Below are 56,906 nucleotides of genomic sequence, written 5' to 3'. Positions count from 1 at the left end.
ATCGAGTACTTCATGTTCCTGCCGTACGCCCCCGTCTGGTCGGTCATCTCCATCGCCATCGGCGTCTTCGTGATGTGGTCCCTGGCCACCTCGGCCCGGACGACCACCACCCCGTAACCACCTCGCCGGTCCCCGCCCCGTGCGGCAACCATCGCCCCGCGCCTCCCGTCTTTGAGGGAGGATTCGGGCACGCCACGCACGGGAGCGGGAGGCCGGACTTGGACATTGCGGCGGCAGAGGCGCCGGGCTCGGCGGAGCGGGCCGGCGGACCACGGCGGCGCGGGCGGGTCCTCGGGGCCTGGCTGAGCGGGCTCGTGCTGGCCGGCGTGAGTGTCGTCGTCGGATGCCGGGCCGCCGACACCGACGGGATCACGCCGGTGCCGCAGTTGCTGGCGTTCCTGCCGTGGCTGCTCGCCCCCGCCGGTTTCGCTCTGCTGCTCGCCGCGCTCGCCCGGTGGCGGCTCGGGCTCGTGTGGGGCGTGGCGGTGCTCGGAGTCATCGCCTGGTTCATCGAGCCGTACGGCAGGACCAGCGAGCCGTCCGGGGCCGCGGTCGCCGGGCTGCGGGTGATGACCTCCAACGTGCAGTTCGGCCGGGGAACCGACGCGCTCGTCCCGGCGATCCGACGGGAACGGCCCGACATCGTGTTCGTGGAGGAGTGCGAGTACGGCTGCCAGGACCGGCTTCGGGAGGAGTTCGGGCAGGGTGACTTCCCCTACCGGGCCGAGGTCGAGGGCGGCGGCTCCGAAGGGTCCCTCATCCTCAGCCGGTTTCCGCTCAAGAAGGCCGCCGGGGTGCCCGGGACCATGGGGATGCCGGGCGCCGTCGCCGACGTGAACGGCCACGACGTACGTCTCCAGCTCGCGCATCCCATGCCCCCGCTGCCGGACCAGGTCGGCCTCTGGCGCAAGGAGCTCGGCACCCTGCGCGACTACGCCGCCGCCGGCGAGGGGCAATCGACCGTCGTCGCCGGTGACTTCAACTCCTCCCAGGACCACGCCGCCTTCCGCCGGATCCTCGACACCGGCCTGCGCGACGGCGCGCGGCTCGCCGGGTCCCCCCGCACACCGAGCTGGCCGGCGCGGACCGCACCGCGGATCGGCACCCAGATCGACCACGTGCTCGTCTCCGCCGACTTCTCCGCCCGCCGGGCCGACTTCCTCCCCCTCGCCGGCACCGATCACCGCGCCCTCGTCGTCGATCTCACGCTCCACCAGCGGAAATGACCCCCGGGGCAGCCCGGCGCAGCGGTCATAATGACCCCATGCCCCGCCAGTTGCCCATCGGCCTCACCCCGCCCGACTGGCTGGTCAGGAACCTCCGACCCCAGCAGGCCCCGGTCAACTGGCCGGCCGTCGCCCGTGCCGCCCTCGCCATGGCACTGCCGCTCACGATCGGGCTCGCCGCCGGCCGGCCCGCGTACGGCGCGCTCGCCTCCATGGGCGCCCTGTCCGGTGTCATCGGCGACACCGCGGACGCGTACCGCATGCGGATCCTCAACATCGCGGTCCCACAGCTCTTCGGCGCGATCGGCGTCACGATCGGCTCCCTGGTGTTCGGCCAGGGCTGGGTCACCGTCGCCGCGGTCACCGGCGTCGCGCTCGTCTCCGGAATGATCTCGTCGATCGGCGCGGTCGCCTCCGTGTCGGGGCTGCTGCTGCTCCTGAACGCGGTGGTGGGTGCCGGACTCCCGATGCCGGGCTCGTGGTGGCTGGCGCCGCTGCTGATGTCCGGCGGCGGACTGCTGGTCCTCGCGCTCGCCCTGCTGGCCTGGCCGCTGCGGTCCGGGGTGCCGGAGCGGAGCTCCGTCGCGGGCACCTACCGGACGGTGGCACGGCTGCTGGCCGCCTGCGGCACACCGGCGTACGACGACGCCCGCCTCGCCGTCACGCTCTCCCTCAACCAGTCGTACGACCTCGTCCTCGCCCGGCGCGCCCGCCACCACGGCCGCAGCCCCGACCTCGTCCGGCTGCTCGCCCAGTTGAACGCCGTCACGCCCGTCGTGGAGGCCGCACCCGCCGCCCACCAGGCCGGACAGCCGCTCGCGGACGAGATCCCCACCGCCGTACGCCATCTCGCGGACGCCGTCGAGACCGGATACAGCGGCCCCATAGGGCTGCAGCTGCCGGTGCCCGCCAACGAGACGTCGCGCGCCGTCGACCACGCCCTGCGCCACGCCGCCGCCGTCGTCACCGACCGGAACCCGCGGCAGTCCGGCGACGACCGGACCGGTGGCCCGGCCCCCCTGCGCGTCCGGGCCCTCCGCGCGGCCCGCGGCGTCGTCCTGTCCCCGGCCTCCTGGCGCTACGGGCTGCGCCTCGCGCTGTGCATCGGCATCGCCCAGGCCCTCGTCTCGCTCATCGCGGTGCCGCGCTCCTACTGGGTCGCGCTGACCATCACCTTCGTGCTCAAGCCCGACTTCGGATCCGTCTTCTCACGGGCGCTGCTGCGCGCCCTGGGCACGGTCGCCGGGCTCGTCGTCGCGGTCGGGGTGCTCGCCGTGGTGCCGCGCGGCTGGTGGGACGTGCCGGTGATCCTGCTGCTCGCACCGCTCATCCCCGCCTTCACCCCGCGCGGGTACGGCTATCAGACCGCCGCCATCACGCCGGTGATCCTGCTCCTGTCGGACGTCCTCAACCACCAGGGCACCGGCCTGCTGGTGCCGCGCCTGGTCGACTCCCTCATGGGGTGCGCGATCGCGCTCGTCGCCGGCTATCTGCTGTGGCCGGAGAGCTGGCACACCCGGGTCGGCGACCGGCTCGCGGACGCGGTCGCCGACACGGCCGGATATGTGGAGTGCGCGTTCGGCGGCGAGCCCGACCCCGCCGAACGCGCCCGGATGCGGCGCCGCCTCTACCGCGATCTGTCGGCCATCCGTACGGAGTTCCAGCGCGCCCTGACCGAACCGCCGCCCACCGGACGGCGCGCCGCCGCGTGGTGGCCGCTGGTCGTCGCCGTCGAGCGGATCGTGGACGCGACGACGGCCGCCCGGGTACGCGTCAAGCAGGGCGCCCCGCCGCCGTCCTCCGGCGAGGTCACCCAAGTCACCCTGCAACTGCGCGAGTTGTCCGCGGGGCTGCGCGAGACGGACGTACTCGTCGAGGTCCGGACGGATCTCACGGGTCCCTCCGGCAGCGTCCTCGAACCGGTCCGCCAGGAGGTCGCCGCCGCCCGGGCGATCGCGTCGCCGCACTGAACCGCCACGAGCACCGTGCGGGCACACGACACGGTGCGGGCCGCCCGAGGAGGGGCGGCCCGCACATGTGGGGGGTGGGGATGGTCGGCCGGGGACCGGCCCGGGGTTCGGGAACCGGTCTGCCGGACAGGTCCTAGCGGGCGTCGGCCTTGCTCAGCGCCTTGTCGAGGGCCTTCGCGAAGCCGTTGGCCCACAGCTGGTTGACCCGGGAGCGCTCCGCCGCGTTCGGGTTGGGGTTGGTGCAGGACGTGCCGGGGCCGCCGCCGGACATCAGCTCGCTGCACGGGCCCGAGTAGTGGTCCGGGAGCCCGAGCACGTGCCCCGTCTCGTGGGCCGTCACCCGCGTCGAGTCGTACTGCCGGTTCTGCGCGTAGTCGAGGAAGATGTAGCCGCCGCCATGGCCGTTGGTGGAGGCGTACGAACCGCGCGAGTCGTTGCCCTCGTAGTACCTGAAGTCGGCGTTCGAGCCCGACTGGAGCTTCACGTTCGACACCGAGCTGTTCCAGATGGAGGCGCTGCGGGCTATCTGGGCGCTGAAGGTGGGGGCACTGGACGCGTTGTAGACGACGGTGACCGAGGCGGCCAGCGGGTTGGCGGCGCGCTTCTCCGCCACCGACTTGATGACCGCTTCGAAGAACGCCTGGTTGGCCTTGGCCTCCGCGGCCGAACCGGTGTAGCCGGCGGACGGGAGGGGCGCGGGGGCCGCCGCGGCCGGAACCGCGCCGAGACCGGCGGCGGTGACACCGAGGCCGACCGCGGTCGCGAGCAGGGTCCGGGACAGGGGCAGGGTGAGTCTCATCGATGACTCCTCGTGTGGGGGGGTGAAGTCGTCAACGGTGAGTGTCGATGCATGTGAGCGGGCTGTGATGATGGCAATGGGCGATAGGACCGGGCTATCGGCGTCCAGCAGCCGTCCAACTCGCCGGTTTTACTTGCGGTTTGTACATCTGGTGCGGCGCCTGGTTCCGGCTTAGGCTCCCGGGGCATGGAGCTCGAGGTGAGGCACCTCCGCGCACTGTGCGCCATAGCCGACACCGGCAGTCTGCACCGCGCCGCGCGTCAACTGGGCGTCGCCCAGCCCTCGCTGAGCACCCAGTTGCGCCGGATCGAACAGGAGCTGGGCGGAGCGCTGTTCACCCGCGCCCACACCGGCTGCCGCCCCACCCCGCTCGGCCGCCTCGTCCTGCTGCGCGCCCGCCCGCTCGTGGCCGAGATGCGCTCCCTGGTGGCCGAGGCCCGGTCCGCCGCCACGGACGGCCCCCAGCTGCGGGTCGGCTCCACCGCCAGCCGTGCCCTGTCCGGCTGGCTGCGCCGGCTGCGCGGGCGCCGGCAGGAACCGATCCTGCACATGGACGTCTCGGCCAACGCCCTGCTCCGCATGGTCGCCGACGGCCAGCTCGACATCGCCTTCGTGCACGAGGTGGAGGGCTGCCCGCTGCGCATCCCCGAGGGGCTGCGGCTGCGCGTGCTGATGGAACGCGAGCCTCAGTTCGTCTCCCTGCCCGCCGACCACCCGGCGGCCGCGCGGCCGGTGGTCCACCTCGCCGACCTGGCCGGGGACCGCTGGATGATCGACCCCACCGTGGACGGCGAATGGGACGCCGTCCACCGGATCCTGCGCGCGGCCGGCCTCAACCCCCGTGTCCTGCACGGCGATTACCACACCGCCGCGGCCCTGGTCGCGACCGGCGAGGTCGTCACGGTCTGCCAGCCGACCTCGCCGTCCCGGCCCGAGACGGCGGTACGGCGCCTCGCCGGCGACCCCCTCGGCGTACGGCTGCTGCTCGCGGCCCGTACCGAGGCGGAGCTCGACGCCGTCTACCCCGGCCTCGAGGAGGCGTACTGGGAGACGGCGCGGCAGGCACCGGCGTACGGGGAGTGGCTGGAACGCGTCCACCACCGCCCCCGTGCCTTCGCCCCGGCCCACTGAGGCCCAGGGCCCGTCCGGCGGAGCCGAACCTCCGAGTCGTCCGACGTCAGAGCCCTGCGCGTCCCTGTCACCGACCCTGGCCAAGATCGCCAAGAACGGCCGCTAACCTTACGTGTCCGTCCTGGCCAGGGATTGACGGGCATCAACTCACGCGAAGGGTTGCGCACATGGGCATTCTCACTCTCCTGCGGAATGCGTTCGGCCGCTCACGCAAGGGTCGTGACGCCGACGCGGAGACTTCGCGGGAGGCATCAAACCCGACCATTCCGGCACCGGCGACCGAGCCGAACCCGGAGACCTCCTCGGCGACGGCCACCTCCCCGGAGGTACCCGCACAGTCGACCGAGCCGGACCCCTCCGTGGTGGACGACCTGGTCTCCGCCGCCTTCGACAACGTCACGGTCCCCAAGCCCCGCACCACCCCGGCCACGGAACCGGCCACGGAGTCCACTCCGGCCACGGAGCCGGTCGCGGAGTCCGTTCCGGCCACGGAACCGGTCGCGGAGTCCACTCCGGCCACAGAACCGGTCGCGGAGTCCACTCCGGCCACAGAACCGGTCGCGGAGTCCACTCCGGCCACAGAACCGGTCGCGGAGTCCACTCCGGCCACGGAACCGGAGCCGAAGTCCGACCCGGTGACCGAGGCCGCCCCGGAGCCGACTCCGGAACCGGAACCGGAAGCCACCGAGGCACCCACCCCGGCAGCGAAGACGAGCAAACCGAAGGCCAACCGCGCGGCGGCCAAGGCGAGCGAGCCGGTCCCCGCGGAAGCCGCGGCCACCGAGCCCGCCCCCGCGAAGGCCAAGGCCGACAAGCCCGCCCCCGCGAAAGCCAGGGCAGCCAAGACCGCGGCAGCCAAGACGGGCAAGCCCGCAGCCACCAAGGCGAGCGCCGCCACACCGGCAGCCGCCGAGGCGAGCGCACCCGCAGCCGCGGCGACCGAGGCCAGCGCGCCTGCACCTGCGGCAGCCGCCGAGACAAGCGCACCCGCAGCCGCGGCCACCACCGAGACAAGCGTCTCCACACCTGCGACCACCGCCGAGACGAGCGCACCGGCACCCACGGCCACCGAGGCGAGCGACCCCGCAGCCGCGACCACCGCCGCCGCACCGGCACCCGCAGCCACCACCAAGACAAGCGAACCGGCACCCTCGGCCACCGAGGCGACCGACCCCACAGCCGCGGCCACCGCCAAGGCGAGCGCAGCCGCCGCCAAGGCAAGCGAACCCGCACCAGCCGCCACATCAACGTCCGCCAAGGCGAACGAGCCCGCGCCCGCCGACGGCGATGAGCCCCCGCAGGGGCCACCCGCAGTCGACGACGAAAGCCGCACGGGTGGTGCGGGTGGGAACGACAAGGCCGAAGGCGAAGCCGAGGCACACCCGGAACCGGCAGCCGAGCCCACGGCAGAGGCAACCCCGGAGCCGAAGCCGAAGGCCAGGGCAACGCCGAAGGCGAAGCCCAAGGCAGAGGCGAAGCCGAAGGCCGACCCGGAGCCGCAGCCGGAAACCGCACAGGAGCCGGAACCGGCAGCCGCCCAGAAGCCGCAGCCGAAGGCCGAACCGGAACCGGAACGGGAGCCGGAGCCGAAAACCGCAGAGGCACCCCGCCCTGAGCCGGAGGCCCCCTCGACGGACAAGCCCGCCGTCCCCCTCACCCGCGTGCGGACCAAGGCCCCCGCCCTGGCCACGGCATTCGAGGAAGCCGGTACCGCGCTGAAAAAGCGGGACCTCACCGGCACCCGGGCCAAGACCTACCTCGTCCTCGACCGCTCCGGCTCCATGCGCCCGTACTACAAGGACGGCTCCGCCCAGGCCCTGGGCGAGCAGGCCCTCGCCCTCGCCGCCCACCTCGACGAAGAGGCCACGGTCCACGTCGTCTTCTTCTCGACGGAGCTCGACGGCACCGGCGAACTGACCCTCACCGAGTACGACGGCAAGGTCGACGAGCTGCACGCGGGCCTCGGCCGCATGGGCCGTACCAGCTACCACGCGGCGATCGAGGAGATCGTCACGCACTACGAGAAGTCGGGCTCGACGGACCCGGCCCTGGTGATCTTCCAGACGGACGGCCCCCCGGACACCAAGGCCCCCGCGAACGAGGCCCTCGCGAACGCGGCGAAGCTCCCCCTCTTCTTCTCGTTCATCGCCTTCGGCGAGCACGACGCCAAGGGCTTCGACTATCTCCGCAAGCTGAAGGCGGACAACGCCGCCTTCTTCCACGCGGGCCCGACCCCGCGCGAGCTGACGGACGCGGAGGTCTTCGACGGCGTACTGGCGAACTGGCGCCCGTAGGACTGCTCAGGACGAACGACGGGGCCCGGCTTCACGCCGGGCCCCGTCTCCGTAACCGCACCGCCCATGGCCGGAGTGAGTCGATCTTCGTCGGGCCATTAGGATTTCGCCCATGGCGGCCACTGGATCCGAGAAGCAGGGTGAGAAGGCGTACTACGTCTCCACCCCCATTTATTACGTCAACGACGCTCCTCACCTGGGCCACGCCTACACGACCGTCGCAGGCGACGTGCTCACGCGCTGGCACCGTCAGCGCGGCGAGAAGGTGTGGTACCTCACCGGCACGGACGAGCACGGTCAGAAGATCATGCGCACCGCGGAGGCGAACGGTGTCAGCCCGCAGGAGTGGGCCGACAAGCTCGTCGACGAGGCCTGGAAGCCTCTCTGGGAGCACCTGGAGATCGCGAACGACGACTTCATCCGTACGACGGACAGGCGTCACGCGGACCGGGTCCAGGAGTTCGTCCAGGATCTCCACGACAAGGGCGAGATCTACAAGGGCGGCTACGAGGGCCCGTACTGCGTGGGCTGCGAGGAGTACAAACTCCCCGGCGACCTGATCGAGACCGAGGACGGCACGAAGCTGTGTGCCATCCACAAGAAGCCGGTCGAGCTCCTCAAGGAGGAGAACTACTTCTTCAAGCTGAGCGAGTACGGCGACAAGCTCCTCGCCCACTACGAGGCGAACCCCGGTTTCATCCAGCCCGAGTCGGCGCGCAACGAGGTCCTGAACTTCGTGCGTCAGGGCCTGCAGGACCTCTCCATCTCACGCTCCACCTTCGACTGGGGCGTCCCGGTTCCCTGGGACACCAAGCACGTGATCTACGTGTGGGTCGACGCCCTGCTGAACTACGCGACGGCGGTCGGCTACAACGAGAACCCGGCGAAGTTCGAGAACACCTTCCCCGCCGACGTGCACCTGGTGGGCAAGGACATCCTCCGCTTCCACGCGATCATCTGGCCCGCGATGCTGATGGCGCAGGGTCTGCCGTTGCCCGGCAAGGTCGCGGCGAACGGCTGGCTGATGGTCGGCGGCGAGAAGATGTCGAAGTCGAACCTGACGGGCATCAAGCCCCAGGACCTGACCTCGCACTTCGGCGTGGACGCGTACCGCTGGTACTTCCTGCGCGCGATCGCGTTCGGCCAGGACGGCTCGTTCTCCTGGGAGGACTTCTCCGCCCGCTACACGAGCGAGCTGGCGAACGACTACGGCAATCTCGCGTCGCGCGTGGCCGCGATGGTCGGCAAGTACTTCGGCGGCACGCTGCCGGAGGCCACGGCCGCGGGCGAGGCGGAGAAGGCGGTCCAGGAGGGGCTCGCGAAGGCTGTGGCCACGGCGGACCTGCGCATCGGTGACGACCTGGACTTCCAGGGCGGCATCCTGGCGATCTTCGACTTCGTGAAGCAGGTCAACGGCTACATCACGGAGCAGGAGCCGTGGAAGGTGGCCAAGGACGACTCCCCGGAGGGCCGGGCCCGGCTGGCGACGATCCTCTACACGGCCGCGGAGTCGCTCCGCGCGATGGCGGTCCTGCTCAACCCGGTCATGCCGGACACCTCCCAGAAGCTCTGGGACTCCCTCGGCGCCGAGGCGTCCCTGGGAGCCCTCGCGGATCAGAAGGTCCAGGAGGCCGGCGAGTGGGGCACGCTCCGCCCCGGTTCGACGGTCACCAAGGGCGCGGTGCTCTTCCCGCGCCTGGAGGAGAAGCCGAGCGCGTAGTGCGGACATGACGGGGCCCCGGGAACGAACTGTTCGTTCCCGGGGCCCCGCTCATTTCCCGGGCGTGCCCAGGACTCGGGCGCGGTCAGCCGGGCGCCGCCCCCGGTCGTCCCGGTCGACTACCATTTCAAGGTTCGTACGACGGCCCGGCGTGCAGTCGGAAGCGAGGTCCGTCACCGCACGTAGCGACCTGGGAGCAGCCCGCGATGGCTCGACACCTCATCACCAGCGCCCTTCCGTACATCAACGGGATCAAGCACCTGGGCAACATGGTGGGGTCCATGCTCCCGGCGGACGTGTACTCCCGGTACCTCCGCCAGCGCGGCCACGACGTCCTCTACATCTGCGGGACGGACGAGCACGGCACCCCGGCCGAGCTGGCGGCGAAGGAGCAGGGCCTGCCGGTCGACGTGTTCTGCGCGCAGGCGCACGACGCACAGAAGGCGGTGTACGACGGCTTCGCGCTGGCCTTCGACTACTTCGGCCGCAGCTCCAGCCCGCAGAACCGGGACATCACCCAGCACTTCGCCCGCAGGCTGAACGAGAACGGCTTCATCGAGGAGCGCGCGATCCGGCAGGTGTTCTCGCCGTCCGACGACCGCTTCCTCCCGGACCGCTATGTGGAGGGCACCTGCCCGCACTGCGGCTACGACAAGGCCCGCGGCGACCAGTGCGAGAACTGCACGCGCGTCCTGGACCCGACCGACCTGATCAACCCGCGCTCGGCCATCTCCGGCTCGACGGACCTGGAGGTGCGGGAGACCAAGCACCTCTTCCTGCTCCAGTCGAAGCTCCAGCACGAGGTCGACGAGTGGATGGCCCGGCTCGAGGACGAGTGGCCGCAGCTGGCGTCCTCCATCGCCCGCAAGTGGCTGACCGAGGGGCTGCACGACCGCGCCATCACCCGTGACCTGGACTGGGGCGTCCCCGTCCCGGCGGACACCTGGCCGGAGCTGGCCGCCGAGGGCAAGGTCTTCTACGTCTGGTTCGACGCGCCGATCGAGTACATCGGCGCCACCAAGGAGTGGTCGGATCTGGACCCGGAGAACCGGGACTGGAAGTCGTGGTGGTACGACGCCGACTCGGGCGAGAACCCGGTCCGCTACACGGAGTTCATGGCGAAGGACAACGTCCCGTTCCACACGGTGATGTTCCCGGCGACCGAGCTGGGCGTGCGCGAGCCGTGGAAGAAGGTCGACTACGTCAAGGCCTTCAACTGGCTGACGTACTACGGCGGAAAGTTCTCCACGTCACAGAAGCGCGGTGTCTTCGCGGACCACGCCCTGGAGATCCTCCCTGCCGACTACTGGCGCTACTTCCTGATCGCCAACGCCCCGGAGTCGGACGACTCGTCCTTCACCTGGGAGCACTTCACGGCGACGGTGAACAAGGACCTCGCCGACACCCTCGGCAACTTCGTCAACCGCGTCCTGTCCTTCTCCCGCAAGCGCTTCGGTGACGACGCGCCCGCGGGCGGCGAGCCGGGCGAGGCGGAGACGAAGCTGGGCGAGGAGATCGCCGGCCTGCTCGCGGAGTACGAGACCCAGATGGAAGCCCTCCAGTTCCGCAAGGCGGCCGCCGCCCTGCGGGCGCTGTGGTCGGCGGGCAACTCGTATCTGGAGGAGAAGGCCCCCTGGCTGGAGATCAAGACCAGCCCGGAGGGCGCGGCCCTGACCCTGCGCACGGCGATGAATCTGATCCACCTCTACTCGGTGGTCTCGGAGCCGTTCATCCCCGCGTCCGCGGCGGCCATGCGCTCGGCGTTCGCGCTGCCCGACGACACGGCCGCCTGGGTCTCGGCCGACGAGGCCCGCACCCTGGTCACGGTGCCCGCCGGCACCCCCTTCACGGTTCCCCCGGTCCTCTTCGCCAAGATCACGGACGAGGACCTGGAGGCGTACAAGGAGCGCTTCGGCGGCGCCCCGGCGTAACCGGAACCGTCAACGCGGGCCCGGGAACCGGCTGTTCCGGGCACGCTTCACCCGGCTTGGGCCCTGATGTGGTCGATCACCTCGGTGAACTCCTTCGTCGGTGAGAAGTCCAGGTACTCGCAGTCCTCCAGTGCTTCCGGCACGTGCCCGGGCGGCCAGTAGAAGGCCTGTCCGGCCTCGTAGATCTCCTCTCCCTCCTTCGTCCGCATCTTCAGCCGCCCCTTGAACACGTAACCCCAGTGGGGGCATTGGCACATGTCGTCGGGCAGGCCCTTGACCGCCGGCCCCATGTCGGTGCCCTTCGGAAAGCGCGCGAAGGCGACGCTCATGTCGCCACCGACTTCCTGCGTGCGCAGCTCCACACCGTTGCCTTCGATCGCGATGGGAGTTTCGGTTCGGGTTGTGGCCGTCATGACTCCTCCAGGGCCGGTTCGTCGCGGTGGTCCCGGGAGATCCGGCCTCTTCTCAGTCTCACCCCGACCTCCGCGGTGTGCGAGGTGTGTGGTGTCGGCGGCGGTGGAGTGCTCACAGGCCGACCCCATTAGTGGCATGTCCCCGCCCACCCGTATGGTTCCGCCATGGCAGTCCCCCACGTCATCCCGATCGCCTACGAGCCGAAGCGCCGCACCGAGACCATCGGTCGCTACGCGGACGGCCAGTTCCTGGCATCGATCACGTACGCCTTCCCCGAAGGGTTCCGTCCCGACGACGGCTGGGAAGAGCACAAGCGCCTCTACGTGGCGCTCCACACCTTCGACGCCGAAGGCCGGTACCGCGACTCGGAGATCTGGTGCGCGGGCACCTGGGCCGAGCAGCAGAGCGACCCGCAGGGCGAGGACTCGGTCCTCGCCCGGGCCCGCGCCCACCTGGCGAAACTGCTGCGCAGCCTGCCCCGGCGCGCGTACACGGACATCGCGATCCGTCCCTTCCAACGCACCGTCGACGGCGTCCTCTTCGGCCTGATGACCGGTGAGGACGAGGGGGAGGCCTGGGCCGAGCTCTACCCGGACCGCCTCGGCTTCGCCGCTCCCTGGAACGGCCGTTACGACACCTAGTCCTCCAACGAGGCCCGGAACCAATGGCGTTCCGGGCCCTCGGGCGAGCGAACGGGTCAGCCGGCCGACGCCGAGGCGCTCGGCCGGGTGGTCGCATCGTCGTCCGCCCGCTCCACCAGCGACGACGACCTTACGTCGCATCAAGTCCCTCGTGTGGGCCGGTCCTCGGGTCTCGGTCATGGGAAGACACCCTGGGGGCGGCCCCTGTGAGCCACCTCGGCGCGTACTCAGGGTTTCCCTGTCCATGCAAAATGGCCCGGAACCGACCTCGGTTCCGAGCCACCCTGCTTCACGGCCACTCCGTGGCGGCCGTACGACGGTCTACTTCGGCTGCGGCTTGCGCACCGAAAGGTGCAGCTCGCGCAGGCGGGACTCGTCCAGCTCCGTCGGCGCGCCCATCATCAGGTCCTGGGCGTTGCCGTTGAGCGGGAAGGCGATCGTCTCGCGGATGTTCGGCTCGTCGGCCAGCAGCATGACGATACGGTCCACGCCCGGGGCGATGCCGCCGTGCGGCGGGGCGCCGAAGCGGAACGCGCGGAGCATGCCCGCGAACTGCTCCTCGACGGTGTCACGGTCGTAGCCCGCGATCTCGAAGGCCTTGAGCATGATCTCGGGCTCGTGGTTCCGGATCGCGCCGGAGGACAGCTCGACGCCGTTGCAGACGATGTCGTACTGCCAGCCGAGGATGTCCAGCGGGTCCTGCGTCTCCAGGGCCTCAAGACCGCCCTGCGGCATCGAGAAGGGGTTGTGCGAGAAGTCGATCTTGCCGGTGTCCTCGTCCTTCTCGTACATCGGGAAGTCGACGATCCAGCAGAACCGGAAGACGTTCTCCTCGAAGTTGCCCGAGCGCTTCGCGGCCTCGACCCGCACCGCACCCATGATCTTCGAGACCTCGTCGAACTCGCCCGCGCCGAAGAACACCGCGTGGCCGGGGGCCAGGGAGAGGCGCTTGGTCAGCTCGGCGACGTTCGCCTCGGTGAGGAACTTGGCGATCGGGCCCGTCAGAGCACCGTCCTCGCCGACCCGCACCCACGCCAGGCCCTTCGCGCCCTGCTCGACCGCGTAGTCACCGAGGCCGTCGAAGAACTTCCGCGTCTGACCGGACACATCCGGCACCGGCAGGGCCCGTACGTGCTTGCCCGCGAAGGCCTTGAACTCGGAGCCCTCGAAGACGTCGGTGATGTCGGTGAGCTCCAGCTGGGCCCGCAGGTCCGGCTTGTCGGAGCCGTACTTCAGCATCGACTCGCGGAACGGGATGCGCGGGAACGGCGAGGTGACGTGACGGCCACCGCCGAACTCCTCGAACAGCTCCGTCATGAGCTTCTCGATCGGCTGGAAGACGTCCTCCTGCTCGACGAAGCTCATCTCCACGTCGAGCTGGTAGAACTCGCCCGGCGAACGGTCCGCGCGGGCGTCCTCGTCGCGGAAGCACGGCGCGATCTGGAAGTAGCGGTCGAAGCCGGAGATCATCAGCAGCTGCTTGAACTGCTGCGGCGCCTGCGGGAGCGCGTAGAACTTGCCGGGGTTCAGCCGCGAGGGGACCACGAAGTCGCGCGCGCCCTCGGGGGAGGTGGCGCTGAGGATCGGGGTCGCCATCTCGTTGAAGCCCAGCGCCGTCATCTTGTGACGGATCGCCGAGATCACGGCCGTACGCAGCAGGATGTTGCGGTGCATGCGCTCGCGGCGCAGGTCGAGGAAGCGGTACTCCAGGCGCCGCTCCTCGTTGACCCCGTCCTCGGCGTTGATCGTGAAGGGCAGCGGCTGGGCGGCGCCGAGCAGCTCGACCTCGCCGACCTCGACCTCGATCTCGCCGGTCGGCAGCTCGGGGTTCACGTTCTCCGTGCCACGCGAGACGACCTTGCCGTCGACGCGGACGGTCGACTCCTTGGAGACCTTGTCGAGGGCCTCGTACGCGGGCGTGCCCGGGCGGGCGACCAGCTGCGTGATGCCGTAGTGGTCGCGCAGATCGACGAAGAGGATGCCGCCCAGGTCTCGGCGATTGTGCAGCCAGCCGCTCAGCCGGACGTCGCTGCCGACGTCAGAGGCGCGGAGCTCGCCGCAGGTGTGGGACCTGTACCGATGCATCGTCGTTCATCCAGTCTTCGCGGATCGGGGTGTGTTTCACGTGAAACTTCCGGGCCGGCGCCCGGATGCCCCAAGGGTACCGGCCACCTCAAGATCGGCTCCCCGAATACTCTCGGTGGCACCTTTCGATCACCTCTTCCTACAGTGGGTGAATGCGCACTGGTGAGCCCCTGCCCACCGTGGGGGACGTTCTGGCCGCCCTCGCGACCGGGCTGTGGCGTTGGAACAACGACGCCGGGCTCGTCACCCTGGACGCGGAGGCGGCCCGGCTGCTCGGGCTGCCGGCCGAGCCCACGACCCTCACGGCGGCGGGCGTCCGCTCCCGTTTCCATCCGGTCGACTGGAACGAGATCGACGGCATCGTGCAGCTCGCCGTCGCCGAGGGCACCCTCGCCGAGGCCCGGTTGCGGGTCATGGACGAACAGGGCCGGGTGATCCGTACGGTGCGCAGCCGCTCCAAGCCGACGGCCGACTCCCGGACGGGGCAGTACGAGCTGCTCGGCACGCTCCAGGAGGTCAGCGAGCAGTCGCCGGGCGCCGCTGCCCGCACCCCGGTCACCGGCGACTGGCGTCGGTCGCGTGAGGCGTTCCTGCTGGACGCGGGACGTGCCCTCGCGGAGGCGCGGTCGACGGAGGAGGTGCTGCGGGTCGCGGCCGGCCTGTCGATGCCGGGTTTCTCGCCGGACGGACTGGCCGTCTTCGGCGCCGAGGGCGACCGGCTCACGATCATCGGCCACCACGGGCACCAGCCGGGCGACGAGGGCCCGTTCTCCCACATGTCCCTGGACACGGACTACCCGGCCGCGGAGGTCGTCCGTACGGGCCGTGCCGTCTATCTCTCGACCCCCGAGGACTACAAGGCCCGCTACCCGGCCTCCTGGCCGCTCGCCCAGCGCTTCGGGCGCCAGTCCTGGGCGTTCCTGCCGCTGACCGTCGCCGGGCGCACGATGGGCGCGTGGATGGCGGCCTTCACCTATCCGGTTTCCTTCACGCCCGACGAGCGCTCGGTGCTGACGACGGTGGCGCGGATGCTGGCCCAGGCCCTGTCCCGGGCGGGCGTCACCGAGTCCGAGCGGGAGCTGACCGACGGCCTGCAGCGCTCGATGATGCCGACCCTGGGACCCCAGATACCCGGCATGATCGTGGCCGCCCGGTATGTGCCCACCGGCGGCGGTCTCCAGGTCGGCGGCGACTGGTACGACATGATCCCGCTGCCCGGCGGCACCTCTCGGACCAAGTCCGGAGGCGGCCGGTTCGCCCTGGTCATCGGGGACGTCCAGGGCCATGACGTGCGGGCCGCCGGGCTGATGGGCCAGCTGCGGATCGCCCTGCGCGCGTACGCCTCCGAGGGGCACCGCCCGGACGCGGTGCTCTCGCGCGCCTCCCGCTTCCTGTACGGGATCACCAACTCGGCCGCCCCCGACGACGAGGACGCGGACCCGCGCTTCGCGACCTGCCTGTACGTCGAGGTGGACCCGGCGACGGGCATGCTGGACATCGCCCGCGCCGGGCACCCGGACCCCGCGATCCGCATGGCCGACGGAACGGTGCTGATGCGGCCGACGGCGGGCGGGCTCCCGCTGGGGATCGACCCGGACGCGGACTATCCGACCACCCGACTGGCCCTGGAGCCCGCCGAGACCATGCTGATCTGCACGGACGGTCTGATCGAGACCGGCGGCCACGACCTGGACACCGGCTGGCGGCGGATCCGCCGGATCCTGGAGGAGCACGACGGCGACATGGAGGCCCTCGCCGACTCGCTGGTCCAGGCCGTCCACGGGCCGTCCTCGCACCACACGACCGGGCCGCTCGCCGACCGGCGCGAGGACGACATAGCGGTACTGCTGCTGTGCCGGCTGGGCGACGGATGCGGCTGCGGCGGCACGGCCGCCGTGGTCCTGCCGCCGGTGCGCCGCACGATGGTCAGCGTCGCGCAGGCCGAGCCCGAGCGGGTCGCCGGCGCCCGTCAGCAGCTGCGCGAGCTGCTCCACGACTGGGCGAGCGACGACCAGGTCGACTCGGCGGTGCTGATGACCTCCGAGATGGTGACGAACGTCCTCGTGCACACCGACGCCGACGCGCTGCTCGTCGCGGAGATGGCCGGGGAGAGCGGTGAGCGCCGGCTGCGGGTGGTGGTCACGGATGCCAGCGACGACCTGCCGCACAAGCGCCACCCTGGGGAACTGGCCTCCTCGGGACGGGGTCTGGTGCTCATGGAACTCCTGGCGGACGCGTGGGGCGTCGATCCCCAGGGCCAGGGCAAGAGCATCTGGTTCGAGCTCTACGAGTCGTCCGCCAAGGAATCCGACGACTCCGGCCCGTCCGACGCGCCGGCCGCATAGCGGGTACGCAGCTCGGAGAGGACCCCGAACGCGGCCGCCGTCAGCGGTACGGCCAGCAGCATTCCCAGGATCCCGGCCACGGACGCGCCCGCGGTGATCGCCAGCATGACGACCGCCGGATGCATCTGCACCGTACGGCTCTGGATCACCGGCTGGAGGACGTGCCCCTCCAGCACCTGGACGGCGAGCACGACCCCGAGTGCCCACAGCGCGATGACGAACCCCCGGTCCGCGAGGGCGACCAGTACCGCCACCGCACCGGAGAGGAAGGCCCCCAGATAGGGGATGTAGGCGGCCACGAAGACCAGTGCGCCCAGGCCCACCGCTCCCGGGACACCGAGGATCAGCAGTCCGACGGTGATGCAGATGGCGTCGATGAGCGCGATGAGGGTCGTCCCGCGCATGAAGCCCTCGACGGCTTCGAAGGCCCGCCGGGCCATGGCCTCCACGGTGTCGGCGGTGCCCTGCGGGGAGAGCGTGCGCAGGGCTCGCATGGCGCGGCCGGAGTCGCGCAGGAAGAAGAAGACGAGCAGCAGGGCGAGGACGGCCATGGCGAGGGTCTCGCCGACCACGCTGACGCCGCTGATGACGTTGGACGCGGCGGTGCCGCCGAACTTGGTCAGCAGGTCCTTGGCGTTGGAGGCCAGGTCGTCCAGGGAGGTGCCCGCCGCCCCGAAGTGCTCGGCGAGCGAGGTCGCGGCCTGCTTGAGCGAGGCGACGATCTGGTCGCCGGTGTCGATGAGCGCGGCGACGACGATGTAGACGGCGCCGCCCACGACCACCACCACCGCGACACAGGTGAGCCCGGCGGCCAGCGACGGATTGACCTTCACCTTCACCAGGCGCCGGTGGAGCGGCCCGAGCAGCGCCGTGCCGAGCAGCGCGAGCAGCACCGGCACGACCGCCGTCCGCAGCTCCCCGCACAGCCGGATCCCGACCCACCCCACACCCGCGACGAGAAGGATGACGGCGCACCAGGCCGCCAGCCGCCGGGCGCCTTCGGGAAGTAGCTGCACGCCTCCACCCGACCATGCGGACACCGGGCCGTCCCGCCGGAACGGTCCAGCCGGGTGACACGGCGTCAGGGGAGTGCATGCCGTCGCCCTCGCAACGTACGCACCGCACGGGCCTCTGGGGCTCTGGGGCTCTGGGGCTCTGGGGGCTGGACGGGATCATCCCTGGATGCCTGGCGGGCTCCTGAGTTGCCCCAACTGCCCTTTTTAGAAGGATTCTTGATGGTCCGTCATCCCTGAAATCACGTGACCATCCCGCGGTAGATTTTTTGCACACTAGTGTGCAACTCTGTTGCCGCGGACGCCCGGAGTGACCTTTGGCTCAGGTGTGGCTCAGCGCGAGCCCCTGTGACGCCCCTCCGTTCGTCCACCCCCCACCACGGAACACGGAAACGGACTCCATGTCGCACAAAATTTCACGTCGCCGACTGCTGAGCGCAGGGATGGTGCTGGGTGCCGTCGGGACGGTCGGGGCGGTGACCCGGGCCATGGCGACCGCCACGGACGGGGCACAGAGCTCACCCGGGGACCAACTCACGTTTCCCTCGCCGGACCTGACACCGTACGTGGACGACCTGTGGATCCCCCCGTCGCTGAGCGGCGACCGCACCCTTTCGATGGCCCGGTCCAGCCACCGCTTCCACCGGGACCTGGACGCCGCGCCCACGTGGTCCTTCGGAGGTCAGCCCTATCTGGGCCCGACGATCGAGGCCCGGTCGGGAGAGAAGCTCAAGCTCACCTTCACCAACAACCTCAACGGCCACCTCTTCGCCAAGGACATCGACACCTCCCTGGACGGAGCGAGCGAGGAGGACCGCACCCGGCCGCGCACCTCGGTCCATCTGCACGGCGCGGTCGTGCGGCCCGAGTTCGACGGGCACACCGAGAACACCTTCCGCACCGGCGCGTCGATGACCTACGAGTTCACCAACGGGCAGGAGGCCACCGCCCTTTGGTACCACGACCACGCGATGGGGATCACCCGGCTGAACGTCCCCGCGGGGCTCGCCGGGAAGTACCTGATCCGGGACGAGTTCGACACCGGCACCTCCGGCAATCCGCTGGGCCTGCCGAGCGGCGACTACGAGATCCCCCTGATCGTCGCCGACCATCGCTTCAACGCTGACGGGTCGCTGAATCCCCGCACCGCCCGCAGCACCCCCGAGGGCACGCTCCAAGGGCCCATGATCGGCGACATGATGTCGGTGAACGGCGTCGTGATGCCGACGCTGGAAGTGGCCCGCGGGCTGTACCGGTTCCGGCTGCTGAACGCGTCCAACTGGCGGGCGTACCACCTCTATCTGTCCAACAACATGCCCTTCCGGGTCATCGGGAACGACGGTGGTCTGCTCAACAGCAGTGTCAGCACCACCTCGATCCGGGTCAGTCCCGGTGAGCGCGCGGATCTGCTGATCGACTTCTCCGCGCTGTCCGGCGGCGACACGGTCGAGCTGCGCAACGACGCGGAGGTGAACCCCTCCATCGCGGCCACCAGCGGTGCCTACACCCTGCCCCGGGTGATGCGCTTCACCGTCTCCAGCAGCCGTGGCTTCACCAAGGCGGCGCCCACCGGACTGCGCGGCGGCCCGTCCCAGCCCGCCACCCTGCCGCCGGCCACTGCGGTGTCGAACCGGCGCGTGGTGGGGCTGACGATGACGGCCGAGGGCATGGCGCTCAGCAACCTCTGTTACGGCGACGATCCGATCGAGAAGCCCAAGCAGGGCAGCACCGAGGTCTGGGAGATCGTCAACTCCACCGTGGAGGACCACCCCGTTCACCTGCACCTGGTGAACATGCGTGTCCTCAGCCGCCAGTCCATCGACACCCCCGCCTACGTCAAGGGCAATCCGGCTCCGCCCATGGGAAACCGCTGGGCCCCGCCGGCCGACCGCTACCTCAAGGGCGACCGGCAACCGCCGGAAGCCTGGGAGGCCGGCCTCAAGGACACCGTGCTGTGCCCGGTGAACACGGTCACCCGCGTCCTGATCCGCTTCCCGACCGCCGACGAGCTGGGCTTCGACCCCGACGCGGTGTTCACGTCCCGGAGCGGTGACCGGCTGCAGGGCTACGTCTGGCACTGCCACCTCATCGACCACGAGGACGACTGCATGATGGCGCAGTACCGCATCGTCTCCTGACGCTCCCCGGCCGGCCCACGCGAAAGGCCCCGTCCAGGAACCTGCGGAACCTGGACGGGGCCTTTCCGTGCGCGGGCGCAGGGAGGCCTACAGGCCGCCCTCGGACATCCCGTGCACCGCCGGGACGGTGCCGAGGCGGCCCTTCTGGAAGTCCTCGAAGGCCTGCTGGAGCTCCTCGCGGGTGTTCATCACGAAGGGGCCGTAGTGGGCCATGGGCTCACGGATCGGCTGACCGCCGAGGACCACGACCTCCAGGTCCGGGGTGTTCGCATCCTGCTGCTCGTCCGCGCGGACGGTCAGCGAGGAGCCGGTGCCGAAGACGGCGGTCTGACCGGTGTGCACCGGCCGGCGGTCCGCACCGACGCTGCCGCGTCCGGCGAGGACGTACGCCAGACCGTTGAAGTCCTCGCGCCACGGCAGGGTCAGCTCGGCGCCGGGTGCCACGGTCGCGTGGATCATGGTGATCGGCGTGTGCGTGATGCCGGGGCCCTGGTGGCCGTCCAGCTCACCGGCGATGACGCGCAGCAGCGCGCCGCCGTCGGGGGTGGTGAGCAGCTGGACCTGGCCACCGCGGATGTCCTGGTAGCGCGGCGCCATCATCTTGTCCTTGGCCGGCAGGTTCACCCACAGCTGGAGGCCGTGGAAGAGGCCGCCGGACAGTACGAGCGCCTCCGGCGGGGCCTCGATGTGCAGCAGGCCCGCGCCGGCGGTCATCCATTGCGTGTCGCCGTTGGTGATGGTGCCGCCGCCACCGTTGGAGTCCTGGTGGTCGAAGATCCCGTCGATGATGTAGGTGACGGTCTCGAAGCCGCGGTGCGGGTGCCAGGGGGTGCCCTTGGGCTCGCCCGGCGCGTACTCCACCTCGCCCATCTGGTCCATCATGATGAACGGGTCGAGGTGACGGTAGTTGATCCCGGCGAACGCGCGGCGGACCGGGAAGCCCTCGCCCTCGAAGCCGCCCGGAGCGGTCGTCACGGTAAGCACGGGACGGGCCACGGCGTCGGCGGGCGCGACCACACGGGGCAGGGTCAGCGGGTTCTCGACGGTCACTGCAGGCATGTCGGGTACCTCCTTGGCTTCGAGTTTAGTTGAGTATTGAACTTCTTGCCACCCGTAACGACGAACACCCGGAGGACATTCCCTCCGGGCGTTCGAGTGGGCCGGGCTTGTGAGCCGTACGGCCGGCGCCTCAGCGGTACGGCCGACGCGTCAGCCGCACGTCCTGCGCGTCAGCCGTACATCCTGCGCATCGCGAAGTCGACCATCTGCTCCACGGCCTTCGCGTCGAAGACCATGCGGTGCTCGCCCTCCATGTCGAGGACAAAGCCGTAGCCGGTCGGCAGCAGGTCGATCACCTCGGAGCCGGTGATCACGAAGTACTTGGACTCCTTGCCGGCGTACCGGCGGAGCTCCTTGAGCGAGCTGAACATCGGGATCACCGGCTGCTGGGTGTTGTGCAGCGCCAGAAAACCGGGGTTGTCGCCGCGCGGGCAGTAGACCTTCGACGTCGCGAAGACCTGCTGGAAGTCCTCCGCGGACATCGATCCCGTGGTGAACGCGCGCACCCCGTCCGCGAGGGACGGCGGGGACGGCTCGGGGTACAGCGGCGGCTGCTGCCCGTACCCGCCGGGCATCTGCTGCTGCGGCTGGGCGTACTGCTGCTGAGCGCTCGCGTTCTGGTCGTAGCCGTACATGCGTCAAAGAGTAGTGGGCCACATATGGGCCATCAGGGGTTGATTCTTATTACCGACGGGTAGCATCATCGTAGCTACTTGCTGGTATGTGTAACGAGGCTGCAGGATCCACGGCCTCCCCGATCCCTTACGGAGCCGTCGCCATGGGGCACTACAAGTCGAATCTCCGCGACATCGAGTTCAACCTCTTCGAGGTCCTCGGGCGCGACAAGCTGTACGGCACCGGCCCGTTCGCGGAGATGGACACCGACACCGCGAAGAGCATCCTCGAGGAGCTGACCCGCCTCTCGGAGAACGAGCTGGCGGAGTCCTTCGCGGACGCCGACCGCAACCCCCCGGTCTTCGACCCCGAGACGAACACCGCCCCGGTGCCCGCGTCCTTCAAGAAGAGCTACCAGGCCTTCATGGACTCCGAGTACTGGCGGCTCGGCCTGCCCGAGGAGATCGGCGGCACCACCGCGCCCCGCTCCCTGATCTGGGCCTACGCGGAGCTGGTGCTCGGCGCCAACCCGGCCGTGTGGATGTACTCCTCCGGCCCCGCGTTCGCGGGCATCCTCTTCGAGGAGGGCACCGAGGTCCAGAAGCACATCGCGAAGATCGCCGTCGACAAGCAGTGGGGCTCCACCATGGTCCTCACCGAGCCGGACGCCGGCTCGGACGTCGGCGCCGGCCGCACCAAGGCGGTCCAGCAGGAGGACGGCTCCTGGCACATCGAGGGCGTGAAGCGCTTCATCACGTCCGGTGAGCACGACATGTCGGAGAACATCCTCCACTACGTTCTCGCCCGCCCCGAGGGCGCAGGACCCGGCACCAAGGGCCTCTCCCTCTTCCTCGTCCCGAAGTACGAGTTCGACTTCGAGACCGGCGAGCTGGGCGAGCGCAACGGCGCCTACGCCACGAACGTCGAGCACAAGATGGGCCTCAAGGCGTCCAACACCTGCGAGATGACCTTCGGTGACCGCCACCCCGCCAAGGGCTGGCTGATCGGCGACAAGCACGACGGCATCCGCCAGATGTTCCGCATCATCGAGTTCGCCCGCATGATGGTCGGCACGAAGGCCATCTCGACGCTGTCGACCGGCTATCTGAACGCCCTTGCGTACGCCAAGGAGCGCGTCCAGGGCCCGGACCTCGCGAACTTCATGGACAAGACCGCGCCCAAGGTCACCATCACGCACCACCCCGACGTGCGCCGCTCGCTGATGACGCAGAAGGCGTACGCGGAGGGCATGCGCGCGCTGGTGCTGCACACCGCCGCGATCCAGGACGAGATCCAGGTCAAGGAGGCCGCCGGCGAGGACGCCGCCGCCCTCGAGGCCATGAACGACCTGCTCCTGCCGATCGTCAAGGGTTACGGCTCCGAGAACGGCTACGAGCAGCTCGCGCAGTCGCTGCAGACCTTCGGCGGCTCCGGGTTCCTCCAGGAGTACCCGATCGAGCAGTACATCCGCGACGCCAAGATCGACACCCTGTACGAGGGCACGACCGCGATCCAGGGCCAGGACTTCTTCTTCCGGAAGATCGTCCGCAACCAGGGCGCGGCGCTGAACTCCCTCGCCGAGGACATCAAGAAGTTCCTGGCGCTCGGCACCGGCGGCGAGGAGCTGTCCGTCGCCCGCGAGCACCTCGCCAAGGCGGCCGTCGAGCTGGAGGCCATCGTCGGCCTGATGCTCACGGACCTCGCGGCGACCGAGCAGGACGTCAAGAACATCTACAAGGTCGGTCTGAACACGACCCGGCTGCTGATGGCCTCCGGTGACGTCGTCGTCGGCTATCTGCTGCTGCGCGGTGCCGCCGTGGCCGCCGAGAAGCTGGAGACCGCCTCCGCCAAGGACCGGCCCTTCTACACCGGCAAGATCGCGGCCGCGAAGTTCTTCGCCGCGAATGTCCTGCCGGGCGTCACGGGTGCGCGGAAGCTCGCCGAGGGCGTGGAGCTGGACCTGATGGAGCTGGACGAGTCCGCGTTCTGAGGCCGGACGGGTCCTGGCCGGCTCCCATTCAGCCAGGGCCCGCTTCTGGCACCGGTCGCTTCCGGTGCCGGTCCGCTTACGGTGCCGGTTGTCCGCTTGTGATGCTGGTCCGCTTCTGGCGCCGGTCGCTTCCAGTGCCGGTTGTCCGCTGTGATGCCCGGTCCGCTTACGGTGCCGGTTGTCCGCTGTGATGCCGGTCCGCTTCCGGTGCCGGTCCGCTTCCGATGCTGGTCTGCTTCCGGTGCCGGTTCGCATCTGGTGCCGGTTCGCATCTGGAGCCGGTCCGCTTCCGGTGCCGTCCGCTTCCGGTGCCGTCCGCTTGCGGCGCCGGTCTGCTAGCGATGCCGGTCCACCGCCGGTCGTCTCCGGTTCTGGTCCGGCTCTGGTGCTGGTCCGGCTCTAGTACTGGCCCGGCTCTGGTGCCAGCCCGGCTCCGGTGCCAGCCCGGCTCCGGTGCCGGTGCTGGTCCGCTTCCGGTGTCGAACCGTTCCCGCTGTTGAGCGTGGGCCCCGGTCCGGGGGTGGGCTGGTGTCGGCTCTTGCGAGGGCCGGCTGCTGTTCGGGGCGGACCGGGTCGAGGCGTTGGCCGGGCTCGGGTGGCGTGGGGTTTCCGGCGGCGGGATCGACCGCTTCGCGGTGGTCGTGGCCATCGCCCGCCCTGCCACAGCGGGCAATTGGGGCCTCCGGCCACCTCCCGGACGGACCCTGCCGTTTCGCCGGGCAGGCCTCCACAGACCTCTTACCAGAGCCCGCTCCCAACCCCGGGAGTGGGCCCTCGGGCGTCGTTAAGGTGAACCCCATGAGCACACCCTCCCGCTTCGATCGCGGCCATACCGACGACCTCATGACCTTCCTGGCGGTGACCCCGACGCCGTACCACGCCGTGGCGAACGCCGCGGAGCGGCTGGAGAAGGCCGGATTCCGTCAGGTCGCCGAGACCGACGCCTGGGACGGGACGATCGGTGGAAAGTACGTACTGCGCGGCGGCGCCATCGTCGCCTGGTACGTCCCCGAGGGCGCCGCCCCTCACACACCCTTCCGGATCGTCGGCGCCCACACCGACTCCCCCAACCTGCGGGTCAAGCCGCTGCCCGACAGCGGCACGCAGGGCTGGCGGCAGGTCGCGGTCGAGATCTACGGCGGCCCGCTGCTCAACTCCTGGCTGGACCGGGACCTCGGCCTGGCCGGACGGGTCTCGCTGCGGGACGGCTCGACGCGCCTGGTGAACATCGACCGCGCACTCCTTCGCGTCCCCCAACTCGCCGTCCATCTCGACCGCTCCGTCTCCACCGACGGCCTGAAGCTGGACAAGCAGCGTCATCTGCAGCCCATCTGGGGACTGGGCGATCCCCGCGAGGGCGACCTGATCGCCTTCGTCGAGAAGGAGGCGGGCCTGTCCGCCGGCGAGATCACCGGCTGGGACCTGATGACCCACTCCATCGAACCGCCCTCCTACCTGGGCCGCGACAAGGAACTGCTCGCCGGCCCGCGCATGGACAACCTGCTCTCCGTGCACGCCGGAACCGCCGCCCTCGCCGCGGCGTCGGCCACCGACCGCATCACCCACATCCCCGTCCTCGCCGCCTTCGACCACGAGGAGAACGGCTCGCAGTCGGACACCGGCGCGGACGGACCGCTGCTCGGCAGCGTGCTGGAACGCTCCGTGTTCGCCCGCGGCGGTACGTACGAGGACCGGGCCCGCGCCTTCGCCGGCACCGTCTGTCTGTCCTCCGACACCGGCCACGCGGTCCACCCCAACTACGCCGAGCGGCACGACCCGACGCACCACCCGCGCGCCAACGGCGGCCCCATCCTCAAGGTGAACGTCAACAACCGCTACGCCACGGACGGTTCGGGCCGCGCGATCTTCGCCGCCGCCTGCGAGCGGGCCGGCGTCCCCTTCCAGTCCTTCGTCTCCAACAACTCGATGCCCTGCGGCACCACCATCGGCCCGATCACCGCGGCCCGGCACGGCATCAAGACGGTCGACATCGGCGTGGCCATCCTCTCCATGCACAGCGCGCGCGAACTGTGCGGCGCCGACGACCCGTTCCTGCTGGCCAACTCCCTGGTCGCGTTCCTGGAGGGGTAGTTGGGCATGTCCGGCGCGCGGTCGGGTACCCGGGTTTGAGCCTGGCAAGACGCCAAGTCGGCAACAGGAGGCGACACCCATGGGCCTGGGCGGCTGCATCATTCTGATCGCCGTAGGGGCGATCCTCACGTTCGCGACCGACTGGGACATGAAAGGGGTCAACCTGGACCTGGTCGGCATCATCTTCATGATCGCCGGACTGATCGGCGTGGCGACCTTCAGCAGTATCGCCAAGCGGCGGCGGACGGTTGTACGGCCGGCCTCACCGGTGGTGGAGGAAGAGCGCCGCGGCTACAGCGACGGTTACGGCGGCTGAGAGCGCGCACGGCGGCACGGTGGACGGGGAGGACGGAGATCGACCGTCCTCCCCTTCGCTCTGCCGCGGGTGCGCTCCGGCGCGGGTTCCGTCCGCCGCGGGCAGCGGGGCCCGTTCGCTCTGAGCGCGAGCGGCGCTGCCGCCGGCGCCGTCAGCCCTCGTCCTTGCCCTTGCCCTTGCCCTTGCCCTAGGCCTCGTCCTCGCCGTCCCCCTCGTCCATCCCCGCCAGGACCAGCGGCAGTCGGTCCGCTCCGCCGTCGGTGAGCCGGAGTGGCACGCCCCAGTCCTGCTGGTGGACATGGCACGCCGGGTACTCGTTGGCCGGGTCGTCGTCGCAGGACGCGGCCATGGCGGAGACGTGCAGGACGCCCTCCGTGACCGAAGGGTTCAGCCGTACGGCACGGGAGAGGTCCGTCCCCGCTCCGTCGCCCTCCAGCAGCAGTTCCGGCGGGGTCGAGGACACCAACAGGCGCGTCGACGGCCCGTAGCGGGTGTCCAGCTTCTGGCCCGCCGGAGCCTGGAAGATGACGTCCAACCGCAGGGTGCCGGGGGCGACTTCGGTCGCGGCACGCTGTGTGCGATGGGCCACCGACTCGACCCGCACCGCCTCCTCGGGCAGCCGCAGACGCGTCAGCCGGTGCCGGGCCGACTCGACGACGACCACGTCCGGACCCACGACCACCGCGTCGCTCGGCTCCCGCAGGTCGGTCGCCAACGTGGTCACCTCGCCCGTCGCCGGGTCGAAGCGGCGCAGGGCGTGGTTGTACGTGTCGCTGACGGCGACCGATCCGTCGGGCAGCGCCGTGACCCCCAACGGGTGCTGGAGCAGCGCCTGTTCGGAGGTTCCGTCCCGGTGCCCGAAGTCGAACAGGCCCGTACCGACCGCCGTGTGGACGATGCCGTCCAGGTCCACCCAGCGCAGCGCCGAGGTCTCCGAGTCGGCCACCCACAGGCGGTCCTGCGCCGGGGAGACCGCCAGCCCGGACGGCTGCGCGAACCAGGCCTCCGCCACCGGCCCGTCCACCAGGCCCTCGTTCGTCGTGCCGGCCGCGACGGCGACGGTCGCGTCCGCCGGGTCGTACGCCCACAGTTGGTGCACGCCCGCCATGGCGATCCAGATCCGGCCGCCGAAGGCCGCCACGTCCCACGGGGAGGAGAGGTCCACCTCGCGCGCGGGACCGGACGTCGGCGACCCTTGCCACCATTGACGGCCGGTGCCCGCGAGGGTCGTGACCTCGCCGGTGCCGAGGTCGAGGCGGCGCAGCGCGTGATTGACGGTGTCGGCGACGACCACCGCCGCGCCGTCGTCCACCAGCGTCAGACCCTGCGGTTCGTTGAAGCCGGCCGCGTCCGCCGGACCGTCCGCGAACCCGCGCACCCCGGAGCCGATGCGTCGGACGACGGACTCGCCGTCGGGCGCCAGCTCCACCAGCTGATGCCGGGTCGTGTCACTGACCAGGAAGTTCCCCGACGGCAGCAGCAGCGCCTTGCCCGGGAAACGGAGGTCGGTGGCCACCGGCTCGGGCGCCACGTACGGCCCGTCGCCGCGGCGCAGCGTGCCCTTGGCCGCGTGCTCGGTCTCCAGCTCCTGGACGAGCCGCTCGATGGCGTGGGCGTGCCCCTCGCCCGCGTGCTGCGCGACGACGTACCCCTCGGGGTCGATCACGACGAGCGTCGGCCACGCCCGCACGGCGTACTGCTTCCAGGTGGCGAGCTCGGGGTCGTCCAGGACGGGGTGCTCCACGCCGTACCGCTCGACGGCATCGACGACCGCCTGGTGCTCCGCCTCGTGCACGAACTTCGGCGAGTGCACCCCGATGATCACCACCGTGTCCCTGTGCTTCTCCTCCAACTCCCGCAACTCGTCCAGGACATGCAGACAGTTAATGCAGCAGAATGTCCAAAAATCCAGGACGACAACACGTCCTCGCAGGTCGGCGAGGGTGAGGCCGGTGCCTCCCGTGTTCAGCCAGCCGCCCTTGCCGGTCAGTTCGGGGGCGCGGACGCGGACGCGCCGCGATGCGGAGTGGGTCATGGATCAAGGGTGCCACTCACGCCCGCGGCCCTCGGGTGCCTGTGGATAACCATGGTCACGCTCCGTACTCGAATCTCACGAGATGCGTACGAGGCGTGACGGAGGGATGCTCGTCGCACACAGGGGGGCGACTGCAAGGGAGCAGTTCCATGGCACGAAAGCCCGACGAATCCATGCCTGAGCCCGGGATGCGGGACCGTGAGGACCTGCGGGACCCCGAGGGCATGCAGGACCGCGGCCGTATGCGGGACCGCGAGAACCTGCGGGACCCCGAAGGGATGCCTGACCGCGAGAACCCGCGGGACCCCGAGGGCATGGAGGACAGGGACCGCCGGGAGCGGCGCGGTTCGGACGCCGGGATGCCCGGTTCCGGCCCGCGCGAGCGTGCCCGCGGTGACGAGAACCTCGCCGCGGACGACGACGAGACGTGGTCGGACGGCTACCGGTAATCGGCAACTGGTAACCGGCGAGCGGTAACCGGTCGTGCGGTTCGCGTCGAGTCCCCGCGGCTGTCCTGCCGCGGGGACTCTTCCGCGCCCGCTCCGGAGACCGCCCGGCGCCCCGGAGCGCGCAGGTCCTACAGGGCCCGGCTCGCAGACGTCACCCGAGCGCGTGCCCCGTCGTCACGTCCACGTGGGCCGGGACCTCGTCATGGCGGTCCCCGACGCTGAGCGTGCCCGTGGGCTCGATCACGAGCAGCGAGGCGCCCGCCGGGGCGATCGGCTTGTGTTCCGTGCCGCGCGGGACGGTGAAGACGGATCCCCTGGGTAGCACGACGGTCCGCTCCCCGTCCGGTTCCCGCAGCGCGATGGTCAGCTCGCCCTCGAGGACGAGGAAGAACTCGTCAGTGTGGTCGTGCACGTGCCAGACGTGCTCGCCCTCGACCTTGGCAACGCGTACGTCGTAGTCGTTGACGGCGGTGACGATCCGTGGGCTCCAGAGGTCGTCGAAGGAGGCCAGGGCCGCGGCCAGGGAGATGGGTTCGCTGGGTTCGCTGCTCATGCGTTCATCCTGGGCGTGGTGCCAGTGGCCTCGCGAGTGCTAGAAATCGCACATGCCGCAAGAATCCTCGCAGGCAGCACAGACACCACAGGCCGCACGGGCAGCACAGGCAGCACAGGTGGCGCAGACACCACAGGCCGCACAGGGGCCACTCGGAGCACCCGGAGCACCGGGAGCCGGGAGGACACGGGGAGCACCCGGGCTCGGAAAGACGCAGGCCGCGCCCCCGCACCGCGTCGCCGTGATCGTCGACGAGAGCACGAACCCCTTCGAAGTGGGCGTCGCGACCGAGCTGTTCGGGCTGCCGCGGCCCGAACTCGGCCTGCCGCGGCCGCTGTACGAGCTGACCCTGTGCACGCCCACGCCCGGGGTCCGTATGAACCACGGGTTCTTCACCCTGACCGGAGTGCCCGGTCTCGACGCGGTGGACCGCGCGGACACCCTGATCGTGCCCGGCCGCCCCGACAACGTGGTGCCGCGGGGAGCCGCCGTACGCGAGGCCATCCGCCGCACCCACGCGCGCGGTGCCCGGGTGGTGAGTTTCTGCACGGGCACGTTCGCGCTGGCCGAGGCCGGGCTGCTGGACGGCCGCCGGGCCACCACGCACTGGCGCTGGGCGGACTCCTTCCGGGCGCTGCATCCGAAGGTGCTCCTGGAGCCGGACGTGCTGTTCGTGGACGAGGGTGACGTACTGACGGCGGCCGGCAGCGCGGCCGCGCTCGACCTCGGGTTGTACCTGATCCGGCGGGACCACGGCGCGGAGATCGCCAACGCCGTGTCCCGGCGGCTGGTCTTCGCCGCCCATCGCGACGGCGGGCAGCGCCAGTTCGTGGAACGGCCACTGCCCGACGTACCGGACGAGTCGCTGGCGCCCCTGCTGGCGTGGGCGCGGGAACGGATCGGCGATCCGCTGACGGTCGGGGACCTGGCGGTGCACGCCGCGGTGAGTCCGGCCACCCTTCACCGGCGTTTTCGCGCGCAGCTCGGTACGACCCCGCTGGCGTGGCTGACCGGCGAGCGGGTGGCGCTGGCCTGTCGGCTGATCGAGCGGGGCGAGGAACGGCTCGACGTGGTCGCGCGGCGCAGTGGTCTCGGCACCGCCGCCAACCTGCGGGAACGGGTGCGGCGGGAGACGGGGCTCAGCCCGTCGGCCTACCGTCGGCGTTTCGGACCGGCCGCCGGGGAAGCGGTGATGGCATGAGATACCTCGTACGCGATCGGCTCCTCGGCTTCGGTGACGACTACTGGATCGAGGACCAGCACGGCAACAAGGCCTTCCTGGTCGACGGCAAGGCCATGCGGGTGCGGGACACCTTCGAGCTGAAGGACACCCAGGGCCGGGTCCTCATCGACATCCACCAGAAGATGTTCGCCCTGCGGGACACGATGGTCATCGAGCGGGACGGCGATCCGCTGGCCACCATCAAGCGCAAGCGGCTCTCGCTGCTGCGCAACCACTACCGGGTGTCCCTGGTGGACGGCACCGAACTCGACGTCAGCGGCAAGATCCTGGACCGCGAGTTCGCCATCGACTACGACAACGAGCTGCTGGCCCAGATCTCCCGCCGCTGGCTGCACGTCCGCGAGACCTACGGCGTCGACATCGTTCGTGACGACGCGGACTCGGCGCTGCTGATCGCGGTGGCGGTCTGCGTCATCCACCTGGCGGACAAGGAACGGGGCGAGGACTGACCGCGAGCCCCGGGGCGCCGCGGCTCCCGGCCGTCAGCGCCGCGGGGCCTGGACCCCGAGCACGCGGTCCTTCAGCGCCGGGAACTGCTCCCGGGTGACACCGACCTTCGCGGGGTCGAACTCCACGGTGAGGATCTCCTCGCCGTCCCCCGCCTCCGCGAGCACCTCTCCCCAGGGATCGACCACGATCGAGTGACCGGCCTGGGGAACTCCGGCATGCGTCCCGCCCGTTCCACAGGCGAGCACGTACGACTGGTTCTCGACAGCGCGCGCCTGGGCCAGCAGCGTCCAGTGGGCGCGGCGCCGTTCGGGCCATCCGGCGGGGATCACCAGCGTCTGGGCACCCGCGTCGACCAGCCCGCGGAAGAGTTCCGGGAAGCGGAGGTCGTAGCAGGTCGCCAGGCCGATCGTGGTCTCCGGCAGGCGTACGGTGACCAGTTCGGTCCCGGCGCCCATCAGCACGGCCTCGCCCTTGTCGAAGCCGAACCGATGGATCTTCCGGTACGTGGCGGCGAGCTCACCGTCGGGTGAGAAGACGAGGGAGGTGTTGTACAGCGTGCCGTCGGCGGCCCGCTCGGGGATCGATCCGGCGTGCAGCCACACGCCCGCCCCGTTCGCGGCCTTCGCCATCGCCTCGAAGGTCGGCCCTTCGAGGGACTCCGCCTCGGTGCCGAACGCCTCGTAGGCGAAGGCCCCCGTCGACCACAGCTCGGGCAGCACCACGAGATCGACACCGGCTTGATCTCGTACAAGGGACGCTACGCGCCTCCGACGGGAATCAACCGATTCACCCTCGTCTACGCCGATCTGGATGAGGGAGGCGCGCACACTACCACCGTCCTGGCATTCGAGCCGTCTTTACGGGCCTACGATCGTCACACGAAAGCACTGCCGGGGTGCCACACAGCAGCGTAACTTAGCGTTCCAAGACACCCACTGCCCGCGTACCGACCGCCCGAGGGGTCCCGTTCCGTGAGTCTGCATCCGAGCCTTCAGTCCTACGCCGACGCCTGGACCCACTCGATCGACGCGATATCCGAGCTGGTGACCCCGCTTGTGGAGGGCGAGTGGAACAGGCGGACCCCGTGCCCGGGCTGGTCGGTGCGGGACATCGTCTCCCATGTCATCGGCCTGGACTGCGAGATGCTCGGCGACCCGCGGCCGATCCACACGCTGCCGCGGGACCTGTTCCACGTGACCAACGAGCACCAGCGGTACATGGAGATGCAGGTCGACGTACGACGTCATCACACGGCGCCGGAGATGACCTCCGAGCTGGAGTACACGATCATCCGCCGCAACCGACAGCTGCGGAACGAGTCGCGCGGCCCGGACACGAGGATCCGCGGCCCGCTCGGCACGGAGCCGACCCTCGAAGAGGCCATGCGCAACCGGGCGTTCGACGTGTGGGTGCACGAGCAGGACCTCCGCGCGGCGCTCGGCCGGCCGGGCAATCTCGACTCGCCCGGTGCGTACGTCGCCCGTGACGAGCTGCTCGCCGCGCTCCCGAAGGTCGTCGCCAAGGACGCGGGCGCTCCCGCCAGTTCGGCGGTCGTCTTCGACGTCCACGGACCCGTCGAGTTCCTGCGCACGGTCCGCGTCGACGCGGACGGCCGCGGGACGATCGACGGCGCGCCGTCCCTGGGGCCCGCCGCGACCCTGGTGCTGGACTGGGAGACCTATGTCCGTCTGGCCTGTGGCCGGGTGACCGCCGACGCCGTCTCGGACCGCATCAAGGCGGAGGGCGACCCGGAACTGACGACCGCCATCCTGCGGAACTTCGCGGTCACCCCCTGAAGCATTCCGGCGCGGGGCTCATGCGGGTGAGCAACGCCCCGGCGTGCGGGGGCTCCCGCCGGGTACGAAGCACTGCCGGTGCCCGGGGTTTCATGCCGGTAGGCAACGCCCAGACGTGCTGGGACTCCCGCCGGTACGCGGCACCCCAGTGTGCGCGGGCTCCCGCCGGTACGAAGCAATGCCGGTGACCGGGAGTTCATGCCGGTAGGCAACGCCCAGACGTGCTGGGACTCCCGCCGGTACGCGGCGCCCGGTGTGCGGGCGCTCACGCCGGTACGTGCACCGTCTCCACCCGGCTGGCCACCAGCCGCTCCCGTTCCCGCCGTGCGGCCTCTCCCCGCAGCCGGAAGATCTGGCTGAGGCCCAGTGCCTGGAGGACGAACACCACGGAGAAGGCGACCCGGTAATCGTCCCCGGTCGCGTCCAGGAGTACGCCGACGGCCAGCAGCGTCGTCATGGAGGCGACGAAGCCGCCCATGTTGGTGATGCCGGACGCGGTGCCCTGCCGCTCGGGCGGGTTGGCGGGGCGGGCGAAGTCGAACCCGATCATGGACGCGGGCCCGCAGGCGCCCAGCACCGTGCAGAGCACGATCAGCAGCCACATGGGCGCGTGCTCGCCGGGATACACCAGCGTCAGGGCCCAGACCGCGGCGGTCGCGGACACCGTGCCGAGCGCCAGGGGCAGCCGCGCCGCGTGATGCCGGGCGACGATCTGCCCGTAGACCAGCCCGATGACCATGTTGGACAGGACGACCAGGGTCAGCAGCTCGCCGGCCGTCGCCCGCGACAGCCCCTGCGCCTGGACCAGGAACGGCATGCCCCACAGCAGCAGGAAGACCATCGCGGGGAACTGCGTTGTGAAGTGCACCCACAGCCCCAGCCGGGTGCCCGGCTCCCGCCAGGACGCGGCGATCTGGCGCCGTACGTAGGCGGCACCCAGGTGCGGGAAGGGTTCCGGCTCGTGCCCCTCGGGGTGGTCCTTGAGGAAGAGGAGCAGGAGTACGAGGACGACGACTCCGGCGAACGCGCTGCCCGCGAACGCGGCCGTCCAGCCGACTCCGTGCAGCAGCCGGGCGATCACCAGCGTCGAGACGAGGTTGCCGGCCATCCCCACGAGCCCCGCCAGCTGCGCGACCATCGGTCCGCGCCGCGCCGGGAACCAGCGGGTGCCGAGGCGCAGCACGCTGATGAAGGTCATCGCGTCGCCGCAGCCGAGCAGCGCGCGCGAGGCCAGGGCCATGCCGTACGACGGGGAGAAGGCGAAGCCCAGTTGGCCCGCCGTGAACAGCAGGACGCCGATGGTCAGCACCTTCTTGGTGCCGAGCCGGTCGACCAGCAGGCCGACGGGTATCTGCATGCCCGCGTACACGAGGAGCTGGAGGATGGAGAAGGTGGAGAGGGCAGAGGCGTTGACATGGAAGCGGTCGGCCGCGTCCAGGCCCGCGACGCCCAGTGACGTACGGAAGGTGACGGCGACGAAGTAGACGGCCACGCCGATGCCCCATACGGCGATGGCGCGCCGGCCGCCGGGCGGGTCCCCGGGCAGTGCCACGGCGCTCATCGGACCTCGCCCCGGGCCAGGTGGGAGAACCAGCCGACGTGCCGGTGGACGACCGCGACCGCCGCCTCGGCGTCCCCGGAGCGCAGCGCCTCCAGGATCTCCTCATGCTCGCTGAGCGTCTTGGCGATGCGGTCGGGGTGCGAGTGCATCACCGCGACGCCCATCCTCAACTGCCGGTCGCGCAGCTGGTCGTAGAGCCGGGAGAGGATCTCGTTGCCGCCGCTGCGGACGATCTCGGCGTGGAAACAGCGGTCGGTGACGGCGGCGCCGGCCAGGTCACCGGCGGCGGCCTGCGCCTTCTGCTCGGCGAGCAGCTCCTCCAGGCGGGCGATGAGCCGCGGGGCGGCCGGTACGGCCTTGCGGGCCGCGTGCTCCTCGACGAGCAGGCGGGTCTCGACGACGTCCGCGATCTCCTGGGCGGAGACGGACAGGACGAGTGCGCCCTTCTTCGGGTAGAGCTTGATCAGCCCCTCCACCTCCAGGCGGAGCAGCGCCTCGCGCACCGGCGTCCGGGAGACCCCCACGGCCTCCGCCAGTTCGCCCTCCGTCAGCAGCGTCCCGCCCCCGTAACGGCGCTCCAGGACACCCTGCTTGACGTGCGCGTACACGCGGTCGGCGGCGGGCGGGGGTTTCACGGCGGGGATGCCCGGCACGGCGGACGCGACGGGCTGGGCGGAGGCGGTGGACACGGGGGCGACGGACATGCGCACAGCATAGATACAACACGTACTCATGGTCGCGGGCCGTCCAGGATGCGGACGCGCGTGAACGCATGCCGGCGAAGACCCGCGGGCACCCGCGGGCGCGTAGCCATACGCGCCCGCGTGTTCGTGGCCGTGGTCGCCCACGGGCGAGTGACGGTGGTCGCGGTCGCGGTCGCCCACGAACACGTAAAGAAGGGCACCCCGCCGAGAAGCCGCACAACTTTTCGTGCTACTTACGTGTCACACGAGAAGCGGCGCTCCCATGTGACCGCATCCCAGGGGCATTTAACGTATTCGGGGTACTCAACTTGATAACCGGCATAACGGGACTGCGCGTCCGCAGAGCTGCTGCCGTGGCGATGACCACCGGCGCCATGATCGCGACCGGGGCGCTCGGCGCCGCTCCCGCTCAGGCCGTCACGAAGCCCACGATCGTCGCCAAGGGCGGCTTCGTGATGAACAACGGCACGGGCGCGAGCCTCTTCACCAAGGCCGCGGACACCAAGCGCTCCACCGGCTCGACCACCAAGATCATGACCGCCAAGGTCGTGCTCTCGCAGTCGAACCTCAACCTGGACTCCAAGGTCACCATCCAGAAGGCGTACAGCGACTACATCGTCGCCAACAACGCCTCGTCGGCGCGCCTGATCGTCGGCGACAAGGTCACCGTGCGCCAGCTCCTCTACGGGCTGATGCTGCCGTCCGGCTGCGACGCCGCGTACGCGCTCGCCGACAAGTTCGGCAGCGGCTCGACGCGTGCCGCCCGGGTGAAGTCGTTCATTGGCAAGATGAACTCGACCGCGCAGAGCCTCGGCCTGACGAAGACGCACTTCGACTCGTTCGACGGCATCGGCAACGGCTCCAACTACTCGACGCCGCGCGACCTGACGAAGCTCGCCAGCAGCGCGATGAAGAGCTCCACCTTCCGCACGGTCGTGAAGGCCAAGTCGACCAAGCAGAAGGTCACCACCAAGAGCGGTGGCTACCGCTACATGAACTGGGACAACACCAACACCCTGCTGGGCAGCTACAGCGGCGCGATCGGCGTGAAGACCGGCTCCGGCCCCGAGGCCAAGTACTGCCTCGTCTTCGCCGCCACCCGCAACGGCAAGACGGTCATCGGCACGGTCCTCGCCTCCTCCTCCGTCGCCAACCGCACGTCGGACGCGAAGAAGTTGATGAACTACGGCTTCGCCAGGTAACCCCGGCCACAGAAAAGGGGGCCCGCCGCTCGACAGCGGCGGGCCCCCTTTGTCTTGCCCAGCTGAGCCTCTTGGCGAAGCGGCGGGACATGAGCGGGCTGTCGGTTCGCGAGTGCCCAAAGAAGTGAGAAAGGTGTCGCCGGCCCAGAAGCGCCTGTCTGGCCATCGGCACCCCGTCGCGGGCAACGGCGGCGGCCGTATTCCGTGGTGATCCACGTCGACGAGAACTGATCCGGCTACGGGTGGTGGGGCGCGAGGCCGGCTCCCTGGCTCGCGTGCAGCGCGAACGCCGCCCAGGCCGGGAGGGCGACCCGGATGACGGGTCCGTCCACGTCCTTGGAGTCCCGGACGGCGACGGTGCCGGGTATGTTGCGGGCGACTTCGACGCACTCCCCATCGCCGCTGCTGAAGCTGGACTTCACGAATTCGAAGTGCGGCACGACTCACAGCTCCTTGCGGATACGTTCGATCAGGTCGACGGAATCGCGAAGAGCGAGCCCGTTCCTGGCGATCCGCTCGAACTTGGCGTTGTGACGTACGGCGTCCGCCTCGCTCTCCAACCACAGGGTAGAGGATGTCGTGTCCATGTAAACCACATCCATCGCGCCGGGTTCAGCGAACGACACGACACTGAAGGCGCTGGTCATGCCGGGGTGGGAGCCGGCCAGGAAGGGCACGACCTGGAGCTTCACATTGGGCAGCCGGACCGACTCGACGAGGTGCGCGAGCTGTACGCGCATCGCCTCCCGCCCACCCACCAGTTGACGAAGCGCACCTTCACCCACGACCGCCCACAGCTGGAGCGAATTGCTGTCCGTCAGACGTTCCTGCCGCGCAACCTTCGCCTCGACGAAGCGTTCGATCTCGTCCGGGTCGCCCCAGTCGGCGTTGCCGACCGCCAGGGCCCGCGCGTAGTCCGGTGTCTGCAAGAGTCCAGGGACGAATGCCCCTTGCCAGGTACGGACACTCGTCGCGATGTCCTCCAGTGCCACGTACTCCACAAGGGATCGCAGCTCGGGATACTGATTCCACCAGCCTCTGGCCTTGCGGCGCTCACGGTCCGTCTTCGCGAGGCTGAGCAGCCGCTCCACGACCCTCGGGGCGTTCACGCCGTACAGATCGCACAGGATCCGGATGTCCGGGTCGCGGAAGGGCACCCAACCCCGCTCCATCTTGGCGACCTTGGCCGCCGTCGCGGAGAGAGCCGCCGCGGCCTGCGGCTGCGTGAGGCCGGCTTCGTCACGGAGCCTCAGCAGTTCGCCGCCCAACTTCCGGGCGAGAACGGTCGATACGCGGCTACCGCGTGTGAACTGGCCTGAGGTCACGTCCGAACGCCTCCTGTGTCGCCGTCAGTGTGCAGCTCACCGCAGAGGGTCGCAACCATTTATGGAGACATATTTCCCCGAGACCGCTTGCCCGCAGCGTGAGCGCACCGCTACCGTAAGTACTCAATCGCCCACCCAGCGACACCAGTTGGCGGAAGTGCACCGTGCTGCCCATCCCGGGGCCGTGCGGCTGAGCCACCTCCCCCCACCCACCTGGCGGACGCCCCGGGCTCCCGGCCCCGCACTAGGAAGGTGCGCGCCCATGACCGGCTCATGTGACCCCGATCGATACGGCACCCCGCGCCACGTCCCCGACCGCTACGACGCCGTCGACTACACCCCGTATCCGCAGAACATTCCCCGCGCGCGCAGACGTGTCGCTCGGCTTGCCGTCGAGTGGGGGCATCCCGGCGCAGCCGGTGACGCGGCGCTGCTGGCGAGTGAGTTGTGCACGAACGCGCTGCTGCACGGGTGTCTGCGGGACCGGCTGTTCCGGGTGGAGACGTCACTTACCGGAAGGGTGCTGCGGGTCGCGGTGACCGACCCGAAGGGGGAGCGGCTCCCGGAAGCCCGCGCGGCGGCGGACGGCGAGCAGTTCGGGCGCGGGCTGTTCATCGTGGGCGCGCTCGCCCACCGCTGGGCCGTGGAGAGGCTCACCGTCGGCAAGACGGTCTGGGCGGAACTGGATATTCCGGGACGACAGCGCGCGTAGGGCCGGGGCGGCGGTGGCAGCCGGAGAAGCGTGCACGGGGCCGCCGCACAACGCGGCGGCCCCGTGACCGGCTGGGGCTTACGCCCAGGTGATCAGTCGCTTCGGCTGTTCCAGGATCGCCGCCACGTCGGCGAGGACCTTGGAGCCCAGCTCGCCGTCGACCAGGCGGTGGTCGAAGGACAGCGCGAGCGTGGTGACCTGGCGGGGCTTGACCTTGCCCTTGTGCACCCAGGGCTGGAGCTTGATCGCACCGACCGCGAGGATCGCGGACTCGCCGGGGTTGAGGATCGGCGTGCCCGTGTCGACGCCGAAGACGCCGACGTTCGTGATCGTGACCGTGCCGCCCTGCATCGCGGCCGGCGAGGTCTTGCCCTCGCGGGCCGTGGACACCAACTCGCCGAGGGACCCGGCCAGTTCGGGAAGGGTCTTGGCGTGGGCGTCCTTGATGTTCGGGACGATCAGGCCGCGCGGGGTGGCCGCGGCGATGCCCAGGTTCACATAGTGCTTGCGCACGATCTCCTGGTTGGCCTCGTCCCAGGACGCGTTCACGTCCGGGTTGCGCTTGATGGCGACCAGCAGGGCCTTGGCGATGAGCAGCAGCGGGTTCACCCGCAGCCCCTGCATCTCCTTGTCCTGCTTGAGCTCCTCCACGAGCTTCATCGTGCGCGTCACGTCGATCGTCACGAACTCCGTGACGTGCGGCGCGGTGAAGGCGGACCCGACCATCGCCTGGGCCGTGGCCTTGCGGACACCCTTGACCGGGATCCGGGTCTCGCGCGCGCCGTCGTACGTGGCCACGGGGGCCGGGGCGGCGGCCGGAGCCGGGGCCTCGGTCACCGCGGGCGCGGACGGGGCGGCCACGGGCGCCGCGGCGGGAGCCACGGCCGCGTGCACGTCCTCGCGGGTGATGACCCCGTCGGGGCCCGACGGGGTGACCGTCGCCAGATCCACCCCGAGGTCCTTGGCGAGCTTGCGGACGGGCGGCTTCGCCAGCGGGCGCTGCCTGCCGTGGCCGTTCAGCTCGGACTGGAGCGCGGTCGCCGCGTAGTACGTACTCTCCTGGGCCTCCGGGCGGGGCTCGGCGCCCTTGCGGGGGCGGCGCTTGGTGGAGGACTCGGCCACGCCGTAGCCGACGAGGACCGGAGTGCGGCCCACGGGCTTGGGCTCCGCTGCGGCAGGGGCCTCGGCGACCGGTGCCTGCGGGGTGTCCGCGGCCGGGGCGCCGGCCCCGCCGGAGACGTCCACCGCGATGATCACCTGGCCCACGTCCACCGTCGTCCCCTCGGGGAAGCGGAGTTCGCGGACCACGCCGTTGAAGGGGATGGGCAGTTCCACCGCGGCCTTGGCCGTCTCGACCTCGCAGACGACCTGGCCGTCCGTGACCTGGTCGCCGGGCTGGACGTACCACTTGAGGATCTCGGCCTCGGTGAGTCCCTCGCCCACGTCGGGCATCTTGAACTCGCTCAGTGACGTATCAGTCATCGTCGTCACGACCCTCTCCCTCAGTACGCCAGCGAGCGGTCGACGGTGTCGAGCACCCGGTCAAGACCCGGTAGGTACTCCTCCTCGAGGCGCGCCGGCGGGTACGGGGCGTGATAGCCGCCGACCCGCAGGACGGGAGCCTCCAGGTGGTAGAAGCACCGCTCGGTGATGCGGGCGGCGATCTCCGCGCCCGTGCCCAGGAACACCGGGGCCTCGTGCACCACGACCAGGCGGCGGGTCTTCTCGACGGAGGCCTGGATGGTGTCGAAGTCGATCGGCGACATGGAGCGCAGGTCGACGACCTCCAGGGACTTGCCCTCCTCCTGGGCCGCGGCGGCGACCTCCTGGCAGACCTTCACCATCGGGCCGTACGCCGCCAGGGTCAGGTCGCTGCCCTCGCGCACCACCTGGGCCTTGTGCAGCGGACCGGGGATCGCCTGCTTGTTGACCTCGGCCTTGTCCCAGTAGCGCCGCTTCGGCTCGAAGAAGATCACCGGGTCGTCGCTCTGGATGGCCTGCTGCATCATCCAGTAGGCGTCGCCCGCGTTCGACGGGGAGACCACCTTGAGGCCCGCCACGTGCGCGAACAGCGCCTCGGGCGACTCGGAGTGGTGCTCGACGGCGCCGATGCCGCCGCCGTACGGAATGCGGATGACGACGGGGAGCTTGATCTTGCCGAGCGCCCGCGCGTGCATCTTCGCGAGCTGCGTGACGATCTGGTCGTACGCCGGGAAGACGAAGCCGTCGAACTGGATCTCCACGACCGGGCGGTAGCCGCGCAGGGCGAGGCCGATCGCGGTGCCGACGATGCCCGACTCGGCGAGCGGGGTGTCGATGACCCGGTCCTCGCCGAAGTCCTTCTGCAGCCCGTCGGTGACCCGAAAGACGCCGCCCAGCTTGCCGACGTCCTCGCCCATGATGAGGACCTTGGGGTCGGTGTCGAGGGCCGTACGCAGCGATTCGTTGATCGCTTTGGCCAGCGCCATCTTCTCTGCTGCCATGGCTACTTGCCCTCCCCTTCATCGGCGAACGACGCCTGGTAGGCGGCGAACTGGGCCCGCTCCTCGTCGACGAGCGCGTGCCCGTCCGCGTACGCGTTCTCGAAGATGGCGAAGTGGTCCGGGTCCGGCATGGCACGCACCACTTCGCGCACTCGCCTTCCCAACGCCTCGCTCTCCGCTTCGAGTTCCGCGAAGAATCCCTCATCCGCGTGATTCGACGCTTCGAGGTAGGCCCGCAGACGCAGGATCGGGTCCTTCGCCTCCCACGCCTCGCGCTCCTCGTCGGCCCGGTACTTGCTCGGGTCGTCGGAGGTGGTGTGCGCGCCCATGCGGTACGTGTACGCCTCGACGAGCGTGGGTCCCTCACCGCTGCGCGCCCGCTCCAGGGCCCACTTGGTGACGGCCAGGCAGGCGAGGACGTCATTGCCGTCGACGCGCACGCCCGGGAAGCCGAAGCCCTGCGCACGCTGGTAGAGCGGGACGCGGGTCTGCTTCTCGGTCGGCTCGGAGATCGCCCACTGGTTGTTCTGGCAGAAGAACACCACGGGCGCGTTGTAGACCGCGGAGAAGGTGAACGATTCGGCGACGTCGCCCTGGCTGGAGGCGCCGTCCCCGAAGTACGCGATCACGGCCGAGTCGGCGCCGTCCTTGGCGACGCCCATGGCGTAGCCGGTGGCGTGCAGGGTCTGCGCGCCGATGACGATCGTGTACAGGTGGAAGTTGTTGGTCTTCGGGTCCCAGCCGCCGTTGTTCACGCCGCGGAACATGCCGAGCAGGTTGGTCGGGTCGACCCCGCGGCACCAGGCGACGCCGTGCTCGCGGTAGGTCGGGAAGACGTAGTCGTCGTCCCGGGTGGCCCGCCCCGAGCCGATCTGGGCGGCTTCCTGGCCGAGCATCGAGGCCCACAGACCCAGCTCGCCCTGGCGCTGCAGGGAGGTGGCCTCGGCGTCGAAGCAACGGCTCAGCACCATGTCCCGGTACAGACCGCGCAGCTCGTCGGGCGTGATGTCGGCGACGTACGGGTCGTACGTGGCGTCCTTGACCCGCTCGCCCTCCGGCGTCAGCAACTGGATCAGTTCGGGCTCGGCGCCCGGGGGCTTCTTGGCGGCCGCGCCGGTGCGCTTGCTCGCGGCGCTCTTGGTACCGGCGCTGCGTCGCGGTTTGCGCGCGGCAGTGCTCTCCACGGTCACGTGTGCTCCTCCGTCGGTCCGGCCCCCGGGGTTACCGGGTGACCAGTGCGGCTCGCCTGATCCCGATCCCATGCACGGGGTGGGTGCCCTCGGCCGGGAACAGACGTGACAGGTGCCCCGGCGAGCGCCCTGCAAGTAGCACGTTACCCAGTGCTTCACATTTCTGTGAAACCCCTCCTGACCTGCGATTCTGCTTGGATTTCCAAGTACTTTTTACTAGGAGAACCAAGCATTTCGCCGAAGTCGGGAACAGGTGCTGGTCACAGCCTTGCAGGGGGCCGGAACACCGGCACGTTATCCCGGTCACCCCGGGCACGGGAAGAGCCCACCTCGGGCGGGCTCGTCCGCCCTGTGTGAAACTGACGCCGTGCGCGAAAACGGGAAAATCACCGTATTTCTCCTCGATGACCACGAGGTGGTGCGCCGGGGAGTCCATGAGCTGCTCTCGGTGGAGGACGACATCGAGGTGGTCGGCGAGGCCGGGACGGCGGCCGACGCACTGGTACGGATTCCGGCCACCAGACCGGACGTCGCCGTGCTGGACGTGCGCCTTCCGGACGGCAGCGGAGTCGAGGTCTGCCGCGAGATCCGCTCACGGGACGAGAACATCAAATGCCTGATGCTGACGTCCTACGCCGACGACGAGGCGCTCTTCGACGCGATCATGGCGGGCGCCTCCGGCTATGTCCTCAAGGCCATCCGCGGCAATGAGCTGCTGACCGCCGTACGGGACGTCGCGGCCGGAAAGTCGCTGCTCGACCCGGTGGCCACCGCCCGGGTCCTGGAGCGGCTGCGCGACGGCGGCAACGCCAAGCCCGACGACCGGCTCGCGCACCTCACCGACCAGGAGCGCCGGATTCTCGACCTGATCGGCGAGGGCCTCACCAATCGCGTGATCGGTGAGCGACTGCATCTCGCGGAAAAGACGATCAAGAATTACGTGTCGAGTCTGCTGTCCAAACTGGGCATGGAACGCCGTTCCCAGGCAGCCGCCTATGTGGCCCGTATGCAGGCCGAAAAGCAGGCCGAGAAGCAGCAGCGCTGATCCGAGAAAGCAGCACCCGTTCGGGACTTATGGCCCCCCAATGCGGGGCGGGCGCCTCTTTTTCCGGACCGCCGGGATGCCACACGTTGGTGGCATGCCCACCGACGAACAGCTCGCCGTGGACCTGCTCGGCCGTACCGACTACGGCCGCGCCGCAACCAGCATGCGCGCGCTGCCCTTCCTCGCGTTCGCCCGCCACATCGTGGTGGACGGACGCGTACTGCTGCGTATGCACCGGGGCTGCGGCTACCACCGGGCCTGCGCCGGCAGCGTCGTGGCGTACGGCTCCGACAACCTGGGCTCGGCCCGTCCCGGCGAGAACCTGTGGTCCGTGCAGATCGTCGGCCAGTGCGAGGTCATCGAGCCGACCGCGGCCCAGCTGGAGCTCTTCGGCCCCGCCCCGCACCTCGTGGACGGCGAGCCCTTCGAACCGGTCCACCTGGCGATCGACCCCCAGTTCGCCACCGTGCACTCGACCGACGGTGGCCTGGAACGGCACTTCCAGCACTTCCTGTGACCGAAGACGACTGTCTGTGACAAGCGCGAGGTCAGGGCCCCGGCTCGTGCCCTAGCATCTGGCGCGTGCCGCGCCCATCTGTACCACCCCCTGTGTCTCATGCGCCCCCCTTGGGTGCCCTCCTGCGCCGTTACGCCGCCGGTTCCGCGCTGTCGTGCGAACCCGTCGTCCAGGGGTTGCTCAACCGCGGCTACCGGCTCCGCACCACCCGGGGCCGCTACTTCCTCAAGCACCATTTCGACCCCGAGACCGCCGACCCCGCCGCCATCGCCCGTCAGCACCAGGCCACCCAGCGCCTCGCGGACCTCGGCGTCCCGGTCGCCCCGCCGCTGGCCGGCACCGACGGCCGCACGGTCGCCGTCATCGGCGGCCACGCCTACGCGCTGCACCCCTGGATCGACGGCCGGCACCGGCACGGCGGCCAGCTCACCGCCGAGCAGTGCCGACGCCTCGGGGCGCTCCTGGGCGTCGTCCACGCGAGCCTGGAGCGGGTGATGCCGACGGACGGACGGGCCCCGGCGAAACCGGCGGACGGCGCCGATCCCGCCGACACCTTCGCGCTCATCGACGACCTGCTCGCCCACGTGCGCCGGCACCGGCCCTCGGACGCCTTCGACGAGCTGGCCCGGCACCGGCTCCTGGAGCGACGCGCCCTGCTGGAGCGGCACGCGGACCGGCGGCCCCCGCAGGGCGGCTCGGTGGGCTGGGTGCACGGCGACTTCCACCCGTTCAACCTGCTCTACCGCGACGGCGAACCGGCCGCCATCGTCGACTGGGACCGCCTCGGCGTCCAGCCCCGTGCCGAGGAGGCCGTCCGAGCCGCGGTGATCTTCTTCGTACGGCCCGTCGGCGCGCTCGACCTGGCGAAGGTGCGGGCCTACGCACGCGCGTACCGGCGCACCGCGGACGCCACGCCCTCCGAGCTCACGGCGGCGGTGCACCGCGTCTGGTGGGAGCGGCTCAACGACTTCTGGATACTGCGCTGGCACTACGAGCGCGGGGACACCCGCGCCGACCCGCAGTTCCCGGCGGCGTCGGCGCTGGCGGTGTGGTGGACCCGGGAGTACGACGCGGTGTGCGAGGCGTTCGCGGGGTGAGGGCGCCGCCCGGACCCGGGCGTCTCAAACGGCACGCGCGCGTGGCGCCCGTTTCGGGCTCCACGCGCGCGTGAACACTGAACAGAAGCCCTCAGGAATCCGGACCGCCGCCGCCACCGGCGGAATCGCCACCCGCCGGAGCGGACGATGCCGGCGACTCTGGGGTCGACGGCGTGGGCTTCTCCGAAGGCGTCGTCTTGGTCGGCGTCGTCGTCGGCTTTTCCGTCGGCTCGTCGCTCGGCGTCGTCGTCGGCTCGTCGCTCGGAGTCGTCGTCGACGTGGAGCCGGTGCCGGAGCCCGTGCCGGTGTTGTCGTTCGTCGAGTTGTCCGTGGCGTCGTTCGTGGAGTCGTCGCTGGGGCTCGCGCTGGGGCCGTCGTCCTTGGTGGACGACGAGGTGGTGGGCGACTGGGTCGTGCCGCTGCCGCCGTCGCCGTTGCCGGTGGTGTTCAGGGCGAGCGCCACTCCCGCCGCGATCGCGATCACCGCGAAGACGGCGAGGATCCACAGCTTGCCGCGGCCGCCACCCCGGTTGCCGTGGCCCTCGAAACCGCCGTCGTCCCCGCGGCCGGGCGGCGGCAGGATCGGCGAGGGGATCTGGGTGGTGCCGGAGTCGCCGGGGTACGGCAGCGCGCTCCCCGCGAAGCCGGCCGCCGGGGTGTGGGAACCGTCGTGCACGTCCACGGGCCCGGTGTTCCAGGTGCCGGTGTGGGCGCCCTGGTCGTACAGCATCTGCAGCCCGTACTGGACCAGGCCGCGCATCTCCTCGGCGGTCTGGAACCGGTCGTCCGGCTCCTTGGCCAGCGCGCGCATCACAAGCCCGTCGAGCTCCGGCGGCACGGTGTCCGAGACCTGGGAGGGCGGCATCGGGATGTCCTGAACGTGCTGGTAGACCACCGACAGCGGCGTCTCGCCGGTGAACGGGGGCCGCAGCGCGAGGAGTTCGTACAGCAGGCAGCCGGTCGCGTACAGGTCGGAGCGGTGGTCGACGGCCTTGCCGAGGGCCTGCTCCGGGGAGAGGTACTGCGGCGTGCCCATGACCATGCCGGTCTGGGTCATCGTCGACTGCGCACCGTGCAGGGCACGCGCGATGCCGAAGTCCATGACCTTCACCGCGCCCGTGTCCGTGATGATCACGTTCGCGGGCTTGATGTCGCGGTGCACGATGCCGTGCTGATGCGAGTACGCGAGGGCTTCCAGTACGCCCGAGACGATGATCAGCGCCTGCTCGGGCCCGGGGGCCTCGGCGTTGAGCAGCAGATCGCGGATCGTGTGGCCCTCGACGATCTCCATCACGATGTACGGGACGACCCCGTGGCCGACGACGTCCTCACCGGAGTCGTACACGGCGACGACCGCGTGGTGGTTGAGCCCGGCCACCGACTGGGCCTCGCGCGTGAAGCGGGCCTTGGAGACCGGGTCCTCGGCCAGATCGGAGCGGAGCAGCTTGACCGCGACGGTGCGCCCGAGGCGCACGTCCTCGGCCGCGAACACCTCGGCCATCCCGCCCCGGCCAAGTCTGCGGGTCAACCGGTACCGGCCGTCACCGACCAGCCCTCCGTTACCCCACAGCTCCGGCGCATCTGACATACCGCCGCCAGTCGCCTCGGGGTCGGACGGGCCCTGAGCGCGCTGCTGTGCCATCAGTCCTCGCCGTCGTTTCTACCCGCGGTCTGCGCGGTGGTTGTTACGGTCTCCGTCGGGCCACGCTACAGGCTCCGCGCAAGGCGCCGTTCCGGGTCGGATTCCGGAGGCACCGGCCGGCCAACCCGTAGCGGGTACCCACGTGCACATTGTGTGTACCGGCCGTACGGCACCTGTAACGCTTCCGCGACGCTTCCTTCGCGTACGGTCACGGATCGGGCACCGAGCTTGACGTGTCAGTGCCCTCGGGCAGACTTGGCCGGGAATAGCACATTGGATCACTGACAACGGATCGCCGAAGCGGGAGCACGCCAGCAGCTACCGCCCGCGCCAATGGGGGACGCAGAAACATGAGCCAGGACGGCGCACAGGGCCGGTACGCGGGGCGTGCGGTCGCCGGCGGGCGCTATCAGCTGCGGGACTTGCTCGGCGAGGGCGGCATGGCCTCGGTGCACCTCGCTTACGACTCGGTGCTCGACCGTCAGGTCGCGATCAAGACACTGCACACCGAACTCGGCCGCGAGCAGGCCTTCCGCGAGCGCTTCCGCCGCGAGGCCCAGTCGGTGGCGAAGCTCACGCACACGAACATCGTCTCGGTCTTCGACACCGGCGAGGACGATCTGGACGGCCTGACGACGCCGTACATCGTCATGGAGTACATCGAGGGCCATCCGCTCGGCTCGGTCCTCGACGCGGACATCCAGCAGTACGGCGCCATGCCCGCCGACAAGGCGCTGAAGATCACCGCCGATGTACTGGCCGCCCTGGAGATCAGCCACGAGATGGGCCTGGTCCACCGGGACATCAAGCCGGGCAACGTGATGATGACGAAGCGCAACGTCGTCAAGGTCATGGACTTCGGCATCGCCCGCGCCATGCAGTCGGGTGTCACCTCGATGACCCAGACCGGCATGGTCGTCGGCACCCCGCAGTACCTCTCCCCGGAGCAGGCGCTCGGCCGGGGCGTGGACGCGCGCAGCGACCTCTACTCGGTCGGCATCATGCTGTTCCAACTGGTCACCGGGCGGCTGCCGTTCGAGGCGGACTCGCCGCTGGCCATCGCGTACGCGCACGTCCAGGAGGAGCCGGTCACGCCCTCCTCGATCAACCGCTCGCTGCCGCCGGCCGTGGACGCGCTGATCGCCCGCGCACTGAAGAAGAACCCGAACGAGCGCTTCCCGAGCGCGGAGGCGATGCGCGACGAGTGCCACCGGGTGGCCCAGTCGCTCCATCCCGCCGCCCCGAGCATCGTGCCGGGCGCCCAGACGTCCAGCGGCGCCGGCGTCGGTTCCGCCGTCTTCCCGCCGGTCGACCAGTCGGCACCCGCGCCGACGGGCCCCGTGCACACGCCGTACCAGCCGGGTCCGTACGGACCGCCGACCCCCGCGCCGACGCCGGCACCGTCGTACGGCTATCCGCAGCAGGGCGGTTACCAGCCCCCGCAGACCGCGGCGTACTCCCCGCAGCACGGCGTCTCGACCCCGCCGCCGTACAACCTCACGCCCCACACCACGAGTTCGGCGTCGGGCGGTTCGGGCGGCCGCTCGGGCAACAGGGGCGTGATCATCGCCTCGATCGTCGTCGCACTCGTCGCGATCGGCGGTCTGATCACGGCGCTCACGCTGAACGGCGGCGGTAACGACGACAAGAGCGGAGGCGACTCCAGCGCCTCGGCGTCCTCGTCCGAGGTCGCGGGACACAAGGGCCCGGACACGACGAAGACGATCGAGACGACCGAGTGCACGGAACCGCAGGAGTCCTACAACGACCCGGACCAGGTCGAGGTCCCCGATTTCACCTACAAGTACATCAAGTCGGTGAAGTCCTGCTTCCAGGCCGCCGGTTGGCAGATGAAGATCAAGGACGTGAACGAGAACACGTTCGGCGAGGGCATGGTCATGGACCAGTTCCCGGCGCCGGGCACGGACGTGGACCCGAAGAAGATGCCCGAGATCCAGCTCAACGTGTCGACGGGCGACCCGTCGTGATCTCCGCCGCTGAGCGATGATCCGCACGTGAAGGCGCCCGGCACGGGATGTGCCGGGCGCCTTTTCGTCGGGGTCGGCCCTTGGGGCCGGGTGTGCGTCGGCGGGCGTGCGTCAGCGGGCGTGCGTCAGCGGGCGTACGTCGGGTCGGGCCCCCGGGCCGCCCGGTTACAGGTACGGACCGCCCGGCCTACAGGTACGGACTGCCGGGCCTACAGGTACGGGCCGCCCGCTCGGCCGCCCGCTCGGGGGTCCTCTTCGCCCTCCCCGCCGCCGACGCCCGGGGGCAGTGCCCGGCGCATCTGCTCCAACTGGGCCCGGGCCGCCATCTGCTGGGCGAACAGGGTCGTCTGGATTCCGTGGAAGAGCCCCTCCAGCCAGCCGACCAACTGGGCCTGCGCGATGCGCAGTTCGGAGTCGCTGGGCGTTGCTTCGTCCGCGAACGGCAGGGAGAGCCGCTCCAGTTCCTCGACGAGCTCGGGCGCCAGACCGTCCTCCAGCTCCTTCACCGAACTGGCGTGGATCTCCTTGAGCCGCACCCTGCTCGCCTCGTCCAGAGGAGCCGCGCGCACTTCCTCCAGCAGCTGCTTGATCATGCTGCCGATGCGCATCACCTTGGCGGGCTGTTCCACCATCTCTGTCACCGGGACCTCGCGGGAGCCCTCGTTTCCGGCGCCGCCGAGAGCCATTCCGTCCTGGCCGACAACCAGGATCTGAGGGTTCTCCGGCGACCTTTCGTTCCTCGGCATCTCCATGCCGCCATTGTCTCGCACACCTGCACCCCATCACGGTGGTGCCCCCTGCGCACGATGATCCACCGTCTACGAAGGGGTCTTTGCCCTCCGGTTTCGGGCGGTCCGGTCGCCACGGGCCGGACCGCTCGGCGCCGCGACCCGGGACGCTCGGACGCCGAGCGCCCGAGATGCCGGGAAAAGTACGTCGTGTGAGGCTTGTGCCGTTGATCTTGGCGACTCCGTACCGGGAGGGGGTCACCGACGTGACTCCAGGGCTTCGCAGACAGCGAGCAGGCGGCCGCGGGCTGCGCGCTGCCCGACCGCGCATTACCGGACTGCGCGCTGCCGGACCGCGCACCAGCGGACTGCGCGCTGCCGGGCTGGGGCTGCTGCTGCTCCTGGTGGCGGCCGCCTACGTCACCCGGCTGCCGTACGCGGCCGCTGCCTCGTACGACGACATGGGGCGCTTCCCCTCCCGGCCCCCCTCCCCGTCCGCCTCCGCCTCCCCGACCCCGTCGGCCGAGGCGTCGCGGGCCGGGAACCTGGCGGGCGAGGGCCGTGCGCGGCCCGGGCGCCAGGAGCCGGTACCGCGGAACGAGGACTCGGGCCCGTCGTACACGGATCGTGACCCGGACGGCGGAGAGGACGCGGACGAACCGGACAGCGGCGACAGCAGCGAGGTCGGGGACAGCGCGGAGAGGCCGGACAGCCCGAAGGCCACCGACGCCTCCGAGCCGCCGGCCGAGGCCGCGCAGCCCCCGGCGCCCCCGGCCGACGCCGCCGACCGGTCCACCGTCCGCAGCAGCGGGCAGGAGCCCGTCCTGCAGATACTGCCGCTGGGCAGCGGGCTGATCCTCATCGGCTGCGGGCTGGGGCTCGCCTTCCTCGCCCTGCGCGTGCGGCGCGGCTGACGACCCCGGCAACACCGGCCTACGGACTGGGGACCACGGACGGCGGACGGCGGACGGCGGACTACGGACTACGGACTACGGACGGCGGACGGCGGACGGCGGACTACGGAACGACGAGCAGCACCTTTCCGATGTGCCCGCTCTCCTCCAGCACCCGGTGGCCCGTGGCCGCGTCACTCATCGGCAGCTCACGGTCCACGATCGGCCGTACGTGCCCGGAGGAGATCAGCGGCCACACGTGTTCCCGTACGGCGGCGACGATGGACGCCTTCTCGCCGAGCGGGCGGGCGCGCAGCGAGGTCGCGCTGATCGCGGCCCGCTTGTTGAGGAGGGTGGCGATGTTCAGCTCGCCCTTGATGCCGCCCTGCATGCCGATGATCGCGAGCCGTCCGTTGGCGGCCAGCGTCTTCACGTTCCGGTCCAGGTACTTGGCGCCCATGTTGTCGAGGATGACGTCGGCGCCCGCTCCGTCGGTGGCCTTCTTCAGCTCCTCGACGAAGTCCTGCTCGCGGTAGTTGATGAGGACGTCCGCCCCGAGGTCGGCGCAGAACTGCAGCTTGTCCTTGGTCCCGGCGGTGACGGCGACCTTCGCGCCGACGGCCTTCGCCAGCTGGATCGCCATGGTGCCGATGCCGCTGGAGCCACCGTGCACGAGCAGCGTCTCGCCGGGGCGGAGGTGGGAGATCATGAAGACGTTCGACCAGACCGTGCAGGTCACCTCGGGCAGCGCGGCCGCCTGTCGCAGGTCGATGCCCTCGGGCACCGGCAGCAGCTGCCCGGCCGGGACGGCGACCTTCTCGGCGTAACCGCCGCCGGAGAGCAGGGCGCACACCTCGTCGCCCACGGCCCACCCCGAGACCCCGGGACCGACGGCGGCGATCCGTCCGGAGCATTCGAGGCCGGGGTACGGGGACGCTCCGGGCGGCGGGTTGTAGAGACCCTGCCGTTGCAGCAGATCGGCGCGGTTGACGGCGCTGGCCACCACCTCGACCAGCACTTCGCCCTCCTCCGGCGCGGGATCCGGGACCTCGTCCCACACCAGCGCCTCGGGCCCACCAGGTTCGGTAATCGTGATCGCGTACATGAGGGGGACGCTACTCCTCGCCCACTTTCTCCTGGGCGAGCGATGAGTTACGGGGGCGGCGGCGGTCTCCCCTTGCACAGCCGAGGTACGCGGAAGGACCCACGACATGAGCGGACAGACGACCGGCCTTGCCATCGAGACCGCGGGTCTGGTGAAGACGTTCGGTGCGACCCGGGCCGTCGACGGCGTCGACCTCCGCGTGCCCGCCGGCACGGTCTACGGCGTCCTCGGACCCAACGGCGCCGGGAAGACGACCACCGTCAAGATGCTGGCCACCCTGCTGCGTCCGGACGGCGGCGAGGCGCACGTCTTCGGCCACGACGTCGTACGCGACGCCGACCGGGTCCGCGGCCTGGTCAGCGTCACCGGGCAGTACGCGTCCGTGGACGAGGACCTGACCGGCGCCGAGAACCTGGTGCTGCTCGGCCGGCTCCTCGGGCACGGCAAGCGGGCCGCGCGGCTGCGCGCGGAGCAGCTCCTGGTGGCCTTCGGGCTGAGCGAGGCGGCCGGCAAGCAGGTCAAGAACTACTCGGGGGGCATGCGGCGCCGCATCGACATCGCCGCGTCCATCCTCAACACGCCGGATCTGCTCTTCCTCGACGAGCCGACCACCGGCCTCGACCCGCGCAGCCGCAACCAGGTGTGGGACATCGTGCGCGCGGTGGTCGCCCAGGGCACGACCGTGCTGCTCACCACGCAGTACCTCGACGAGGCGGACCAACTGGCGTCCCGGATCGCCGTCATCGACAAGGGCAAGGTGATCGCCGAGGGGACGAAGGGCGAGCTGAAGGCCTCCGTCGGCGCCGGCTCCGTCCATGTACGGCTGCGCGATGCGGCCCAGCGCCCGCAGGCCGAGCAGATCCTGCGGCTCGCCCTCGACGCGGAGGTGCAGCTGGAGCCCGACCCGGTGGCCCTGACCGCACGGGTCGGCACGGGAGCGGCCAACGGCCGGGGTGCGGCGCAGCAGGCCGCCCGCGCGCTCGCCGAGCTGGCCCGCACCGGCGTCACCGTCGACAACTTCTCGCTGGGGCAGCCCAGCCTGGACGAGGTCTTCCTCGCCCTGACCGGACACCACACCGAGGACCACAAGGACGGGGAGGCGGCGGCATGAGCACCGCGACGACCACCGAGAGCGGCGAACTCGCCCCGGTCAGCGCCGAGTCGCTGGCCGAACTGCTCATCAGCAGGGAGCGGCCGCCGCGGCCCAGCGCCCTGTCGACGTCACTGACCTTCGGCCGGCGGGCGATCCTCAAGATCAAGCACGTACCCGAGCAACTCTTCGACGTCACCGCGTTCCCGATCATGATGGTGCTGATGTACACGTACCTCTTCGGGGGTGCGCTGGCCGGATCGCCGAAGGAGTACATCCAGTTTCTGCTGCCGGGCATCCTGGTGATGTCGGTCGTGATGATCACCATGTACACCGGGGTCTCGGTCAACGCCGATATCGAGAAGGGCGTCTTCGACCGCTTCCGTACGCTGCCGATCTGGCGGCCGTCGGTGATGGTCGGCTATCTGCTCGGCGACGCCCTGCGCTACACGATGGCGTCCCTGGTGATGCTCGCCGTCGGCCTGATCCTGGGCTACCGGGCGGACGGCGGGGTCCTCGGCGTGCTCGCCGGCGTCCTGCTGCTGCTGGTCTTCTCGTTCGCCTTCTCGTGGATCTGGACCATGTTCGGGCTGCTGCTGCGCACCGAGAAGTCGGTGATGGGCGTCAGCATGATGGTGATCTTCCCGCTCACCTTCCTGTCGAACGTCTTCGTCGACCCGAAGACCATGCCCGGCTGGCTCCAGGCCTTCGTCAACAACAGCCCGATCAGCCATCTGTCGTCGGCCGTGCGCGGCCTGATGTCGGGCGACTGGCCGGGCGCGGAGATCGCCTGGTCCGTGGGCTGGTCGGCGCTGTTCGTCCTGGTCTTCGGACCGGTGACGATGCGGCTGTACAACCGCAAGTAGCCGCCCGGCGCCCATTCCTGCGGACGCTGCCCCTACGGCCTTTGCGGCAGCCGCAGGCCGGGTGCGGCATTCGGATCCGGCGGGATGCGCACGATGGTGATGAGCCGGTCCGTCAACTGCAGTGTCCCGATGGCCCGGTCGTCGTATCCGAGCACCCGATGACCTCGTACGACGCTCACCACCAGGTCGTCGGTCTCGCGCACGCCCCTGCCGACCTCGGCCTTTATGACCGGCCGTTCGACGATGTCCAGCCCGCTGCCCTGCTGGATGAGGTCCTCCATGACCAGGCCTGCGCTGGGGCTGAGCACGGAGAGCCCGAGCAGCCGGCCGGCCGCACCGGCGCTGGTGATGACGGCGTCGGCGCCGGACTGGCGCAACAGCGGCGCGTTCTCCTCCTCGCGCACCGCCGCGACGATCGTCGCGGCCGCGTTGAGCTGCCGGGCGGTCAGCGTGACGAGCACGGCCGTGTCGTCGCGTTGCGTGGCGATGATGATCTGCCGCGCCTTCTGCACCTCGGCCCGCAGCAGCACATCACTGCGCGTGGCGTCCCCGACGACGCCCGCGTATCCCTCGGCGGCCGCGGCGTCGATCACCTCGGAGCCGGCGTCGACCACGACGACCTGCCCTTTCTTCAACCCCGTGGCGCAGACGGTCTGTACGGCCGACCGTCCTTTCGTCCCGAAGCCGACAACGACGGTGTGGTCTCGCAAGGCGGGCCTCCAGCGGTCCAGTCGGACCTGACCCGGGCCGACGGCACCGACGTTACCCACACCGTGCGGGAAGATCCGAGAGCATGGCCCCGGTGCCGACCGACCGGACCCCGAGCCGCTGGGAGCAACAGGCAATGAAGGACGGGCAACAACGACCGCCCAGGACAGCCGCACGCAGGGCGGACGGCCGCGCGAGGGACGCGCGCGCACCGGGCGGCAGCGCACCCGGTGGGCGCGGGAAAGCCGCACCCGAAGGGGGCGGTTCCGGGAGGGACCTGCCCGGGGCGGGCAGGTTCTCGATCCTCCGCTCCCTCTGGTACCGGTCGCGCACCGAGGCCCTGGACGACGCGGAGGCGGGCCGCTCGATCGTGCTGCCCGTGGAGGGCACGGTGCCGCCCCTTCAACAGGTGCTGCGCCGGCTGGCCATGGGGCTGCTGGTCCTCGCGCTCACCACGTTCCTGGTGTGGGTGGACCGGACGGGCTACCACGACAACTCCGACGGCGCGGTCGACCTCCTGGACGCCGCCTACTACGCGACCGTCACCCTCTCCACCACCGGCTACGGCGACATCACCCCGGTCAGCGACACGGCCCGGCTCGTCAACATCCTGGTCGTCACCCCGCTGCGCGTGCTGTTCCTGATCATCCTGGTCGGCACGACCCTGGAAGTCCTCACCGAGCGCACCCGGCAGCAGGTACGCATCCACCGCTGGCGTTCCCGGATGCGGGACCACGTGGTCGTCGTCGGGTACGGGACCAAGGGGCGGCACGCCATCGAGACGCTGCTGGGGCAGGGCATCACCAAGGACGGGATCGTCGTCGTCGATCCGCAGCGCAAGGCGGTGGACGCGGCGAGCAGCGACGGGCTGGTGTCGGTGCTCGGCGACGCCACCCGCTCCGACACCCTCCTCAAGGCCGAACTGCAGCGTGCCGCCCAGGTGATCGTCGCCCCGCAGCGCGACGACACCGCGACCCTCGTCACGCTGACCGCGCGCCAGCTCAACCGGCGCGCCACGATCGTCGCCGCGGTCCGGGAGGACGAGAACGTGCCGCTGCTGAAGCAGAGCGGCGCCGACATGGTGGTCACCAGCTCCAGTTCGGCCGGCCGGCTGCTGGGCGTCTCGATGGCCAGCCCGCACGCGGCCGACGTGCTGGAGGGGCTGATGACGTACGGCAGCGGCCTCGACCTCGCCGAACGGCCGGTCACGAAAGGGGAGATCGGCGCCGCACCGCGCGACTGCACCGACCTGGTCGTGGCCGTCGTACGGGGCAAGCGGCTGGTGGACTACGCCGACCCCGAGTTGGCGCCGCTCCAGGCCGGCGACCGTCTGATCACCATCAGGAAGGCCACCAACGGCAACCGCTAGGCCGCCTACGGGGCGTCCTGTGCCCGCCCCCGGGCGAGCGGTACGCCGCGCCCGACGCGAACCGGGCGCTGAGTGCGCCCGGTTCGCCGCGGTCACTCCAGGCAGGCCTCGACGCCGGACATCGCCCAGGGCAGATCGAGGAGTTCCAGTTCCTGGCCCGCGCGGGCGCCGCCGGGTGCCACGACCGCCAGCGCGTCGGCCGCGGCGATGCCCCGCAGCATCGCCGGGCCGTTGTAGCGCAGTGGCACGGCCCGGTCGCCGCGCAGCACGACGGGGATGAGCCGGGTGTCGTACGGATGCCCGTGCACGGCTTCCTTCAGGGGCATCGTGTACGGCTCCGGTGCCACGCGTCCGGCGAGGGTGCGCACCAGGGGCTCGGCGAGCGTGAGCAGACCGGAGACGGCGGCGAGGGGGTTGCCGGGCAGGCCGACGAGGTGCTGGTTCTCCTTGGTGCGGGCCAGCAGCATGGGGTGCCCGGGGCGCACCTTGACGCCGTCCACGAGGAGTTCGGCGCCGAGCCGGTCCAGGATGGGGTGGACGTGGTCGACGGGGCCCGCGGCGGTGCCGCCGGTGGTGACGACCAGGTCGGCGTCGGAGCCGTCGATCGCCTTGAACAGGGCCTTGGCGTCGTCGCCCAGCCGGCGCACGCCGAGGACCTCCGCTCCGAGCGCCCGCAGCCACGGCGGCAGCATCGGGCCGAGCGCGTCCCGGATCAGCCCGTCCTGGGGCAGGCCGTCGGTGAGCAACTCGTCGCCCAGCACCAGGACTTCGACGCGCGGCCGGGGGAGCACGGCGAGGGTGTCGTACCCGGCGGCCGCGGCCAGGCCCAGCACGGCCGGAGTGACCTGGGCGCCGGCCGGCAGCAGATGGTCACCGCCGCGGCACTCCTGGCCCCGCGGGCGGATGTCCTGCCCGTGCGCGACCTCGCGGGTCGCGTGCAGCCGTCCCTTGTCGTCGATGCGTCCGTGCTCGCTGCGCAGTACGGCCGTGACGTCCTGCGGGATGCGCGCCCCGGTGGCGATCCGTACCGCCTCGCCGTCGGTGAGCGTCTCCGGCTTGGTGTGCCCGGCCAGCACCCCTTCCGCGCGCACGTCCCAGGGGCCCGGACCCGCCACCGCCCACCCGTCCATGGCGGAGGTGTCGAAGGAGGGCAGGTCCGTGAGGGCGGCGAGCGGGGCGGCGAGGACCAGGCCGAGGGCCGCGTCGAGGGGTACGGAGACGGGGGCGCGGCGCGGGGCGCGGCGGGCGGCCCGCTCGGCGATGACGCGCGCCTCGGTCCACGGGGTCGCCTTGTGGTGGGCGTGCGGGGCCTGCCGTCCCTGCTGCTCGCCCTCGGGGGCGGGCGCGGGCACGGAGCGGCTCTGCGGGGCGGGCGCGGGTTCCGCCTTGACCAGGGCGAGGGCTTCCTCGACGTCGAGGTCCTCGTCCTGCCGGCTGTCCCGGGTACCGCGGGCGGCGGTCATCCGGCGTCCGGGCGGGAGTCGGGGGCGGGGTCGGGGGCGGGGGGTTCGGCTTCTGAGGCGGGGCCGGGCTTGGCGTCCGGGGTGTCCTCGTCCGCCCAGCGGAGCGCGAGCGCCGCGGCCTTGCGGGAGGCCTCCGCCACCGCTTCGGGCCCGCCCTGCGCCTGCGCCGCCGCGTACCCCACGAGGAACGTGGTCAGCGGCGCCGCGGGCCGGGCCACTCCGTGCGCGGCATCGCGGGCGAGGTCGAGCAGGATGCTGATGTCGACGTCCAGGTCGATGCCCAGTTCGTCCTTGACTGCGGAAATCCATTCATCCAACACGTGCCCATGCTCCCTGATACGTGATCGAGCGGCGGCGACGTCGTCCCAGGTGTCGCAGTCGAATGACGCGACGGGATCGGCGAGGCGGGTGAGATCGAGTGCGGCGGTGAGTCGCCGCAGGGGCAGTCCGGTCAGACCGCCGTGCTCGGCGGCGAGCGAGTCCAGCTCCCGCCGCAACGACTTCGCACGATACGCGGCGACGAGCGGCTGGTCCCGGCCATCGGGGTCGGTGAGCAGCACGCCGTCGGGGTGGACGTACGCGGGGTCCTGCCGTCCGGGGGGTGTGGGGTTCGTTCCGCCGGGGTCGGGGGCGGGGCCAGCGGTGTCGGGGCCGGCGCTGTTGGGGCCGCGGGGGCCGGCGGCACGGGGGCCATCAACACGGGGGGCGGCATCGTCGGGGTTGGTGCCGCCGGGGCCGGCGCTGTCGGGGTTGGGGCCGGGGTCCGCCACCGCCCGCTGTCCGGCGTCCGTGGCACCTGGCGCAGGGCCCGTCGTGCCGGGCGCAGGGCCCGTCGTGCCGGGCGCAGGGCCCGTCGTGCCGGGCGCAGGGCCCGTCGTGCCGGGCGCAGGGCCCGTCGTGCCGGGCGCAGGGCC

Annotated in this window: 48 protein-coding genes and 1 pseudogene (1 of these 49 running past the window's edge); 27 read left to right on the top strand and 22 right to left on the bottom strand. The window is 70.7% G+C overall.

Annotated features, from left to right (window positions below):
- The 3 genes from ACFWM2_RS29035 to ACFWM2_RS29025 form a co-directional block, all read left to right on the top strand.
- On the top strand, nt 1-117 hold the end of the coding sequence (locus ACFWM2_RS29035) for a hypothetical protein (protein WP_383286096.1). Its footprint begins 318 nt before the window's first position; only the last 117 of its 435 coding nucleotides appear in the window; its start codon lies beyond the left edge, outside the window; it ends in the stop codon at nt 115-117.
- Nucleotides 118-218: 101 nt separating this feature from the next.
- Nucleotides 219-1,226: an endonuclease/exonuclease/phosphatase family protein gene (locus ACFWM2_RS29030; protein WP_383286094.1), complete on the top strand. Its 1,008-nt coding sequence runs from the start codon at nt 219-221 to the stop codon at nt 1,224-1,226.
- Between the two features lie 38 nt (nt 1,227-1,264).
- Nucleotides 1,265-3,196, top strand: a complete 1,932-nt coding sequence (locus tag ACFWM2_RS29025) for an FUSC family protein (RefSeq protein WP_383286092.1) — start codon at nt 1,265-1,267, stop codon at nt 3,194-3,196.
- Between the two features lie 133 nt (nt 3,197-3,329).
- On the opposite strand, the gene snpA is transcribed toward ACFWM2_RS29025, so the two are convergent.
- Nucleotides 3,330-3,995, bottom strand: coding sequence for a snapalysin (snpA, locus tag ACFWM2_RS29020; RefSeq protein ID WP_383286090.1), 666 nt, complete (start codon nt 3,993-3,995; stop codon nt 3,330-3,332).
- A 186-nt stretch (nt 3,996-4,181) separates the two neighbouring features.
- Between snpA and ACFWM2_RS29015 the strand changes: the two genes are divergently transcribed.
- The 4 genes from ACFWM2_RS29015 (at nt 4,182) to metG (ACFWM2_RS29000) (ending at nt 11,071) form a co-directional block, all read left to right on the top strand.
- The gene (locus ACFWM2_RS29015) at nt 4,182-5,126 is read left to right on the top strand and encodes a LysR family transcriptional regulator (RefSeq protein ID WP_383286088.1); all 945 of its coding nucleotides are present in this window, start codon (nt 4,182-4,184) and stop codon (nt 5,124-5,126) included.
- A gap of 167 nt (nt 5,127-5,293) precedes the next feature.
- Nucleotides 5,294-7,420 (top strand): VWA domain-containing protein, encoded by a 2,127-nt coding sequence (locus ACFWM2_RS29010; protein WP_383286086.1) that lies wholly within the window; start codon nt 5,294-5,296, stop codon nt 7,418-7,420.
- Nucleotides 7,421-7,532: 112 nt separating this feature from the next.
- Nucleotides 7,533-9,140, top strand: a complete 1,608-nt coding sequence (gene metG / locus ACFWM2_RS29005) for a methionine--tRNA ligase (RefSeq protein WP_383286084.1) — start codon at nt 7,533-7,535, stop codon at nt 9,138-9,140.
- Between the two features lie 206 nt (nt 9,141-9,346).
- Nucleotides 9,347-11,071 (top strand): methionine--tRNA ligase, encoded by a 1,725-nt coding sequence (gene metG, locus ACFWM2_RS29000; protein WP_383286082.1) that lies wholly within the window; start codon nt 9,347-9,349, stop codon nt 11,069-11,071.
- Nucleotides 11,072-11,118: 47 nt separating this feature from the next.
- On the opposite strand, the gene ACFWM2_RS28995 is transcribed toward metG (ACFWM2_RS29000), so the two are convergent.
- Nucleotides 11,119-11,484 (bottom strand): hypothetical protein, encoded by a 366-nt coding sequence (locus ACFWM2_RS28995; protein WP_383286080.1) that lies wholly within the window; start codon nt 11,482-11,484, stop codon nt 11,119-11,121.
- A gap of 165 nt (nt 11,485-11,649) precedes the next feature.
- On the opposite strand from ACFWM2_RS28995, the gene ACFWM2_RS28990 reads away from it, so the two are divergent.
- On the top strand, nt 11,650-12,126 hold the full coding sequence (locus ACFWM2_RS28990) for a hypothetical protein (protein WP_383286078.1): 477 nt from the start codon (nt 11,650-11,652) through the stop codon (nt 12,124-12,126).
- A 321-nt stretch (nt 12,127-12,447) separates the two neighbouring features.
- Here the strand turns inward: ACFWM2_RS28990 and aspS are convergent, their stop codons facing one another.
- The gene (gene aspS, locus ACFWM2_RS28985) at nt 12,448-14,211 is read right to left on the bottom strand and encodes an aspartate--tRNA ligase (protein WP_383286076.1); all 1,764 of its coding nucleotides are present in this window, start codon (nt 14,209-14,211) and stop codon (nt 12,448-12,450) included.
- 152 nt (nt 14,212-14,363) lie between these two features.
- Here aspS and ACFWM2_RS28980 point away from each other — a divergent pair, with 152 nt between their 5' ends.
- Nucleotides 14,364-16,556, top strand: coding sequence for a SpoIIE family protein phosphatase (locus ACFWM2_RS28980; RefSeq protein WP_383286074.1), 2,193 nt, complete (start codon nt 14,364-14,366; stop codon nt 16,554-16,556).
- Here ACFWM2_RS28980 and ACFWM2_RS28975 read toward each other — a convergent pair.
- The gene (locus ACFWM2_RS28975) at nt 16,496-17,572 is read right to left on the bottom strand and encodes an AI-2E family transporter (protein ID WP_383286072.1); all 1,077 of its coding nucleotides are present in this window, start codon (nt 17,570-17,572) and stop codon (nt 16,496-16,498) included. The two genes, ACFWM2_RS28980 and ACFWM2_RS28975, sit on opposite strands and share 61 nt — an antisense overlap.
- Nucleotides 17,573-17,970: 398 nt before the next feature.
- Between ACFWM2_RS28975 and ACFWM2_RS28970 the strand changes: the two genes are divergently transcribed.
- Complete coding sequence (locus tag ACFWM2_RS28970; RefSeq protein ID WP_383286070.1) at nt 17,971-19,707, top strand: multicopper oxidase family protein; 1,737 nt, start codon at nt 17,971-17,973, stop codon at nt 19,705-19,707.
- Nucleotides 19,708-19,794: 87 nt separating this feature from the next.
- Here ACFWM2_RS28970 and ACFWM2_RS28965 read toward each other — a convergent pair whose 3' ends face one another.
- Complete coding sequence (locus ACFWM2_RS28965; RefSeq protein WP_383286068.1) at nt 19,795-20,766, bottom strand: pirin family protein; 972 nt, start codon at nt 20,764-20,766, stop codon at nt 19,795-19,797.
- A 170-nt stretch (nt 20,767-20,936) separates the two neighbouring features.
- Nucleotides 20,937-21,401 carry an SseB family protein gene (locus tag ACFWM2_RS28960; RefSeq protein WP_383286066.1) on the bottom strand — a complete coding sequence of 155 codons (465 nt, stop codon included), beginning with the start codon at nt 21,399-21,401 and terminating at the stop codon, nt 20,937-20,939.
- Nucleotides 21,402-21,544: 143 nt separating this feature from the next.
- Here ACFWM2_RS28960 and ACFWM2_RS28955 point away from each other — a divergent pair, with 143 nt between their 5' ends.
- The 3 genes from ACFWM2_RS28955 (at nt 21,545) to ACFWM2_RS28945 (ending at nt 25,778) form a co-directional block, all read left to right on the top strand.
- Nucleotides 21,545-23,371, top strand: coding sequence for an acyl-CoA dehydrogenase (locus ACFWM2_RS28955; RefSeq protein WP_383286064.1), 1,827 nt, complete (start codon nt 21,545-21,547; stop codon nt 23,369-23,371).
- Nucleotides 23,372-24,169: 798 nt separating this feature from the next.
- Nucleotides 24,170-25,462, top strand: a complete 1,293-nt coding sequence (locus tag ACFWM2_RS28950) for a M18 family aminopeptidase (RefSeq protein ID WP_383286062.1) — start codon at nt 24,170-24,172, stop codon at nt 25,460-25,462.
- 79 nt (nt 25,463-25,541) lie between these two features.
- A complete protein-coding gene (locus tag ACFWM2_RS28945; protein WP_383286060.1) occupies nt 25,542-25,778 on the top strand; it encodes a DUF6458 family protein in 237 nt (78 codons plus the stop codon).
- A 187-nt stretch (nt 25,779-25,965) separates the two neighbouring features.
- Here ACFWM2_RS28945 and ACFWM2_RS28940 read toward each other — a convergent pair whose 3' ends face one another.
- Nucleotides 25,966-27,813, bottom strand: a complete 1,848-nt coding sequence (locus tag ACFWM2_RS28940; RefSeq protein WP_383286058.1) for a thioredoxin-like domain-containing protein — start codon at nt 27,811-27,813, stop codon at nt 25,966-25,968.
- 149 nt (nt 27,814-27,962) lie between these two features.
- Here ACFWM2_RS28940 and ACFWM2_RS28935 point away from each other — a divergent pair, with 149 nt between their 5' ends.
- Nucleotides 27,963-28,262, top strand: a complete 300-nt coding sequence (locus tag ACFWM2_RS28935) for a hypothetical protein (protein WP_383286056.1) — start codon at nt 27,963-27,965, stop codon at nt 28,260-28,262.
- Nucleotides 28,263-28,413: 151 nt separating this feature from the next.
- Here ACFWM2_RS28935 and ACFWM2_RS28930 read toward each other — a convergent pair whose 3' ends face one another.
- Entirely contained in the window at nt 28,414-28,815 is a 402-nt protein-coding gene (locus ACFWM2_RS28930; protein WP_383286054.1) for a cupin domain-containing protein, read from the bottom strand.
- 241 nt (nt 28,816-29,056) lie between these two features.
- Here ACFWM2_RS28930 and ACFWM2_RS28925 point away from each other — a divergent pair, with 241 nt between their 5' ends.
- Together ACFWM2_RS28925 and ACFWM2_RS28920 are read left to right on the top strand one after the other, a co-directional pair.
- Nucleotides 29,057-30,016 (top strand): GlxA family transcriptional regulator, encoded by a 960-nt coding sequence (locus tag ACFWM2_RS28925; RefSeq protein WP_383286052.1) that lies wholly within the window; start codon nt 29,057-29,059, stop codon nt 30,014-30,016.
- Entirely contained in the window at nt 30,013-30,507 is a 495-nt protein-coding gene (locus ACFWM2_RS28920; protein WP_383286050.1) for an LURP-one-related/scramblase family protein, read from the top strand. Before ACFWM2_RS28925 ends, ACFWM2_RS28920 begins: the two co-directional genes overlap by 4 nt.
- Before the next feature lie 33 nt (nt 30,508-30,540).
- On the opposite strand, the gene ACFWM2_RS28915 is transcribed toward ACFWM2_RS28920, so the two are convergent.
- Nucleotides 30,541-31,335 carry a carbon-nitrogen family hydrolase gene (locus tag ACFWM2_RS28915; protein WP_383286048.1) on the bottom strand — a complete coding sequence of 265 codons (795 nt, stop codon included), beginning with the start codon at nt 31,333-31,335 and terminating at the stop codon, nt 30,541-30,543.
- 144 nt (nt 31,336-31,479) lie between these two features.
- On the opposite strand from ACFWM2_RS28915, the gene ACFWM2_RS28910 reads away from it, so the two are divergent.
- A complete protein-coding gene (locus ACFWM2_RS28910; protein WP_383286046.1) occupies nt 31,480-32,304 on the top strand; it encodes a maleylpyruvate isomerase family mycothiol-dependent enzyme in 825 nt (274 codons plus the stop codon).
- A 265-nt stretch (nt 32,305-32,569) separates the two neighbouring features.
- On the opposite strand, the gene ACFWM2_RS28905 is transcribed toward ACFWM2_RS28910, so the two are convergent.
- Both ACFWM2_RS28905 and ACFWM2_RS28900 read right to left on the bottom strand, forming a co-directional pair.
- Nucleotides 32,570-33,865 carry a nitrate/nitrite transporter gene (locus tag ACFWM2_RS28905; protein WP_383286044.1) on the bottom strand — a complete coding sequence of 432 codons (1,296 nt, stop codon included), beginning with the start codon at nt 33,863-33,865 and terminating at the stop codon, nt 32,570-32,572.
- A complete protein-coding gene (locus ACFWM2_RS28900) occupies nt 33,862-34,569 on the bottom strand; it encodes a GntR family transcriptional regulator (protein ID WP_383286042.1) in 708 nt (235 codons plus the stop codon). The genes ACFWM2_RS28905 and ACFWM2_RS28900 overlap by 4 nt, the downstream gene beginning before the upstream one ends.
- Before the next feature lie 308 nt (nt 34,570-34,877).
- Between ACFWM2_RS28900 and ACFWM2_RS28895 the strand changes: the two genes are divergently transcribed.
- Nucleotides 34,878-35,771, top strand: coding sequence for a D-alanyl-D-alanine carboxypeptidase family protein (locus tag ACFWM2_RS28895; protein ID WP_383286040.1), 894 nt, complete (start codon nt 34,878-34,880; stop codon nt 35,769-35,771).
- A 236-nt stretch (nt 35,772-36,007) separates the two neighbouring features.
- Here ACFWM2_RS28895 and ACFWM2_RS28890 read toward each other — a convergent pair whose 3' ends face one another.
- Nucleotides 36,008-36,211 carry a DUF397 domain-containing protein gene (locus tag ACFWM2_RS28890; RefSeq protein ID WP_383286038.1) on the bottom strand — a complete coding sequence of 68 codons (204 nt, stop codon included), beginning with the start codon at nt 36,209-36,211 and terminating at the stop codon, nt 36,008-36,010.
- A gap of 3 nt (nt 36,212-36,214) precedes the next feature.
- Nucleotides 36,215-37,039 (bottom strand): DUF5753 domain-containing protein, encoded by an 825-nt coding sequence (locus ACFWM2_RS28885; protein ID WP_383286036.1) that lies wholly within the window; start codon nt 37,037-37,039, stop codon nt 36,215-36,217.
- A gap of 319 nt (nt 37,040-37,358) precedes the next feature.
- On the opposite strand from ACFWM2_RS28885, the gene ACFWM2_RS28880 reads away from it, so the two are divergent.
- Complete coding sequence (locus ACFWM2_RS28880) at nt 37,359-37,808, top strand: ATP-binding protein (RefSeq protein ID WP_383286034.1); 450 nt, start codon at nt 37,359-37,361, stop codon at nt 37,806-37,808.
- Nucleotides 37,809-37,886: 78 nt separating this feature from the next.
- Here the strand turns inward: ACFWM2_RS28880 and ACFWM2_RS28875 are convergent, their stop codons facing one another.
- From ACFWM2_RS28875 to pdhA, 3 genes are read right to left on the bottom strand one after another with little or no spacing between them, the layout of a single operon-like run.
- A complete protein-coding gene (locus ACFWM2_RS28875; protein ID WP_383286032.1) occupies nt 37,887-39,299 on the bottom strand; it encodes a dihydrolipoamide acetyltransferase family protein in 1,413 nt (470 codons plus the stop codon).
- Nucleotides 39,300-39,310: 11 nt separating this feature from the next.
- On the bottom strand, nt 39,311-40,291 hold the full coding sequence (locus ACFWM2_RS28870) for an alpha-ketoacid dehydrogenase subunit beta (protein ID WP_383286030.1): 981 nt from the start codon (nt 40,289-40,291) through the stop codon (nt 39,311-39,313).
- Between the two features lie 2 nt (nt 40,292-40,293).
- Nucleotides 40,294-41,481: a pyruvate dehydrogenase (acetyl-transferring) E1 component subunit alpha gene (pdhA, locus tag ACFWM2_RS28865; RefSeq protein ID WP_383286028.1), complete on the bottom strand. Its 1,188-nt coding sequence runs from the start codon at nt 41,479-41,481 to the stop codon at nt 40,294-40,296.
- 367 nt (nt 41,482-41,848) lie between these two features.
- Between pdhA and ACFWM2_RS28860 the strand changes: the two genes are divergently transcribed.
- From ACFWM2_RS28860 to ACFWM2_RS28850, 3 genes are all read left to right on the top strand, one after another.
- Nucleotides 41,849-42,526, top strand: coding sequence for a response regulator (locus ACFWM2_RS28860; protein ID WP_383286026.1), 678 nt, complete (start codon nt 41,849-41,851; stop codon nt 42,524-42,526).
- A 94-nt stretch (nt 42,527-42,620) separates the two neighbouring features.
- Nucleotides 42,621-43,043: a pyridoxamine 5'-phosphate oxidase family protein gene (locus ACFWM2_RS28855; protein ID WP_383286024.1), complete on the top strand. Its 423-nt coding sequence runs from the start codon at nt 42,621-42,623 to the stop codon at nt 43,041-43,043.
- 92 nt (nt 43,044-43,135) lie between these two features.
- The gene (locus tag ACFWM2_RS28850; RefSeq protein ID WP_383286022.1) at nt 43,136-44,140 is read left to right on the top strand and encodes a phosphotransferase; all 1,005 of its coding nucleotides are present in this window, start codon (nt 43,136-43,138) and stop codon (nt 44,138-44,140) included.
- Between the two features lie 91 nt (nt 44,141-44,231).
- Here ACFWM2_RS28850 and ACFWM2_RS28845 read toward each other — a convergent pair whose 3' ends face one another.
- The gene (locus ACFWM2_RS28845; protein ID WP_383286020.1) at nt 44,232-45,782 is read right to left on the bottom strand and encodes a protein kinase; all 1,551 of its coding nucleotides are present in this window, start codon (nt 45,780-45,782) and stop codon (nt 44,232-44,234) included.
- Between the two features lie 350 nt (nt 45,783-46,132).
- Between ACFWM2_RS28845 and ACFWM2_RS28840 the strand changes: the two genes are divergently transcribed.
- Nucleotides 46,133-47,770 (top strand): protein kinase, encoded by a 1,638-nt coding sequence (locus ACFWM2_RS28840; protein WP_383286018.1) that lies wholly within the window; start codon nt 46,133-46,135, stop codon nt 47,768-47,770.
- A 209-nt stretch (nt 47,771-47,979) separates the two neighbouring features.
- Here the strand turns inward: ACFWM2_RS28840 and ACFWM2_RS28835 are convergent, their stop codons facing one another.
- Nucleotides 47,980-48,522, bottom strand: a complete 543-nt coding sequence (locus ACFWM2_RS28835) for a bacterial proteasome activator family protein (RefSeq protein WP_383286016.1) — start codon at nt 48,520-48,522, stop codon at nt 47,980-47,982.
- 242 nt (nt 48,523-48,764) lie between these two features.
- On the opposite strand from ACFWM2_RS28835, the gene ACFWM2_RS28830 reads away from it, so the two are divergent.
- Nucleotides 48,765-49,412 (top strand): hypothetical protein, encoded by a 648-nt coding sequence (locus ACFWM2_RS28830; RefSeq protein WP_383286014.1) that lies wholly within the window; start codon nt 48,765-48,767, stop codon nt 49,410-49,412.
- Between the two features lie 103 nt (nt 49,413-49,515).
- Here ACFWM2_RS28830 and ACFWM2_RS28825 read toward each other — a convergent pair whose 3' ends face one another.
- A complete protein-coding gene (locus ACFWM2_RS28825) occupies nt 49,516-50,496 on the bottom strand; it encodes an NAD(P)H-quinone oxidoreductase (protein ID WP_383286013.1) in 981 nt (326 codons plus the stop codon).
- 106 nt (nt 50,497-50,602) lie between these two features.
- Between ACFWM2_RS28825 and ACFWM2_RS28820 the strand changes: the two genes are divergently transcribed.
- Together ACFWM2_RS28820 and ACFWM2_RS28815 are read left to right on the top strand one after the other, a co-directional pair.
- A complete protein-coding gene (locus ACFWM2_RS28820; RefSeq protein ID WP_383286011.1) occupies nt 50,603-51,607 on the top strand; it encodes an ATP-binding cassette domain-containing protein in 1,005 nt (334 codons plus the stop codon).
- Nucleotides 51,604-52,452, top strand: coding sequence for an ABC transporter permease (locus ACFWM2_RS28815; protein WP_383286009.1), 849 nt, complete (start codon nt 51,604-51,606; stop codon nt 52,450-52,452). The genes ACFWM2_RS28820 and ACFWM2_RS28815 overlap by 4 nt, the downstream gene beginning before the upstream one ends.
- Nucleotides 52,453-52,484: 32 nt before the next feature.
- Here the strand turns inward: ACFWM2_RS28815 and ACFWM2_RS28810 are convergent.
- Nucleotides 52,485-53,186, bottom strand: a pseudogene (locus ACFWM2_RS28810) (potassium channel family protein); the annotation flags it as partial.
- 59 nt (nt 53,187-53,245) lie between these two features.
- Here ACFWM2_RS28810 and ACFWM2_RS28805 point away from each other — a divergent pair.
- Entirely contained in the window at nt 53,246-54,529 is a 1,284-nt protein-coding gene (locus ACFWM2_RS28805) for a potassium channel family protein (RefSeq protein WP_383286007.1), read from the top strand.
- A 92-nt stretch (nt 54,530-54,621) separates the two neighbouring features.
- Here the strand turns inward: ACFWM2_RS28805 and ACFWM2_RS28800 are convergent, their stop codons facing one another.
- Both ACFWM2_RS28800 and ACFWM2_RS28795 read right to left on the bottom strand, forming a co-directional pair.
- The gene (locus ACFWM2_RS28800; RefSeq protein ID WP_383286005.1) at nt 54,622-55,992 is read right to left on the bottom strand and encodes a molybdopterin molybdotransferase MoeA; all 1,371 of its coding nucleotides are present in this window, start codon (nt 55,990-55,992) and stop codon (nt 54,622-54,624) included.
- A partial coding sequence (locus ACFWM2_RS28795; protein WP_383286003.1) for a DUF6457 domain-containing protein occupies nt 55,989-56,906 on the bottom strand: 918 nt, incomplete at its 5' end. The genes ACFWM2_RS28795 and ACFWM2_RS28800, both read right to left, overlap by 4 nt.

This window comes from Streptomyces sp. NPDC058371 (assembly GCF_042723265.1).
In the GTDB taxonomy this organism is placed as follows: domain Bacteria; phylum Actinomycetota; class Actinomycetes; order Streptomycetales; family Streptomycetaceae; genus Streptomyces.
Note: the sequence above shows the minus strand (reverse complement) of the source record. Positions and strands in the feature narration are given on the sequence as shown.

Bases quoted from the DNA above. Each gene is read 5' to 3' on its own strand.
- ACFWM2_RS29025 (WP_383286092.1), top strand. From the start codon at position 1,265: ATGCCCCGCCAGTTGCCCATCGGCCTCACCCCGCCCGACTGGCTGGTC.
- snpA (WP_383286090.1), bottom strand. From the start codon at position 3,995: ATGAGACTCACCCTGCCCCTGTCCCGGACCCTGCTCGCGACCGCGGTC.
- ACFWM2_RS29015 (WP_383286088.1), top strand. From the start codon at position 4,182: ATGGAGCTCGAGGTGAGGCACCTCCGCGCACTGTGCGCCATAGCCGAC.
- ACFWM2_RS29010 (WP_383286086.1), top strand. From the start codon at position 5,294: ATGGGCATTCTCACTCTCCTGCGGAATGCGTTCGGCCGCTCACGCAAG.
- metG (WP_383286084.1), top strand. From the start codon at position 7,533: ATGGCGGCCACTGGATCCGAGAAGCAGGGTGAGAAGGCGTACTACGTC.
- metG (WP_383286082.1), top strand. From the start codon at position 9,347: ATGGCTCGACACCTCATCACCAGCGCCCTTCCGTACATCAACGGGATC.
- ACFWM2_RS28995 (WP_383286080.1), bottom strand. From the start codon at position 11,484: ATGACGGCCACAACCCGAACCGAAACTCCCATCGCGATCGAAGGCAAC.
- ACFWM2_RS28990 (WP_383286078.1), top strand. From the start codon at position 11,650: ATGGCAGTCCCCCACGTCATCCCGATCGCCTACGAGCCGAAGCGCCGC.
- aspS (WP_383286076.1), bottom strand. From the start codon at position 14,211: ATGCATCGGTACAGGTCCCACACCTGCGGCGAGCTCCGCGCCTCTGAC.
- ACFWM2_RS28980 (WP_383286074.1), top strand. From the start codon at position 14,364: ATGCGCACTGGTGAGCCCCTGCCCACCGTGGGGGACGTTCTGGCCGCC.
- ACFWM2_RS28970 (WP_383286070.1), top strand. From the start codon at position 17,971: ATGTCGCACAAAATTTCACGTCGCCGACTGCTGAGCGCAGGGATGGTG.
- ACFWM2_RS28965 (WP_383286068.1), bottom strand. From the start codon at position 20,766: ATGCCTGCAGTGACCGTCGAGAACCCGCTGACCCTGCCCCGTGTGGTC.
- ACFWM2_RS28960 (WP_383286066.1), bottom strand. From the start codon at position 21,401: ATGTACGGCTACGACCAGAACGCGAGCGCTCAGCAGCAGTACGCCCAG.
- ACFWM2_RS28955 (WP_383286064.1), top strand. From the start codon at position 21,545: ATGGGGCACTACAAGTCGAATCTCCGCGACATCGAGTTCAACCTCTTC.
- ACFWM2_RS28950 (WP_383286062.1), top strand. From the start codon at position 24,170: ATGAGCACACCCTCCCGCTTCGATCGCGGCCATACCGACGACCTCATG.
- ACFWM2_RS28945 (WP_383286060.1), top strand. From the start codon at position 25,542: ATGGGCCTGGGCGGCTGCATCATTCTGATCGCCGTAGGGGCGATCCTC.
- ACFWM2_RS28940 (WP_383286058.1), bottom strand. From the start codon at position 27,813: ATGACCCACTCCGCATCGCGGCGCGTCCGCGTCCGCGCCCCCGAACTG.
- ACFWM2_RS28935 (WP_383286056.1), top strand. From the start codon at position 27,963: ATGGCACGAAAGCCCGACGAATCCATGCCTGAGCCCGGGATGCGGGAC.
- ACFWM2_RS28930 (WP_383286054.1), bottom strand. From the start codon at position 28,815: ATGAGCAGCGAACCCAGCGAACCCATCTCCCTGGCCGCGGCCCTGGCC.
- ACFWM2_RS28920 (WP_383286050.1), top strand. From the start codon at position 30,013: ATGAGATACCTCGTACGCGATCGGCTCCTCGGCTTCGGTGACGACTAC.
- ACFWM2_RS28905 (WP_383286044.1), bottom strand. From the start codon at position 33,865: ATGAGCGCCGTGGCACTGCCCGGGGACCCGCCCGGCGGCCGGCGCGCC.
- ACFWM2_RS28900 (WP_383286042.1), bottom strand. From the start codon at position 34,569: ATGTCCGTCGCCCCCGTGTCCACCGCCTCCGCCCAGCCCGTCGCGTCC.
- ACFWM2_RS28880 (WP_383286034.1), top strand. From the start codon at position 37,359: ATGACCGGCTCATGTGACCCCGATCGATACGGCACCCCGCGCCACGTC.
- ACFWM2_RS28870 (WP_383286030.1), bottom strand. From the start codon at position 40,291: ATGGCAGCAGAGAAGATGGCGCTGGCCAAAGCGATCAACGAATCGCTG.
- ACFWM2_RS28855 (WP_383286024.1), top strand. From the start codon at position 42,621: ATGCCCACCGACGAACAGCTCGCCGTGGACCTGCTCGGCCGTACCGAC.
- ACFWM2_RS28845 (WP_383286020.1), bottom strand. From the start codon at position 45,782: ATGGCACAGCAGCGCGCTCAGGGCCCGTCCGACCCCGAGGCGACTGGC.
- ACFWM2_RS28840 (WP_383286018.1), top strand. From the start codon at position 46,133: ATGAGCCAGGACGGCGCACAGGGCCGGTACGCGGGGCGTGCGGTCGCC.
- ACFWM2_RS28835 (WP_383286016.1), bottom strand. From the start codon at position 48,522: ATGGAGATGCCGAGGAACGAAAGGTCGCCGGAGAACCCTCAGATCCTG.
- ACFWM2_RS28825 (WP_383286013.1), bottom strand. From the start codon at position 50,496: ATGTACGCGATCACGATTACCGAACCTGGTGGGCCCGAGGCGCTGGTG.
- ACFWM2_RS28820 (WP_383286011.1), top strand. From the start codon at position 50,603: ATGAGCGGACAGACGACCGGCCTTGCCATCGAGACCGCGGGTCTGGTG.
- ACFWM2_RS28815 (WP_383286009.1), top strand. From the start codon at position 51,604: ATGAGCACCGCGACGACCACCGAGAGCGGCGAACTCGCCCCGGTCAGC.
- ACFWM2_RS28805 (WP_383286007.1), top strand. From the start codon at position 53,246: ATGGCCCCGGTGCCGACCGACCGGACCCCGAGCCGCTGGGAGCAACAG.
- ACFWM2_RS28800 (WP_383286005.1), bottom strand. From the start codon at position 55,992: ATGACCGCCGCCCGCGGTACCCGGGACAGCCGGCAGGACGAGGACCTC.